A 55,161-nucleotide genomic window follows, 5' to 3' on the forward strand; every position below is an offset into this window, starting at 1 on the left:
CTTCCAGGCCCTGGCCGCGGAGCCAGGTGAAGCCGAGCGCGTCATAAAGCGGATGAAGCATCGAAAAGCTCAAATGCACCCGCTTCAACGGCAGGCCGGCAGCAGCCAGCCGTTCACAAAAGCCCCTTACCAATGTTTCCAGGTCGTCGCCCGCCAACGCCGATTGCGTCAGCCAATCGGCAACCTTATCCATGAGAATGGCAGAAATTTCTGCTTGCGCTGTGCTCATGCTATCTCGAAATCTCCTTGATCCGCCACAAATTCGCCGGCTCGGACGCCGTCAGGCCTTCACCACCGTCTCTCGGGCTAGCCCGAGGCGGCCAAAAATATTGCGTGTGTCAACGATCAGTAGAGCGTGATCCGCGATCGCCTGATAGTCGATCGCGTCGTGGTCGGTTGCAACGACGACAGCGTCGAAATCCTTCAGGGCCACCTCGGTCAATTCGACCGAGCGACGCCCCTTGATCGCCATATGCTCCCGTGTGGTCGGGATTTCGGTAACATGCGGATCGTGGAATTCCGCCTTGCCGCCCCATTCCTCGATGAGTTCAATGAGCCGCAATGAGGGGCTTTCGCGGATGTCGGGCACATTCTTCTTATAGGCGAGCCCGATGATGAGAATGCGCGAGCGGCTGAGCGCCTTGCCGCAGCGCCGGTCCAGCGCCTTCGCCAGTTCATCGACCACATGACGCGGCATGGCCGTGTTGATCTCTGCCGCCAGCTCGATGAAGCGGGTCGGCAGTTCGTATTCGCGCGCCTTCCACGTCAGGTAGAAAGGATCGATCGGAACGCAGTGCCCGCCAAGTCCAGGGCCAGGATAGAAAGGCATATAGCCGAACGGCTTGGTCTTTGCCGCCTCGATCACCTCCCAGATGTCGATTCCCATCGCACCGAGCACGACCTTCAACTCGTTGACGAGGGCTATGTTGACCGAGCGGAAGATGTTTTCCGTCAGCTTGACCGCCTCGGCGGTTGCCGTGGTGGAAACCGGAACGACGGTCTCGACCACGCCATGGTAGAAAGCCTGCACGAGCATCGCCGCTTCAGTGCCGTCACCTGCCACGACCTTGGGGATCGTCGCGACTTCAAAGCTGCGGTTGCCGGGATCCTCGCGTTCGGGCGAGAAGCCGAGGAAGAAATCTATCCTCGACCGCAAGCCGGTTTTTTCCAGGATGGGCTTGATCACGTCGTCGGTGGTGCCGGGATAGGTGGTCGATTCCAGCACGATCAGCTGGCCGAGACGCAGATGCTTCGCGATGGTGCCTGCCGTGTTCCTGACAAAGGAGAGATCCGGCTCGCGGTGTTTCGTCAGTGGTGTCGGAACGCAGATGATGATGACATCGCAGACGGCCAGTTCGGCAAAATCCGCAGTGGCGCGGAACCGTCCGCTCGCCACCTGGCCGGCAAGGGCTGTCGACGTCACCGCCTCGATGTAGGATTGGCCGTTGTTCAGGCTCTCGACCTTTTGGGCTTCGATGTCGAAGCCGGAAACGGGGAAGCCGGCGCGTGCGATCGCAACCGCCAGCGGCAACCCGACATAGCCCAGTCCGATCACGCCGACTTGCGCGGCACGCGTCGAAATCCGGTTCAGAAGACGGTCATATGTCGATCGTGAGGCGTCCAAAAATGTGCTTCCCGTCAATTCGGACAGGCCGTCCGCTTCCATGGTGAGGCTCACCGGTCACCGAGGCATATTGCGGAAAATCGATGTCCGCAAGCCGTCAGACCGGCACCTTCGCCTTAAGGCTTGCGGCAGCCATCGCATAGCCGCCGGCGGCGCCATCGATGAAATGAACGTGATCGCGCTGCAGCGGCGATGCGACGAGGCATGTCATCAAGGCCGATTTCTGGCGGTGCAGGCCATAGTTGCAGATGCCCGCCTCTTCCGCCTGTTTCAGCCGGTTCTCGATCCGTTGCAACACATCCGCGTCAACGTCGATGGTCATCTTCAAGCCATCGTCAAACTTCCGGAAATCCGAATTGCTGGCCACTTCGCGTTTGTAGATCTTCGGATCGAATCTGCCGATCGTCCAGCCATATCTATCCGTAACAGCCGTAAGCGTCATCAGGAACACTATCCACAGCTTCGACAGCCACCGCCGTCCTGCCGGCGCCATGGCCCGCGCCTCGATATCGAGGCCGGCGGGCAGCAAACTGTAGTTCGGCCCGTTCACTGGCACCGGGTGGCCATCGCGTTCCTGCCTGCCGGCTAGGGCGATAATGTCGGAAACCAGAAACTGAAAACCGCGCAAGTCGCGCGACGCCCCCGGTATGGCTATGATCGAGACAATTTCGCCATGCCGGGCTTCGATTGGGTTCCAGCGGCAGGAGAGGCCGGTCAGATCCGGCCGCGCGCCGGCCGGCGCAGGATCGATGCGGTAGCGCCCCGCTTTCATCTCGGCTTCCGCCCAACTGCCGCCACCTCCGGCGAACATGGCATAGAAGACTGCATCGGAGGCCTGGAACCTCGCCACGCGAACGTCGAGGCCTTGCGCTCTTATATCCTTTATCGGCACGATTGCGGCACGCAAGGTCAGATCCAGTTCGTCCGCCACCCATCTCTGGACAGCCGCCAGCGCGTTGCGGGTGATCTCCAGCGCCGAGCCGGGAAACGCCACGAGCGCGCCGTCGCCGCCGAAGACAAAGGGAAGATCTTGCCTACCCAGCGCATTGAGCAGCGCCGAAATGACGCTGGCACCGGCCATATTGACGGTTTTATAGCGCCCCGCCTCGATCGCCTTGGTAGAGCCGACGATATCTGCGGTGGCCAGCGCCCAGCCATCGGGGAGAGGCCGATAGTTATCGATATCGGCAACGCTTTCGAACCTGGCGAAGACCGGTAGGGAAGCGACAAACGGGTCGGACGCGGCAGCTGTTTCCATGAGCATCAGATAGCACATTCCAGTGCTTGAGGGTGAAGTCGATCATGCTTCGAAATTGACTTGCGCAGGCTTTCCGATGATAGGGTCCGGCGATGCGAATTGCCTTCTACGCGCCGCTGAAGTCGCCCAATCATCCCGTTGCCTCAGGCGACCGTCAGATGGCACGGATGCTGGTCAAGGCGCTGGAGCATGGAGGGCACAGCGTCGAACTGGCATCTGAATTGCGCTTCTATCTACGCGAACCGGATTCGAAAAGTTTCGATGCGCTCAAGGTCGAGGCCCGGGAGGAAGCCGCGCGGCTGGCAGGGCTTTGGGATCGTGACGGCAAGCCCGATCTGTGGTTCACCTATCATCCCTATTACAAGGCGCCCGACCTGATCGGGCCCGAACTGGCGTTGGCCTTTGGTGTTCCCTATGTGACAGCGGAAGCCTCCTATTCGAGGCGGCGCAACACCGGTTTGTGGGCCGATACGCAAGCGTTGGTGGCGCGAGCCGTCGAACAGGCGGCGCTGAACATCTGCTTCACGCAAAGGGATCTTCAGGGACTGGCAGATGCGATACCCGACGCCGCTTTCGGCATGCTTTCGCCCTTCATCGACACATCGCTATTTCGGGAAACACCGGCACGGGGTTGTCCGACGCGCCTCGTTACCGTCGCCATGATGCGCCCGGGCGACAAAGTCGAAAGCTATCGCATGCTGGCGCAGGCGCTCGGTTCGATCGGTCATCTGACCTGGACCATGTCGATCGTCGGGGACGGACCTGCCCGCGAGGAGATCAAAGCGCAATTCGCCGGCTTGCCCGCCGAGCGTATCGAATGGCTTGGCGCGCTTGAGCCAGCCGCCGTGCCGGATGTCCTCTACAGTGGGGGAATTTACGTCTGGCCGGGTTTCGGCGAGGCCTATGGCGTTGCCTATCTTGAAGCACAGGCCGCCGGCCTTCCGGTTGTGGCTCAGGATGTCGCCGGCGTGCCGGAGGTCGTGCGGGATGGCCAGGCCGGGTTTCTCACCCCGCCGGACGATGTGGCGGCGTTCGCTTCTGCCATTGAAAGGCTTCTGACCCGTAACGACGAAAGATCCATCATGGCCGCAGAAGCCAGACGTTTCATCCTCGAAGAACGTTGTCTCGGTGCTGCGGCGGCGCGTCTGGCCGAACTTCTTGCGAAGATCCCGGTCTCATGACATCCGATCAAATCTGGCAACCCTTGGTGGAGGAGCTGGCGAACTGGCAACGGGCGGACCGTAAGGCAGAGTTCTGGCTGCGCGACGATGACGGCGTTGATCCGACGCCTGCGCTTGATCGGTTGCTCGACCTCACTGGTGAATTCGCGGTTCCGGTGACTCTGGCCGTCATTCCCGCCCTGACTGACGAGAAGCTTGTCGTTCGGCTTGACGAGGCGCCGCATGCCACGGTCGCCATCCATGGCTGGGCGCACCGAAATCATGCTCCGGAGGGCCAGAAGAAGCAGGAGCTCGGCGCGCATCGGCCACGCGAGGCGGTGCTCGATGATCTGGCCCGCGGGCTGTCGCACATGACCGGCCTGCACGGCGCACGTGCCGTTCCGATGCTGGTGCCACCCTGGAACAGGATCGACGCCGGCTTGGTATCCGACCTTGGATCGATAGGATTTTCGGCATTGTCGGTCTATGGGCCGCCAAGACCGGCTTCACTTGCGGTCATCAACAGCAATGTCGACATCATGGATTGGCATGGCACGCGCGGCTGCCGCGATCATGGCCTGTTGGTTCAAGCCATCATCGCGCAGTTGCAGCATGCATTCGATGGAGGCGAACCGGCCGGCCTGCTCACCCACCATCTCGTGCATGATGAATCGGCCTGGCTCTTCCTCGAACGGCTGTTCACAGTCACCGCACAGACTGAAGCCTGCGTATGGCTTCCGATCAGGACATTGATCGGGCGCAGCGCCGGTAAAGCAATTCCAGGAAAAGTGTGAATGGTTTTCCGTCCGGAATTGCGTCAAAACAAAGAGATAGAGGAAAACAGCTCAGCGCTTTTTGCGCAATGAGACTGGAAATTTGAGCGTCTGGCCATCCCGCGCGGCAAAAGCGCCGGTAAACCTGTCTTTGGCCAGTTTCTCGATCTCGTCCAGTTCCTCGTCGGTCCGTGTCGGATCGTGGTGAAACAGGGCAAGCCTGCGCGCACCGGCCGCCTCACAGAGCTTGACACCCTCTTGCCATGTCGAGTGCCCGTAACCGCGGCGGCGTTCCATTTCCTCCTCGGTGTAGGTGCAATCGTAAATGACGAGGTCGGCATCTTCGATCAGGCCGAGCACCGCCTGATCGAGTTTGTCCGGCTCGTGCTCAGTGTCTGTGATCATCGCCACGACGCGGCCGCCCCATTCGACCCGGTAGCCTATGCAGCCGCCCGGATGGATAAGACTGCCGGTTCGGACCACCACCCCTTCGCGCGGGCGAAGCACGTCTCCGGATACGAAATCGCGATAGTCGAGGCTTGCCTTGCAGGCTTCCAGTTTCACCGGAAACCACGGCGGCTGCATGAACTCATCGACCATCTGCCGGGTCGTCATGTGTCCTGCAAGATGCCCGGACCAAAGCGTAACCTTGGCGCCCCGATCATAGATCGGCGCAAAAGACGGCAACCCGATGATGTGATCGTAATGGCAATGGGTGAAAAGCAGGTCGAAATCGGTCACGCCCAACGCCTGAAGTGCCGCGCCGGCAGGCCGTAGGCCAGAGCCTGCGTCGAACAGAAGCGTATGCTTACCGCATCGCATTTCGACGCAGATTGAGTTGCCGCCATAGCGAGAGAATTCTGGCCCTGATACCGAAATGCTGCCGCGGACACCCCAAAACCCGACCAGGAAAACGTTGTCGTCCATGCTACCCCTTCGCCCATCATATCCAAACAACTGCTGCTAGGCGAGACAGGCTTTCTCCGGGTGATCTTCTCAGCGAGAGGACAGTGCCGTCACGACGGCGAGGATCGGGCGCCCGTCCTTCGTTATTTGGCGCTTCGTGCGTCGATCAGATCCGCGGTCGTATGGCTTAGGCGATCGGCAAGAACCCGCAATATCTCGATGGTCATTTCCGGGAACTCCCTCATAAGCCTCAGGAAATGATCCTTGCGGATTCTCAAGGCTTCCAGCGGACTTGCCGCTCTGACGGTGGCAGTGCGGGAGCTGTTGCACAATATGGCGATCTCGCCAACGATCGAATTTGGCTCCAGTTCGGCAACTTTTATCGGTCCGCTATCGGAATCGACAAGAATATCCGCTCTGCCTGAAAGGATGACATAGGCGGCGTCTCCCTCGTCGCCCTGCCTGAAAAGGATCTGGCCCGCGCTGTAGCTCACACGATCGGATGTGAACGCAAGCAGCTTGAGCTTTGTCGGCTCGATGGCAGAGAACAAGGGAACGCGTTGCAGCATTCCAACTTCATCCTTGAGCAGCATTGTCGCAAACCTTCCAAAATTCGCGTTTGCCAGACTAGAGCAAGGGACGCCCAGATGGAATCAATTCTCTTTCCGGGATGGCGAGGCAAACCCACGCGAAAGGTGGCGAGCCCGATGTCGTGCACCGGCAGAATGATCCATCTGAATGTCCGTTGCTCTATGACAACAGTTCCTTGAAGATACCGTTCCCCGCCAAGAGTGTCTCGTGTGTTCCGTCTTCCGCCAATTGACCCGAGTCGAAGACGACAACGCGATCGAACATCATCGCCATTGCCGGATTCGTCACGACCCACACAATTGCCGGCGAATGGCCGTCGCGCCTGGCTTCCTCGAGCACGTTTCGCAGCACCTTATCCTGCATGCGCTGGTCGAGCGCCGACAGCGGCCGGTTGAGAATGAGAAAATCGGGACGCTTGAGCAAGGCCCGGGCAACATCGAGCTTCTGTCGCTGTCCACCGGTCAGCCGCCTCCCGCCGGAGCCGACGTTGAAGTCCAGGCCGACATCCAGAAGTTCGCCATAAAGCCCGAGTTCGTCAAGAATGTCATAGACGATGGAGCGTATGCGGTCGGGCGCGTCGGGATGATTGTTGCCCACACGCCCGAACAGGACATTATCCATGACCGTGGCCGCGGCAATGTATTTGGCAGGATCATACCGTTCGATCGCATTGTGCAACTCGGGCGGCAGGTCTTCATAGAACCGGTTGCGTGCAGCGACGATCTTGCTCATCAGCTCGTCGCTCAGCAGGCCGAAGCGGTGCCGGGGCTCGATGTAGGCAAAGCTCAAGGTGACGATCATGGCGCGATCGTTCTCCGAAACCGCCTCGTAGGGACGGTTCTTGAGCCGTTGCAGCAAGGTTTCGTAGGCGGGTATCTCCTCCGCGCTCATGAAGGCGAGCTGCTGGAAGAACTGGTGATCGGGCGGCAGGTCGGCAAACAACTCTATCGCCTGTTTGGCGATCTCCAAGCCCATTTCGTAGAGCGTGCGGTCGAGGCCGGCTTGCCTCAGCACGGAAGCAAAATAGGGATTGGCCGCCAGCGCCCTGTCGGCCAGTTCGGGGCCGGCGGCAGCGCCGAAGAGCAGGTTTTGGCCGATCGTTGCTTCCTTGTTGTAGGCGCCCGGTTCGAAAGGAACCACCAGCCCGCTCAGCCCCTCTTGTTCCAGCCGGGTCCGCAGCGCCGCACGCAGTTCAACGATCCGCCTGGCAAGCTCCGTGTGACGCTTGAGGTCAGCTGAAGAGCGCAAGCCAAGATCCAGAATGTCACGCGACAGAACAACCGCGTCGAGCACCCGGCGCACGGCTTCAAAGAGGTCGTGCGGGCCGGTAGCGCCAGCGGAAGCATAGTTGATCCAGTCGCCGTGGATATCAAGATCCGGATTGCCCGACCGGCGCGCCTCGTGAATGTTCCAGCGGTGCTGATCTGCCGCAGCACCGTCATAAGGCACCGATGTCAGCGGCGCATGCTTCAACCCGTAGAGCAGGTTGTCGCGGAGGCTTGCCTGGAACAGGAAAACATCCGACGAGGCGTACGATATGCGCCGGCCGGTTACTGCTTCCGGGAGTTCAAGCAGGTCGTCGGTGCCCGAAGCGACCTTTCCGCTGTCCGGCCAGATCAGCCGCGCGAAGGCTTCTGCAAGCGCCTCCGCTCCACCTGTTGCGGTACTGACCAGTGCCACCGTCTCACCCGGCTTGACCTGGAGGGAGATACGGGTGAGGAGCATCGCACCGCCATCGTCTGCTATGGACAGATTGATCGCCGACAGCGGTTTGGTCATCGGATCGGGATCGTCGATCGTCAATGCCATGATACTCGGCGCGATGAGACCTTCGACGGTGAACTGTTCAACGACCTGTTGATATTTGACCTGGACATCCTGCCGATCCTGATCCCAGTCGATCAGTTCCTTCATCGGTCCGGGCAGGTCCTTGTAGGCGCCGATCACGGCCACGAGCTGGCCGACGTCCAGCCGCCCCTGGAGGACCAGATACCCGCCGATCATGTAGAACAGAAAGGGCGTGAGCTGCGCGAGAAAATTGTTGAGGAACTTTACCATGAATTTCCATTGGTAAAGATCGAAGCGGATCTTGAAGATGAGCCCGAGCCGGGCAGCTATGTCGGCGCGCTCGTAGTTTGATGTATCGTGGACGTGAACCGCGCCGATGCCGTCGACGATTTCGCCAACCCGGCCCGAAAGCGCGCGCGCCGTCAACTGCCGTTGGCGCCCGAGCACGATCAGCCGCCGCCGCATTCGCGGGATGAGCACGATCTGGATCGCCACGATCACGACCGCTATCATTCCGAGCCAGACGTTCTGGATCATGATGAACAGCATGGCCGTCAGCGCTTGGCCGCCGAGCAGTACCGGCTGCAGGAAGGCGTCGCCGATGAAGCCGCCCAGCGGCTCCACCTCGTCCTTCACCATGGTCGCCACTTCGGCGGATTTCACCCGCTTGAAGTAAACCGGCGGAAACCGCAGCACACGGTCGACCAGATCGAAGCGGATACGCCGCAGCATGCGTTCGCCGAGGCGGCCCTTGTAGGTGTTGATGTAGAATTTGAACAGGCCGTTGATAACGACTAGCAAGAGGAACACAAGGCTCAGGGCAAACAGGGTCTCCTCGCGGTCGAGCTGAAAACCGGAGAAGAACTGGACCTCTCCAATGAACGGCAGGTTATAGTGTAGCCTCATGAATGGCTGGGTCGCGCCCGGTTGCTCGAAGCCGCGACCTTGGATCGGTCCGTTGACGATCAGCTTCGGCAGGTCGAAAGACATGAAATATGGGATCATCGAAAGCACGACGATCATCAATATCCAGAGCTGCTGCTTCTTGGTGTGCGTCCAGATATAGCGGGCTAGGCTGGCTTCCATATGCGACTGTGGATCCTTCAGTTGGAAGCGTGCAGGATGTAAAAGCACCTGCTGGCGAATGGCGTATCGGCAATTTCTTCATCGCCAACGAGCTGGCCAAACGGTCCGCGGCTTTCGTAGGGCTTTGGCGAACAGCTGAGCAGCACGAGGCCGCAGCTGCGCGGCTGGTGCTGGCGGATGGACGCCGATGATCCGGACAGATGCAATAGGCTCTCTCCGGCACCGGGCAATAGCCAAGCGGCTTGCAGCATGATCACGTCCGCGGAATCAAACAGTCTTGCGGGAGGCAAGATTGCGTTGTGTCGCCCAGAATCCCAACATACAAGACGAATTATGATGGATGTCACGCAACCACGCAATGCCATGGACTGGCATGAGCAAGCCTTGGACCTCACACGGGGAATTGCTGCTTATGTCAACTGCCCTCTCGTGGCAGGGCTGGCGCGCGTCATCGCCAAGCATCCGAAGGCCGATATTGCCAACGCCTTCAACCACAAGCAGGTCGCCTGCAAGATGTGGGCGCTCGACAGGCTGTTCGAAAGCGGCGGCGGCCGCTTCGGGCGCATATGGGTTCTGGGTGGATGGTACGGCGTATTACCGGCAATGCTTTTCAACGATGCCCGCTTCGACATCGCGGCGATCGATAGCATCGACATCGATCCTGAAGTCGCGCCGGTCGCCCGGACCCTCAACCGGGAAGCCGGCGACCGGTTCCGGGCGCTGACGGCAGATATGTACGCACTCGACTATGCGGCCGGGCGGCCCGACCTGATGGTCAATACGAGCTGCGAACACATAGCCGATCTGCGCGCCTGGCTTGCTCTGCTTCCGCCGGGCACGAATGTACTGCTGCAATCGAACGATTATTTCAGCGAGCCGACGCACATCAACTGCGTGGCTTCGCTTGCAGCCTTCGAGGCAATGGCGGCGCTACGGGAGGTGCGGTTCTCCGGCGAACTGCCGACAAAAAATTATACGCGCTTCATGCTGATTGGAACTGTTTAATGCATTTCGCCCAAAAGTGCGTAGCGGTTTTGGGACAACGATACGCATAAAAACAGGACTTGAAGCGCGTCGTACGAATCTCACGGACGCTACGCGCGTTAGGATCTATCGTCTGTTTGATCATGAACTTTTCCGAAACCGGGCCCCACATTTAGGGACCATGTTCGATACCGCTCGCGGAGGATTTGCGCCGAGCGACGCGCGCCTTCCAGATCGAGACGATGCGCGGATGGCGTCCGTCCCACAAGCGCCTGTTCGATAGCTTGCGCCAAACCTTCAGGCGTCAGGTCCTTTTCCGTCAGCACCGTTGCAAGACCGAGTTCTTCGAGCATCAGGGCGCGAACCGTCTGTTCGGTTTCCCCGCCGGCTGCAAATGGGACGAGCAGGGAGCGACAACCCGCGCGCAGTACATCGCAGACCGTGTTGTAACCCGCCTGCGAGACTGACAGGCGGGCGCCGGTCAGCAGGCTGGCGAAATCCTCGCGGAACCGGAAGATGGACAGGCCCGGCGTGGCATCGCCTGCGATCGCGTCAAACTCGTCTTTCGGCAGGTTCGGGCCGGTGATCAAACACCATTTCCAAGCGTTGTTCGCATCCCGCGCCGCTGCGATGGTGGAGCTGACAAGGCTCTTTCCGGCAGCCCCGCCGCCAACCGACACCAGAACGTCGAAGCGCTCGGAGGCCGCGGGCGATGGCGGCGCGGCAACGAGCCCGGTGTAGGTGACCTCGGCCCTGATCGCCCCAGCCAATGGAAATGTCTTGTCGATGGTTGCGAAAGCCGGATCGCCGTGGACCATAACAAGGTCGAAATGCCTGTTGATGAGATCGACCGTTTCCTCGTTTCGGCCCGGCTTGACGCGCTCCTGGAGGATATCGCGGACGGACGTCGCCAGCAACGGTCTGGGCGACGTCGCGTCGATGGCCTCGATCAACGGCAAGAGTTCGAAACGCATCTGCCGGCGTCCAAATGGAAACGCCTCGACAATGACGATATCAGGCCTGCAATCCCGGAATGCCTGCAGCAGCATCTCTGAACGCCATTTCTTGAAATCCTCGTCGATCGGGTTGCCTTGCAGGTCGACAAGTCCCGAAAATCCTTCATCACCGGAGGTGACAGGTGGCAGGGTTACAGATTTTACCCCCAGTCCCGGAAACCCGGCGATCGGCGCTCCACCGGTCACGACGGTTACGTCAAACCCGTCATCGACCAGAGCCGCTGCAATGCGGCTGGCGCGCGCGAGATGGCCGATGCCGAGCAGGTGCTGGACATAGAAGAAAGCGCGCAGCCGCTTCATTCGGCGGCCCGCCACTCCCGCTCGAACAGTTCCTTGAGCTGTCCAATGCTTGCCATATGATCGAAATTGCCGCGCACGCGCCGCTCTGCGGCGTCGCCGAGGCGGCCGCGGAGCACGGGATCACGGATCAGGCGTTCCAGCGCCTGTGCCAGGGCAATCGGGTTTTCCGTCGGAACCAGCAAGCCGGTTTCATCCGGCGATAAAAGCTCTGGCACGCCGGAAATATCGGTCGACACGCAGGCAAGCCGCTGGCTAGCCGCCTCCACCAGAACATTCGGCAGACCGTCGCGGTCGCCATTTGCGGTGATCCTGCAGGCCAGGGCGAAGATGTCGGCGCGGCGGTAGTGCTCAAGCACCTCCTCCTGCGCAAGCGCGCCTTTCCAAGAGACGCGATCATCCACACCGAGCTTTTGCGCCAGCGCCTTGAACCGTTCCAGTTCTTCGCCGCCGCCGATATGCTCGAAACGCCACGCCAAATCGCCGGGCAACAGGGCAAGGGCCTCCAGCAACGTATCGTAACCTTTCTTTTCAACGGCGCGCCCGACACTCAGAACGACAACCGGTTCGTCCGGAGCCGAGCCGTCATGCTGCTTTCGCGCCTCATCGAAACTGCCAAAGCGATCAAGGTCGAGCCCATGATAGCTCAGATGCACACACGAGTTGCCGTTAGCGAGTTTTTTCAGACGGTCGAAGCCGGTTTTCGTGCAAGTGACCGTCCAGCGCGCCGAGGAAAGCTTGCCGGCCAGATCCCAGTCCGCCGAAGTCCAGATGTCCTTGGCATGGGCCGAGCAGGTCCAGGGCAGGCCACGAAGCTGGCTGGCATAGCGCGTCACCGATGCAGGCGTGTGCGCGAAATGGGCATGCAGCCAGCCCGCGTTTTCCGGCCATTCGGCCGCCAGCACGAGCGCTTGCCCGAAGCGGCGCGCGCGATTGCGCGTAAAGTCGCGGGGCATATCGGCAGCCAGCGATCCGAGCGCGCGCCAGAAGCCCGGACGCAGCAGATAGGCAAACAGCGAGCGAAACACGCGCAGCGGCTCTTCATGCAGATATTCCGGCAGATAATGGACGGGCGCTTTGATCTCGTCATGCACGGGGTGGCGTTTTTCGTCGGTCGGCCGCCTGAGCGCGACAAGTATCAGGTCGAACCCCGCACGCTCAAGGCCGAGCAGTTCCTGCGCGATGAAGGTTTCGGACAGCCGCGGATAACCCTTCAGAACCACGACGATCTTGCGATGTTGCAACTCAGGTCATTCCTTCAATGACTGAAAGGTGATGGCCGGCCCGCCGGTCGAGCAGTTCCGCGACGATTTCGGAAATATGAGGCAGCCCTTCCAGCGTCAGATGCGGATTGCTCTGCGATGGGCGGGGCCGGTCCGGCAGCGCCTTCAGTGCGTCGGCAAACCGCCGGGAATCCTCGGCTTCTTCCGGCAAAAGCATCTCGATGAGGCCGAGTTCGGCCGCGCGCCGTGCGCGGATCAGTTGTTCCTTTCGGGGCTCGACGCGCGGCACGATCAGCGCCGGCTTGTCGAAAGACAGTATCTCGCAATAGGTGTTGTAGCCGCCCATCGCCACTACCGCCTTGGCGCCGGCAATCAGGTCTTCCATGCGGTTGTCGAACTCGATGATCCTGATATAGGGGATCTTGGACCCCTTCTTGAGCAGCTTGTTGCGCTTGCGCGCCGGCATGTAAGGCCCAAGCACGATCAGGGCCCTATGCTGCAATTGCGGATCCTGCTGATAGGCATCGATGACGTCGTGAATCAGATCGGCGCCGTCACCGCCGCCACCGGTGGTAACGAGGATATAGTCGCCCTCGGGCCGATGGCCGGGCAACTCGTTCCGCTGCAGGCTCCGTTGCAGGAAACCGACGAACCTCATCTTTGCCCTGACAGCCGGCGGCACATCCAAGCCGGTCAACGGATCGTAGAAATCCGGCGGGCCATAGGCCCAGACCTTGTCGTAGAACAGGCCTATCTTGCGCATCACGTCCCGGCGTGCCCACTCTGCTTCGAGCAGATGCGGCGCATCCATCACCTCGCGCAGGCCAAGCACCAGCGTAGTGCCCCGCGTCTTGAGGTAGGACAGCGTGTCCTCAATCTCACCGCGCAGGCCGAGCGGTTCCTTGTCGACGATGAAGATATCCGGCCGGAAGGTCTCGGCCGTGTGGCGGATGATCGACTGGCGCATCCTTAGCGTCTCATGCAGATCGATGTCCTTTTCCAGCGAGGTGTATTCGCCGTTGCGCAGCTTGATGACGCTGGGGATCTTCACGAAGTCGACACGGGCACGGTAGTCGAAGGCGCCAGCGATAGTCGCACCCGAAATGATAAGCACCTGAAGTCCGCGGAAATCCTCAACCAGCGAATGCGCGATAGTTCGGCAGCGCTGCAAGTGGCCGAGCCCGAACGTGTCGTGGCTGTACATGAGAATTCGAGCGTTTTCTGCGTGCTGGGTCATTGTTGAACGTCTCTTAGAATTCTCGCTTTGAGGACCGTGAGCGACCCGCCGGCTTCGAAACCATCCTGGTTTTGAAACATGAGGCCGCGATTTTGAATTTGCATTACTTCTGTGGAATGCCTGTCAGATAGGGCTTTCTGATTGCCTGAGCCCGAAACTAGATGGAGTGGCGAATATCGCCTCGGCGGGAGCGGGCCGAGACTCCCCGTTGTTGTTTTGGGATGAATCGAAGGGGAAAGCGGTGTCCAAAAGATCGGCAGAAGTCATCCCTCTTGATTCCAATAAGCTCCGGTCTCTCCGAACTCGATGGTTTCGGAGCGGTGAAAGCGATTCCGCGATCCTGCCCATATAGTCAATTGCTTGATCGGTATACGAAAGGACAGGGTCGCCGGGCGTCGCACGGCACATGTTGTTGCAGAACTCGTTTCGCGCGCCATCGCTCTCGGTCTTGGGAGACCAAAGGTGCTGCCCATCAATCTCTTGACGGGCGGTCTGATTATGATTCACCGACCAGAACTGAGCCATCTATCGCCCAAGCTAGCCTGAATTTCGCCAGGAATCGAGTGGATGCCAGCGCTCACAACACACCGCCCGCAGCGGGGTGTGTGCAACACCGGTTGCTTGTCGATCGCTATGGCCTCTGGCTAATGCCTTAGCTGGGGCGGTGACGGTACTTTTTGAGACGACCTGAGCGGGCCATCGAACGTCGCGAGGTGCAAAAACCGCTCGATTGGTCCCGACAGTTGGCGAAACCTCAAAATATTTTTGCGACGACTTTAGCCTTTAGAATCAAGAGCGTAATTTTTTGACGGCGTTGAAGTCGCCGCGATCGGGGAAAAAATGCGGCATTTCTCTCCTCCCAGTCCGCCCATTGCTGCAAGCCGACGGCATCAATCGCATCCTGCTCGGCTTAGGCAGGCTGCGAAAGCGAGCGAGGTCTTCGGGCTCCATGGTGTAGACGGCAAGAAAGCGGGGTATGCGGCGGTTTTTCCTTCGTGCTGTCAGAAGCATGCTGGCTGCTTAGACTCTTGGAGGGCCCAAGTCACTGCGCAGTACCACTCTCTAAATGCCCGCCCGCTATCGGGGACGCCGCGCTCCTCAAGGTCCCGCAGTCCGCTGGTCAGTACCTTCGCCGAAGGTTATTGATTTTCTCGGCCGGGTTCTCCTTTCGTGGTGCCGAGGCGGTTAAGCAGATTGAGCGTGATCCTGCCGACATCGTTCATGGCGCCTGCGGCTGGCAACGCGCCGCACCAGGCAACGGAGCTTGCCGAAAAGATCAAGCCGCCTGCTGCGAGCTTTCGCAGGGTCATTTCGGCGCAGCGGCGGGCGATGCGTTGCGTATCGCCGCCCTCATACCAGCGCGTCGGATCCTGGAAGAAGCTGTCCGGAAATCCCGTCGCCCGCGCGATCACGACGGTGTCAGCGGAAGTGCCGAGGGCTGGATCTGTCGCATCCACTTCGTAGCCCGCGGCACCACCCAGCACGATGCCGTCCGTGCCGAAGGTCGCATTTTCAACGCCTTCGAACAGCCATGCGAATCCTGCTTCACGGCTTTCCTCAGTGCGCGTGAAGGGGCGCGCGCCTTCGAATCCCATCAGTGGGATCGCGCCACCGATCAGCGAGAATTCGCCTCGGCCGCGCGAGCGGAGATAGCCGCCTGGTTCGTTGGTGATCGACAGCGCCTGTTCGGCGACCGGGCCCTCCCAGGTGCGGCCTGCCTCCAGCGGCGAGCGCCGCAGCTCCATCAGGTCGTCCTTGAAAGCCACAGTGGCAGCGAAGCCGTTTCCGCCGAGATAGGCGATGCTGCCGCCTTCGGCCACAAACTGCCGCAGCGCCTGCTCCATCTCGATCGACATATATTCGGGGTGACTGCCGGTGACGACGGCTTGATGTCGACGCAGACCGTCTATGCCGCATTCGTGCAAGTCGTGATCGGTCAGGACGTCAAACATGATTCCATTTCCGTGGCAGAATCGGAGGAAGTGCAGATCGACCGGCAAATTGTGTGGGCAGCCGCAGAGCGGATAGTCGTAATCGTCCCTGAGCGTCACTTTCGGCTTTTTGTAGGAACAGATGGAAACACCGCTAAGGTCGGAATGGTAGTCGTAAAGAGATTTCAGATTGTTGGCGATCGCGAAGCGATGTCCCCGGTCGTCGCCTTTCCATTCATAAAGATGATCCGGGAGATATTCGTCGGCATAAGCGAGATAGGTGGCCGTCGGCACGAGATACAACAGCGGCGACGAGACCTGTGACGAGGTGACGAAGAACACCACGCGTTCGTCGCCACCCTCCCATTCGACCTGGAACGCGTAGACGCCTGGGTGTGCGTTTTCAGGGATCGTCACGCGGTGTGATGCCGGCCACTCAAGCGGGCCGATGTCGTCGTCGTGGCAATGGATAGCGTCGTAGTGCGACGGCACCAAGCGAGGCTCGAAGCTCGATCCGTCCCAGCGTGCCGAAGTCACGCAGAAGGCTGGCTGATTGATCACATCTAGGAGCAGCGGATCTGCTCCGCCCGACGACAGGATCGGTTGCGTTGGTAACAGCGTCGGGAAATCCCAGGCAACAGTCCCCTGTGGGGTGTCGAGCCGGATCGCAGCAAATTTCGCGTTGAGGGTAGGTTCGTGGTTGGTGGCACTTGCGCCGAAATGGATGCCGTGCCCTTGGAGGTTCCACGCCGGGCTGCCAAAACCTTCACGGAGTTCGTAAGGCGCGAGAAGATCATGGGATTTGATGCGCAGACGCGATTGTTCCTGCCGCAGATCCAACTCGACAGTGAGCCACACACCGGTTGGCGCCTTCTTCTCGACAAGGGTTTCGTCACCGATTTCCACGACTAATGCGCCGTCGCGGAGGCGCAGCCCGACGGCGCCTGCCTCCAGGATCGTGCGCGCACCTTCGTTGCGCGTGAGGAACAGCTCAAAACGTATACCGTGGAGGGCTTGTACTTTGGCCAGTTCGCCGGGCCGCACGAACAGGAACGACCCCTGGTCGAAATGCCGACGCCGTGCTTCACCTATTGTTTCGATGGCCCAGGTGAGAAATTCCGGAGCCGGCTTGTCGAGCCGGCAAATTCGTGTGGCCTTTATCGGCCGATCGCATGACAGGCTGAGCTTGATCCGCTGGCCTGCTTTGGCACTCCAGGGGGTGGTATAGCCAACCACGCTCATCGCGTCGTGGTCTACTGCGCGCTTCATATATCCCTCCCGATGAACTCCAGATGGGCTGGGGCGAACCGCGTAGACCGGTCCGATGTCGGCCAATGCGCTGCCGCTCTGACAAGCAGAGTTTCGCATGGCGCACTACAGCCATGATGTACATGCTTGTATAGATAAGCTGCATTCGGATAGTCTCGACGTGATCGGTCCAAGCGCGACATTACCAAGGAGGATGACATGCGCAACGCATCTCTCTTCGATCTGTCAGGCAGGAAGGCGCTTGTAACCGGCGCAAGCCGTGGCATCGGGCGCAGCATCGCCGAGGCGCTCAGCGCGGCCGGCGCCGACGTCGCCGTCACGGCGCGCAGCGTGACCTCGCTCGAGAAGACGATGGCCGCTATCCGCACCGCCGGCGGGGTCGCGCACGCCGTCGCCCTGGACGTCACTGACGTCGACCGGTGCCGGGCGGCGACAGCCGAGGCCGGCAGCCTGCTCGGAGGTCTCGATATTCTCGTCAACAATGCAGGTACGGAAGAGGTCCGGCCTTCACTCGATGTCGACGAGGCCTTGTGGGACAGGATTGTCGATACGAATCTCAAAGGCGCCTTCTTCTGCGCCCAGGCCGCTGCGCGGCAGATGAGAGACGCCGGACGGCCCGGCGTCATTATCAATCTCTGTTCGTTAACTTCCGAGGTTGGGGTTCCCACGGCGGTGCCGTACGGCTCGTCGAAATCAGGCCTCCTCGGCATGACGCGGGCGCTTGCGGCGGAGTGGGCCGATCTTGGGATCCGGGTCAACGCCATTGCGCCTGGCTATTTCAGGACAGCGATGACAGACGTGTTCTACAGCAACCAGGCATGGCAGCAATCGATGCTCGCCAAGATTCCGCAGCGCCGTTTTGGTGATCTCCCGGACCTGCACGGAATCGCGGTGTTCCTCGCTTCGGATGCGGCAGCCTACATAACCGGCCAGTCCATTCCCGTGGATGGAGGCTTTCTCGCATCGATTTGAAGGCTTCAGGGGCTGGAGATGTGTCCCAGAAGTGATCGACAAGCGCTAACCGTAATTGCGTCCTAAGAAAAGGAGCCGCCATGTCTGACGTCAGCTTCCACCGCCTGTCATCCCTCAGTGTCGATCAGCGGTCCAGTTTACTGAAACGCGCAGAAGGAGATCTGTCTTCCTTCATCGAAAAGGTCCGTCCAATCATCAAGGCCGTCAAGGATGAAGGTGACACGGCCTTGCTCCGGTTTGCGCGCGAACTCGACAAAGCCGATGTTGCCGAGGGTGGGCTGAAAGTTTCGGAAGCGGAGTTCGACGCGGCATTCGACAAGGTCGACAAGGATGTCGTGGAGAGTATCCGGTTCGGCATTGAGAACATAAGGCATTTCCACGAGGAGCAGCGCCCGGAAACGATGTGGCTCAAGGAAGTTCGGCCGGGCGCCTATGCGGGTGACCGATACACACCGATTGCTTCGGTTGCGCTTTATGTTCCGCGCGGCAAAGGCGCCTTCCCCTCGGTGACGATGATGACCTCGGTTCCGGCGGTGATTGCCGGGGTTCCCCAGATCGCGATCGTGACGCCTGCGACTTCGGATGGTTCCGTCGACGCCGCGACGCTGGTTGCTGCCCGCATTGCAGGCGTGGAGACCGTGTACAAGTGCGGCGGCGCCCATGCGGTCGCCGCCGTCGCCTATGGAACCGAGACCGTGAAGCCTGCCGTCAAGATCGTCGGGCCGGGGAGCCCGTGGGTGGTGGCGGCAAAGAGCGTGTTGTCCCCGATCATCAACACAGGCCTGCCTGCCGGCCCGTCCGAAGCGATCATCTTTGCTGATGACAGCGTCGACGGCGGCCTGGCCGCTCTTGACCTGTTGATAGAGGCCGAGCACGGCCCGGATTCGTCGGCCTATCTGGTGACGCATAGCCGCAAGGTCGCCGAAGCCGCTTTGATTGCCATACCGGAACACTGGTCCCGAATGAGCGAACAGCGTGTGGAGTTCTCGCGCGCGGTGCTGACTGGAAAGCGCGGCGGCATCGTGCTGACCGAGTCGCTGGAGGACAGCTACCGTTTCATCAACGATTATGCCCCGGAGCACCTCGAGATTCTGTCAACGGAGCCATTTGCGCATCTTGGACGCATCACAGAAGCCGCCGAGATCCTCATGGGACCGCACACGCCGGTGACCCTCGCTAACTTCGTCCTGGGACCCAATGCGGTGCTGCCGACCAGCCGGTGGGCGCGAACCTTTGGACCGCTTTCCGTGACGGATTTCGTCAAGAGATCGTCGGTCGGCTATGTGACCTCGGCGGCCTATCCGGAACTCGCGTTGCATGCCCGCAGGCTCGCCCGCTACGAAGGGTTCAGCTCGCATGAGAACGCGGTTTCGGAGATCCGCGATCGCTATCTCGCCGGCTGAGCGGAAACGATGACGATGAGGGCGGCGCGACTCCATGGACCCGGCGACCTGCGCGTCGAGGATATCGCCGCGCCAGGCGCTCCCGAGCCAGGCTGGGTGAAGCTGAGGGTCGATGCCGCAGGCATTTGCGGTTCCGATCTTCACAACTTTCGCACGGGCCAATGGATAAGCCGGTCGCCCTCGACGGCTGGCCATGAGCTGACAGGCACGGTGATCGCCATCGGCGAGGGCGTGGACATCGTCGCTGTTGGCGACCGCGTGGTCGCCGATTCCCGTTTCTGGTGTGGAGAATGCGCGCAATGCCATGCAGGCAGGCGGCATCTTTGCACGTCGCTGGGCTTTGTCGGCGAGATATGCGACGGCGGATTTGCCGAACAGGCGGTCCTGCCCGCACGCCTGCTGCACGTCGTCGATGCCGCGCTTGACGAACGGGTCGCGGCGATGGCCGAGCCGCTGGCTGTAGCGTTGCACGCAGTGCGGCGTCTGCCGAAAACCGCCGGCTCCGTTCTTGTGGTCGGCTGCGGGACTATTGGCGGGCTTGCCGCACTGCTGCTTTCCCGGATATTCGCAGGTACCGTGCTCGTCGCCGATCGCAACCCTGGCCGATGCGCCCGGGTGGCGCGGGTGACCGGCGCCAGCATCGTCGACTTGAACCGGGACGCCATTGCCGCCGCCACCGCGGATGCCCCCCTGCTTGCTGCCGTCGAAGCGACCGGCAGCATCGCAGCACTCAGCCAGTTGCTCGGCGTTCTCGATGCCGGTGGCACCGTTGCGATGGTCGGCATATTCCATGGGCGCCTCGACATCGATCCCAACATCCTGGTTGAACGCGAAATCGCATTGCTGGGATGCCACGCCTTTGCCGATGAGCTTCCCGACGCCATTCGGATGCTCGGGGAATTGACCGAGCCCATGGTCGAACTGATCGACCGCGAGATCGGCCTGGATGATGTTCCCGCAGCCTATGAGCGGCTGTTGGCGGGGCAGGGCGATGGTTTGAAAACAATCATCCGGATGCGGTCTTCCGGGCGCGTGTGATTTCCGAACGTTGCCGGAAAGGATTTTGAAATGATCACTTTGCCCGACACCGCCAGCCCTCTTTACGAGAAGGTCAAGGACTACATCCTGACGAACATCGGAATGGGCCGATGGAGCAAGGACCGGAAGCTGCCGTCCGAAAATGAATTCGTGGCGACACTCGGCGTGTCCCGGATGACGGTTCATCGTGCCTTGCGGGAGTTGACCTCTGCGGGTTTTCTGATCCGGCTCCAGGGCGTCGGCACATTCATCGCGCCACCTCGACCACAATCAGCACTGATCGAGATCAACAACATCGCGGCGGAAATTGTCGCGCGGGGAAACAGGCATCGCTCCGAGGTTATCGTGCTCGAAAAGATCACGCCGACAAAGGAGCTCGCGCTTTCCTTCGAGTTCGCAAAACGCGCGCCGGTCTATCATTCCATCGTCGTCAACTTCGAGAACGACCTGCCTGTGCAACTGGAAGAGCGTTTCGTGAACCCGGGCCTGATACCCGACTATGACAAGCAGGACTTTTCCAAGACAGCAACCTACGACTACCTCATGCAGAAAACCCCGGTGACGGAGGTCGAGCACATCATCTCGGCGACCCCTGCCGATGCCGAGACGGCGCGGCATCTGGGCATCGATGTCGGCAGCTGCTGCCTGTTTCTGCATCGCCGGACATGGACGGGCGCCATCGTTGCCACGATCAGCAAGCTGACTTACGTTGGCAGCCGCTACTCGCTTGGCAGCCGGTATTCTCCGTCTAAAAAAATTTGATCGCAGTGAAGCGAATCAGACTCGGAAGGAGGGGTCTAACTTGTATATGCATGTATGTATTTAGCCTTGACATCCGCTATTGCTAACGTTGAAGTGTCGTCGCACTTTCGTTGAACGGGCAGCTAAGATGCCGAGGCACGGTGCCGCAAGAGCAGACGCCGGCATTCTCACCAGGCCGGAGTTTGGTTCAAAAAAGCGGCGTGATCATCAAGGGGAACAAGATGATGCGTAATCTAGCAGGACAATTTCGGGCGCTCGTTATGGCTGCTGCTGTCGGGTTTGCCCCGGCGGCCTACGCGGCCGACACGACAATTCCGGCGACGCCTGAGGCAGGAACGTTCAAGATCGGCATCGAGCCATGGCTGGGCTACGGCCAGTGGCACGTCGCCGAGGCCAAGGGCCTGTTCAAGGCAAGCGGGCTGTCCGACGTGCAGATCGTGAACTTCGCGGAGGACAAGGATATCAACGCCGCCCTGGCGAGCGGCCAGCTCGATGCCGCCAACATCGCGACGCACACGGCTATGGGAATGGTTGCGGCCGGCCTGCCGGTGAAGATCGTGCTTCTGCTCGACGTCAGCATGACGGCAGACGCCATGATCGCCGGCAAGGACATCGCCACCGTCGCCGACCTCAAGGGCAAACAGGTTGCTTTTGAGGAAGGCACGACGAGCGACATCCTGCTCAAATACGCGCTCGCCAAGAACGGCATGTCCATCGCCGATGTCCAGCCCGTTCCAATGCCGGCTGCGGATGCCGGCAGCGCCTTGATCGCCGGCCAGGTTCCAGTCGCAGTCACCTATGAGCCTTATCTCACCGCGGCAAGAGCGCAGAACAAGGACCTCAAGCTGCTCTTCACCGCGGGCGAAGATCCCGGCCTGATCAGTGACGTATTCGTGGTGCGCGATGAGGTGATCAAGTCGCGTCCCGGCCAGGTGCTTGCCATGATCAAGACCTGGGATGCGGCCCTGAAGGCCTACAACGACGACACGCCCGACGGCCGGGCGATCATCTCCAAGGCGGTCGGGTCGAGCGTCGAAGACCTCAACACCGCCTTTGATGGCGTGCGTTACTATACTCTCGCCGAAAACAAGGATGCCCTGACCGGGGAATTCTCCACCAAGACATTTGCGGATGTAGAGGCGGCCGCCAAGAACGCCGGGCTGCTGCAGGCGGACGTGACGCCGGAACAGATGATCGACCCGTCATTCGTCAAGGCCGCGAAATGACGAGGGCCGGCTCGCGGTGGTGACGCAAATGTCCGAGCAGCGTGCGACCAAGCCAAGCCCGTCTCACGCAGCGCCGGGGCCGGTGATCAAACAGCCGATGCGCCGTCGCCCATCCTCCGGGGTCGGCGCGCCCATCGCACGCTCACGCTTCCTGATGATAGCAGTGGCCGTCTTTGCCGGCCTCGGCCTCGCCTGGTGGGCGGCAACGGGGCTGGGATTGGTAAAGCCAATTTTCCTGCCGTCGCCGGGAAGCGTGGTGACCCAGCTCGGCAAGCTCTCGGGTGACGGCACGCTATGGCTGGATCTCAGGGCCTCGATATACCGTATTTCTGTTGGCTTCCTCATCGCCTCGGCATTGGCGATTCCGATTGGCGTGCTGATCGGCAGCTTCAGGACCTGGGAAGCGGCGATCGAGCCGCTTGTGGATTTCATCCGCTACATGCCGGTGGTTGCTTTCGTGCCTCTCTCCATCCTGTGGTCGGGGACTGGCGATGCCCAGAAATTCTTGATTATCTTCATAGGCACCTTCTTCCAGCAGGTGCTGATGATCATGGACAATGTGAAGCGGGTTCCCGCTGATTTCATCGGCCTTGGCAGGACGCTCGGCCTGCCGGATCGCAAGATCCTGACGCGCATCGTCGTTCCCAGCGCCTTGCCAGGCATTTGGGATACGCTGCGCATCAGTCTCGGCTGGGCATGGACCTGGCTGGTGTTGGCAGAACTTGTCGCGGCGACATCAGGCCTCGGCTACCGCATCACCGTGTCCCAGCGCTATTTCCAGACAAACACCATCATCGGCTACATCCTGCTGCTGGGCGTGCTTGGCCTCATTACCGACCAGGTCATGAAGGCACTGGGAAAAGTGCTGTTCCGGCAGGAGGGCCACGTGCAATGAGGCCGGGCCGATGAGTTTGCCCAAATTGCGGATCGAAGGCCTCCACAAAAGCTTCGGCACGGGCGCGCGGCGCACGGAAGTACTGCGCGATATCAATCTCGATCTTGCCGACAACGAGTTCGTCTCGCTGGTGGGCACGTCGGGTTGCGGCAAGAGCACGCTGCTGTCGATCGTTGCCGGACTGCAGGATTTCGAGGCGGGAGATCTTGCTATCGATGGTGCGCCGATCCTGCGGCCGGGCCTCGACCGCGGCGTCGTCTTTCAGTCCTACACCCTGCTTCCCTGGCTGACGGCGCAGCAGAACATCGAGTTCGCGCTCAAGGCCGCGGGTCATGACCGCGCGACCTGCCGCAGGATAGCGCGCGAGCATCTCGATCTGGTCAAGCTCCCTCATAGCGCCAATCGCTATCCATCTGAGCTTTCTGGCGGCATGAAGCAGCGCGTGGCCATAGCGCGTGCCCTTTCCTATCGACCCAAAATGCTTCTGATGGACGAGCCCTTTGGCGCGCTCGATGCCTTGACCAGGCATCAGATGCAGGAACTCCTGACGCAGATCTGGGAGGAGCACAGGCTCACCGTGCTCTTCGTCACCCATGATGTGGAAGAAGCCGTCTACCTGTCGGACCGCATCGTCGTGATGGGGATCGGGCCGGGACGCATCATGCAGACCTTCAATGTCGATATCGAGCGCCCGCGCCGGGAAGAGGTCATGGAAACTCCGGCCTTCATGGATTTGCAGCGCCGCGTGCACAAGGCGATCCGCGAGGCTTCTAAACGTCCCGAAATGGTTTAGGCAGGCCACTCATGCGTGTCGGGTCCAAGAGCGGAACCAACGCGGCTGGACGCGGAGGACTTTAGCGTAGAATTACTTACAATCCGCGACCAGCGTAGCGCCCAATCTCGATATCGCGCCATCGCGACCCCTGACCAGGGGAGCAGCCATCGGCATCTTTCTCTTCAAGCTCGAAAAAAAATCTGCAGGACAATGTCGATTTCCTAAACTCCGTTCGTCGTTTCGCTGCCGGTCGGTGAGGGCGGCTCAAACAAGGAGACAGACGATGCGTGTGATGGTGCTCGTGAAGGCTACCGAGGATAGCGAAAAGGGCTTTCTCCCGACGCCCGAGGCGAAAGAGGCGATGGAGGCGATGGGCAGATTTAACGACGAGCTGCGCAATGCCGGCATCTTGCTCGACGCCGACGGCCTCAAGCCCTCCTCGCAGGGCAAGCGCGTTGCGTTCGATGGTCCCCGCCGGACGGTCATCGACGGGCCTTTCGCCGAGACCCGCGAACTGGTCGCCGGTTTTTGGCACTGGGAAGTCAAGGACATGGACGAGGCGGTCGCCTGGGTGAAGCGCTGCCCCAATCCCATGCCGGGACCGAGCGAGATCGAAATCCGGCCGCTGTACGAGATGGCTGATTGGCAATGGGAATCTGACGCCGGAGGTCACGGAAATCCGTGACCGGACGCGCGAGAAGCGCAGCGGCAACTGAACCTGTCGGCCGCAACCTGCTTGCCTCCATTGTGGCTTTGGCCGACAAGGCGGCATGACCGCAGGCGAGACGCACCAGGCGATCGAGGCGATTTTTCGCATTGAACGGGCCCGGCTCATTGCGGGCCTGGCCCGCCTCGTGCGCAATGTCGACCTTGCAGAGGAACTGGTGCAGGACGCCCTGGTCATAGCCCTCTCCGAATGGTCCAGGACCGGCGTTCCGGCCAATCCCGGCGCTTGGCTGATGACGGTCGCCAAACGCCGCGCCATCGACGCGATCCGTCGCGACAAGATGCGCGAGCGCAAGCATGAGGAGATCGCCCGGGAGCTGGACGGCGAGTGCGACCGTACGGCCGAGGGAAACGAAATGGCCATGAACGACGATCTTGGCGACGAGCTGCTGGGCCTCATCTTCACAGCCTGCCACCCGATACTTTCGGCCGACGCTCGCGCAGCGCTCACGCTGCGTGTCATCGGCGGCCTGACGACGGACGAGATCGCCCGTGCTTTCCTGTCGAGCGAGGTGACGATCGCCCAGCGCATCGTCCGCGCGAAGAGGACGATCGGAAAGGCGGGGCTTAGCTTCGAGGTGCCGCGCGGTGCCGAGCGTGCAGTGCGTCTTTCCTCGGTGCTGGAGGTCATCTACCTCATCTTCAATGAAGGCTATGCTGCCACGGCCGGCGACGACCTTGTCCGGCCGGGCCTGTGCCTGGAGGCACAACGGCTGGGCCGCATGCTGGCGGGTCTGATGGCCGAGGATGCCGAGGTGTTCGGTCTGCTGGCTCTGATGGAAATCCAGGCATCGCGCCTGCCCGCACGCATCGGGCCGGACGGCGCCCTCTCGACCCTGACCGAGCAAAACCGCGCACGCTGGGACCAACTGCTGATCCGCCGGGGCCTTGACGCGCTGGCCCGTGCCGAAGCTCTCGGGGGCGATGGCCCCTATGTGTTGCAGGCCGCGCTTGCAGCCTGTCACGCGCGGGCGCGCAGTCCGGCCGATACCGACTGGCCCCGCATCGCAGCGCTCTACGACCGGCTACGAGCAGTGATGCCCTCGCCGGTGGTCGATCTCAATCGAGCGGTCGCCCACAGCATGGCCTTCGGGCCCGAAGCGGGCCTGCGGCTGGTGGACGAGATTGCCGACGCCGCCGCCTTGCGCAATTATGCGCCATTGCCGGCGGCGAGGGCCGATTTTCTGTTTCGGGCCGGCCGGCTGGCCGAGGCCCGCGCCGAATTCGAGGCTGCGGCCAAGCTCACCCGCAACGCGCGCGAAGCGGCCTTTCTCCTCGCCCGTGCAGACGCTTGTGGTTGACAGCATCGCTCTGCGTGCCCGACGCGCCGCTAGGGCAACATCGAAAGCCGTCAGTTCGCTCCCGGCCAGCTCCCTTCAATGAGCGTGAGCAACTCGCAACGCAGCTTGGGTATATTCATTTTGGAGGAGAGGCCTTGATCATGCCAGCAACTGCGTCGGTACGCCGAGAATCGGTCCTGCCTCGACGAGCCGCTGGTCGAGGGTCCACACTGTGGCGCCATGCTCCGATGCCGTCGCGAGGTGCAGGGCGTCGCCAGCACGAAGCCCGAGCATATGCTGATCGGCGAATTTCGCGGCGACCTGAAAATGCCCGCCCGTCACCGGCAGCACGGTGAAGCTCTCAGCGACCAGCTTATTGAACATCGCGAGCGCAGCCGCGCGCTGCTCCAAGTCGATCTGTCCGGTCCGAAGCTTGATCGCCATGGCGGAGGACATCTCGGTGATGGTCCAGTCGCTGATCACAAGTTGCGCTGGGTCCTGCTCCGCCAGCCAGCCCTGAACGCGCGCGGTCATGGCTTCGTTGGATAGCGCCGCGACGATCAGCGAAGTATCGAGATAGGACATCAATAGCGATCGCCATCTCGCATCGATCGCACCAGATCGGCGGCAGCCTGAGCCTGCAGAGGCATGGTTGCGGTCAGGGATTGGAGCAGGACGGCGTCGATCCGTTTGCGAGGGCGGGCCACGGCCGTGAGCCTGGCGACCAGCTTGCCACGCCGGGTTATGTCGATCGAGTCTCCAGCCTCGACCCGGTCGATGAGCTCACTCAGATGTGCCTTGGCGTCCGCCAGATTGACCGCGTCCATGTCAGCTCCTGACCATGTAGATGGTCATATAGCGCATCACGTGTGACAATTCCAGTGCACGGCGAATGAGCAACTGGCTGCGTGAGCGAAGCAGGTGACCGCTCCTGCAACGAGAAATATGCCGCTTCCCGCTTGACTCACACATATCCCGGTGGTTATGCATTGATCAATAGCCGACGGGTTATCTATCCCAATGCCAAACGCTCACGATGTGCTCTTCAGAACGCTTGCCGATCCGACTCGGCGCGCTATTTTTGAGCGACTGTGTCGCGAGGGAGAGCAGACAGTCGGCGCTCTGACGGCTCAGGCCGGGATATCGCAACCGGCCGTGTCGAAACATCTCGGGATTTTGCGGCAGGCGGGGCTGGTGCGCGACCGCCATGCGGGACGGCAGACCCATTATAGCGCGCAGCTCGCCGCGCTTGCCCCCCTGATCGACTGGACAAGCCAGATGACCGGGTTCTGGCAGGGCCGGTTCGACGACCTCGAGGACCTGCTCAAAAGGATGGACCAGTGAACGAAATAGCGAGCGAAACGCTCTCCGTCATTGTCGAACGGGAAATCGCTTATCCGCCGGAGAAGATCTGGCGCGCGCTCACGCAACCACACTTGATCGAGGAGTGGCTTATGAAAAACGACTTCAAACCTGTCGCGGATCACCGTTTCAACCTTCACGCGGCCTGGGGCTCTGTCGAATGTCAGGTCCAGACGGTCGAGCCGAACAGAACGCTGACTTACACGTGGAATACCAAGGATCTCAAGAGTGTCGTCTCCTGGACGATCACCCCCACGAGCACCGGCGCCCGCTTGCGCATGGAACAGTCCGGCTTCCGGCCGGATCAGCAGCCTTACTTCCGAGGTGCCAAAGTCGGCTGGCCAAGGTTCTTTGACGATCTGGAGCAGGTTCTGGCGCGAACGGACTGAGATCCGCCAGCGCTATTCAAGCAAGGGCTCTGTTACAGGGCGGCAGATGGCGGAGGATAATGGAGGCAAGCCAATGAAGATCAAGTTGACCAAAGTATACGTGGATGACCAGGAAAAGGCTCTGGGTTTCTACACCGAAACGCTCGGCTTTACCAAGAAGGCCGATTTCAGCAATGGGCCGTTTCGCTGGCTGACCGTCGCATCACCCGACGAGCCGGACGGTGCCGAGCTGCAACTCGCGCTCAATGACAACCCCGCTGCAAAGACCTACCAGCAAGCTATTTTCCAGCAGGGCCAGCCCGCGGTCATGTTCTTCACCGATAACGTCAAGGGGGGACTACGAGCGCATCAAAGCGCGCGGCGCCAAGTTCACCATGCCGCCGACCGAAGTAACCGGCTCGATCATAGCCCAGCTGAACGACAACTGCGGCAATCTCATTCAAATCACACAGCTGGCGCGCTGGTAAGGCACGCATTCAGTGGCGTGGCTGCCCGGCGGGAGCCGCCAAACGGGCCGCCCGATCCGCTCGGTTCGTCTTCAGAGGAGGTCTCAATGGATTGGAACAAATGGGTTCGGCAGATCCACCGCTGGCTGTCGATCATCTTTGCGGCGGTCGTCGCCGCCATCTTCATCAGCCTGGGAGTAGGCAAGGAACCCTCCTACTGGGTATACCTCATGCCGCTGTTTCCACTCGGCTTGCTCCTGCTTACCGGACTGTACATGTTCGTGCTGCCTTACGCGCCCAAGCGGCGCGGCGCGGGGGGCACTGGCGCATTGGAGTGAATGCATGGCCAACAAGACGCCCATCAAGTCATCGGCGGTCGCGAAGAAGTCCGCCGCCAAGCCTGCAGCCGCCAAGCCGGTCCTCCTCGCAGGCGGCAACCCGCAGATCCCGAAGGGTGATGGTGACGCTCCTGTGCAGGCCTACATCGCGGCCATGCCGGGCTGGAAACGCGACGTCGGGCGTCGCCTCGACGCGCTCATCGTGCGCAACGTCCCTGACGTGCGCAAGGCCGTCAAATGGAACTCGCCCTTCTACGGCGTAGAGGGTCAGGGGTGGTTCCTCAACTTCCATTGCTTCACAAAGTACATCAAGCTGGCTTTCTTCCGCGGCGCGTCGCTGCGTCCCGTCCCACCCGGTGAGTCCAAGCACAAGGACGTGCGCTACCTCGATATCTACGAGGACGACCTGCTCGACGAAGCTCAACTCGCCGACTGGATAAAGCAAGCCAGCCAATTGCCAGGCGAGCGAATGTGAGTGGAATGCCAGTCATCCCGGCAAATCCGGTGCCGACTAGCGGTATTCATGTGACGGGCGAGCGGCAACAACCAAGGGAAAGCGACAATGATGATGAAGAGTGACTCAATGGAAAGAAATGCAGGCAACTCTCCCTCTCAGCTGATCGATGCGAGGATCAGCGAGCTGGGCGATTGGCGAGGCAAGACGCTTTCCCATGTCCGCGCCCTCATCCAGCAGGCCGACCCGGAAGTGGTCGAGGAGTGGAAGTGGCGAGGCGTTCCGGTGTGGTCGCACGCCGGAATAATCTGCACTGGCGAGACCTACAAGAACGTCGTGAAAGTGACCTTCGCAAAGGGCGCCTCGCTGCAGGACCCTTCCGGCCTGTTCAACTCCAGCCTCGAAGGCAACACCAGGCGCGCCATCGATATCCGTGAGGGCGAAGACATAGATGAGAATGCGTTCAAGGCGCTGATACGCGCTGCTGCCGCCTTGAACACGGCCCGATAGTCAGCTCCGGCCGATATGGTCGGCTAGCGGGCCGAGAGCGGCGAGCACGGCTTCGCCGGTGGCTTGCGTCGCGTTCTCATGCGGCGCGCGCAGATTCAGCCAGCGTCTGTCGCCGGACCGTACCGCCAGCACTGCCTTCATCGCAGTGATGAGGCCGGCGTCCTGGATGATTTTGCGGAACGCCCTGATGGCGGCATCCGCGTCCGTAGTGTCCTCTCCCGCCAGCACTGCGTCGTAGAGGGCCCGGATCGCTGCGGCATTCAGATTGACTGTCGCCGAGATGCAGCCGGCAGCACCGTTGGCGAGGCCTTTCGTCAGCTGTGCTTCCGAACTCGGGAACACCGCGACCCTTGGGGCTGCCGCAATGACCGCCGCGGTGTTGTTCCAGTCGCCGGCGCTGTCCTTGTAAGCCACCACGACATCGGGAAACGCTTCGCTCAATCGGGCGGTCAGCGCCGGGCTCACCGCTACGCCGGAATTTTGCGGGATGTGGTAGAGGATCATCCTCATCGCCGGGTTCGCCACCCGATCGATCAGCTCGCCATAATAACGGGCCTGTCCGTTGTCACCGGCGGCCGTATAGAAGAACGACGGCAGCACCATCACCGCAGCACAGCCGAGCCCGACGGCGTGCGCGGTCAGCTCGACAGTCTCGGCAAGTGCTGTGACACCGGTGCCGGGCATAAGCCGGCTTGGCGAAATGCCGGCCTCGACCAGCCACTCCAGCGCCTGCATGCGCACGCGCAACGAGACGGACAACGCCTCGCCCGTGGTGCCGAACGGCGACAGGAAATGCGCTCCCTGATCCAGCACCCACTTGGCGTGTGATATCCAGAGGTCGCGGGCAATGCAGCCGTCGTTTTCGAACGGCGTCAGGATCGGTGCGATGGTTCCTTGTGGGCGGATCATGTGCGTCCTTCTACGGGTGAAAATCTGTGCTGTGCTCAAAGCCGGCATCAAAATGTCGAGCAAGCTACAGGAAGCAGTGTTGCTGAGTACCGGCCGTTCGACCTCGAAAGCAAGCGGCTCGCGCATAAGCGCGCGATTGTGATCGGGCGGCGGTTCTGAGGCTCTCGAGGTAAGCACTTGTCACGGGACAACCGCGTCCGGCCGAAAGGGGGGTGACAAACGAGTTCTGCTGTTTCATCAATGCCGCCTTTTGAGGAGAAGCCCATGCGGAGGATCGGTGTCGGCATTATCGGCTGCGGCAACATTTCGGATGCCTATCTGAAGGCATCGCCGCAATTCCCGGTGCTCGACATTATCGGCGTCGCCGACATCAACCGGGCGGCAGCCGAGGCCAAGGCAGCGGCCTACGGCCTGGCTGCGATGCCGGTCGACGCGCTGTTGGCCGATCCGCGCGTCGAGATCGTGCTCAATCTGACAACGCCGCAGCATCATGTGCCGGTCGGCCTGCAGGCTGTCGGGCAAGGCAAGCACGTCTATTCCGAGAAGCCGCTGGCAATGACGCTCAGCGACGCCGAGCGGCTCGTCGCGGCCGCGCGCGAAAAGGGCGTGCGTGTCGGCTGCGCACCCGACACCTTTCTTGGCGGCTCCCACCAGACGGCGCGGCGGCTGGTCGATGAGGATACGGTTGGGACCATTGTCGCCGGCTCTGCCTTCATGCAGGTGCCCGGCCACGAGCTCTGGCATCCCAATCCGGATTTCTACTATCAGCCCGGCGGTGGGCCAATGCTCGACATGGGACCGTACTATCTGACCTGCCTGGTCAATCTCCTGGGTCCAGTAAAATCCGTGACCGGACAGGCGAAGTCATCCTATCCCACCCGCACCATCGGTTCCGGACCGCGCCAGGGCGAAACCATCCGGGTCGAGGTGCCGACCCATATTTCCGGCCTGCTCGCATTCGAGAACGGCGCGGCGGTTTCGATCACCACCAGCTTCGACGTCTGGAAGCATGAACACAATCACATCGAACTTTACGGGACCACCGGCTCGATGATCGTCTCCGATCCCAATCAGTTCCAGGGCGACATCAGGACCAGCCAGCGCAAGGGCGACTGGACGGTGGCCGATCAGATCCATTCCTATGGCGACGGCAATTACCGGGGCCTCGGCCTCGCCGACATGGCGCAGGCGATCGTCTCAGGCAGGCAACACCGCGCCAGCCTCGATCTTTCCCTCCATGTCCTGGAAATCATGGAATCGATCATCTCTTCAGCAGAGACAGGGCGGCGTATCGACCTGAGATATGGCTGCGCGCGGCCGGCGCCAATGCACGCCGATCTGCCTTTCGGAATTCTGGAATAGGGGATGACACGATGAGCAAGACGGCACTGATTTTCTGGGGCGGCTGGGAAGGCCACACGCCGGCCCGTAGCGCCCACATCGTCAAGGAGATGCTGGCCGGCAACGGCTTCGACGTGCAGCTGGAGCAGGGGACTTCGGCGCTTGCCGATCCGCAACTGGGCAAGCTCGATCTCATTGTCCCGGTGATCACCATGTCGACGATCGAAAAGCCGGAACTGCAAAACCTGACCAACGCCGTCGGGGCCGGCACCGGCCTTGCGGGCTTTCACGGCACGATGTGCGACAGCTTCCGCAACGAGCCGGAATACCAGTTCATGACCGGCGGCCAGTGGGTCGCCCATCCCGGCAACATCATCGACTATCACGTCGATATCACCATGCCAGACGATCCGGTCATGCAGGGCATCGACGGCTTCGCGTACCGTTCAGAGCAGTATTACATGCATGTCGATCCGACCAACGAGGTGCTGGCGACGACTACTTTCACCGGCGAGCATCTCGATTTCATCGCCGGCGTCGTCATGCCGGTTGTCTGGAAGCGCCGCTACGGCAAGGGCCGCGTCTTCTACAGCGCACTCGGCCACACCGCCGACGAGTTCGCAGTGCCGCAAATGCGTACGATGTTCGAGCGCGGCATGCTTTGGGCCAGCCGAAACCCGGATCTTGCGTAGCCGTTCAATCTGAACGCCACGTATCGTTGTAATCTCTCATAGGGCGGCCGCCCGAACGCGGACACAGCACTGGGCTGCGGCAAGCAATTGACTGCCATGGTAGCATCCAATAGACAGCAGTCTCGTCGGGGAGCCGTAGCTGGAGGTCGAATGGAGCAGACGTGGCGATGGTTTGGCCCGAGCGACGCGGCAACGCTTGCCCATGCCAGGCAGGCCGGCGCGACCGGCATCGTGACGGCATTGCACGACATTCCTTACGGCGAAGTCTGGCCGATCCACGCCATCAGGCAGCGCCAGGCGCTTATCGAGGCGGATCAGGCGATGGGCCTCAAATGGAGCGTCGTCGAGAGCGTGCCCGTGCACGAGGACATCAAGCTCGGCCGCGGCGATCTCGACCGGCTCTACGACAATTTCAGGCAGACCTTACGCAATCTCGGCGCCTGCGGTGTGCGCACGGTCTGCTACAACTTCATGCTGATCCTCGACTGGACCCGGACCGACCTGGCTGCGCCGCTGCCGGGCGGCGGACGGGCGCTCCGCATGAACATGCACGAGCTTGCCGCGTTCGATTGTTACATGCTGCAGCGCAAGGGATCTGAGCGCGACTATGCGTCCGATGTTCTCCAGCGGGCAAGCGAATGGTTCGAGGCGACGCCGGATGCGTCAAAAGAGCGTCTGCTTGCCAACATCATGGCCGGCCTGCCGGGCGCCTTCAAGCGCTATGACATAGCGGAATTGCGCGAAGTGGTGGCCGAGCAGTCTAGCCTGTCGCACGACCGGCTGCGCGAGAATCTCGTCCGTTTTCTCGAACACGTGCTGCCGGCGGCCGAAGAGGCGGGCGTCACGTTGGCGATCCACCCGGACGATCCGCCGCGCGATCTCGTCGGCCTGTGCCGGATCGTCAAGAACGCCGACGACATCGCCTTTATCCTGGATGCGGTGCCATCGGCCCATAGCGGCCTTACCTTGTGCACGGGGTCGCTGGGCGCCAATCCGGCCAATGACGTGCCCGCCATCGCCAGGCGCTTTGCGCACAAGATCAACTTCGTGCACCTGCGCAACGTCAGCAAGGATCCGGACGGGTCGTTCATGGAGTCCGAGCATCTGAACGGGGATGTCGACATGGTTTCGGTGGTCTCGATCTTGCTCGACGAGCAGCAACGCCGCCGCGACGCCGGGCAACCGGCGCTGCTGCCGTTTCGCCCGGATCACGGCCACGAGCTGATCGATGACGCCACGCGGCACACCCATCCCGGCTACCCCGTGATCGGCCGTCTTCGCGGCCTTGCCGAACCGAGAGGCGTAATGACGGCGATTGCCCATCAGCGCGGTTATAGGCTGCAATGAGGGCGCCCCGCCTGCTCTGCGTCGGCGCGCTCACCTACGACACGATCTTGCGCCTCGATGTCCTGCCGTCCGGCGCCGGCAAGTTCCTGCCGAGCGAGGCCGTGCAGATCGCCGCCGGCATGGCGGCAAGTGCCGCCGCGTCGGCAAGCCGCCAGGGCGGGCAGGTCTGGCTATGGGCAAGCGTCGGCAACGATGCCGTCGGCCGCGATGTCATCGCCCAGATGGAGGCGGAGCGGGTCGACTGTTCGTTGGTGCGCAGGGTTGAAGATGGCCGCTCGGCCATTGCCACGATCCTGGTCGATGCCGCCGGCGAGCGCATGATTGTGCCCTTCTACGATTCCGTCACGCAAGCCGATCCGGACCGTCTTCCGCCCGTGGATTTTTCCCGCTTCGACGCCGTCCTGGTCGACGTTCGTTGGCCCGGAGCCGCCGCGATGGCGCTGGCGAAGGCCCGCGAATGCTGCATTCCGGCGATCCTCGACGCCGATATTGCGTCGCGACCGGTGCTCGACCGATTGCTGCCGCTCGCATCGCATGTCGTTGCTTCGCTGCCCGCGGCGCGTATCCTTTGCGGTCCAGAGATCTCCGCCGGTTCCGCCGTCGCTATTCTGGGCGAACGGACCGGCGCCTTCGTCGCGATCACCGATGGGGCGAACGGCACCGCGTTCCAGCACCCGAGCAGCAATGATGTCCGTCATCTGCCGTCGCCGCGAGTCGAAGCCGTCGACACGCTGGCGGCGGGCGACGTGTTTCACGGCACCTTCGCTCTCGGCCTGGCCGAAGGTTGGGACGAAGAGCGGGCGATAGCAGTGGCAAGTGCTGCCGCCGCGCTGAAGTGCCTGCGTTTTGGCGGACGGCTCGGCGCGCCGACGCGCGCGGAAACACTGGCCTTCATGCAAGGATCGACATGACGCCGAATACGCTCGGGCCGGCTCAGCGAAAAGGGTACGTCATGCGTCGCTGATCGACTACCATGGCAGCCGCTACAACTGTTCGTGGGAGGAGAAATGCCTGAGTTCAAAAAACGCGCACTGGTCACCGGGGCGGCCATGGGCATCGGCCGTGCTGTCGCCGAAAGGCTGGCCGAGCAAGGTGTCGACCTGATCCTCTTCGACCGTGTGGGCGATCAGCTGGACGAGGTCGCGGCGCAGCTTGCGGCGCGCGGCGTGACCGTGCACACCGTGCTCGGCTCGACCGCCGACACTGAAGCCTGCTGCCGCGCCGTCGAGCTTGCCCGGTCCGCGTTCGGCGGGCTCGACATGCTTTCCCACAATGCCGGCATCCAGCGTTACGGAACGGTGGAGACCACGGACGAGGCGCTTTGGGACGAGGTGATGAACGTCAACCTCAAGGCTGCCTATCTGCTCTCCCGCGCGGCGATGCCGCTGCTGCGGCAAAGCCGCGGCGCCATCGTCCATATGAGCTCGGTGCAAGGCTTGGCCAGCCAGGAAGGGGTTCTGGCCTACAGCACGGCCAAGCACGGCTTGATCGGGCTGGTCAAATCCATGGCCGTCGACTATGCGCCGCTCGGCGTGCGCGTCAATGCCGTGGCTCCGGGCGCGGTCGACACGCCGATGCTGCGGGATGCGGTCAAGCTCAACGATAAGCCAGACGAGATCCTGCGCATCCTTGACAACATGCATCCGCTCGGCCGCACCGCCCAGCCGCAAGAGATTGCGGCCGTCGTTGCCTTCCTGCTGTCCGACGATGCCTCCTTCGTCACCGGCGAGGTCGTGCGCGTCGATGGCGGCCTGCTGGCGCGCATCGGCGGTTCCCCGCGCAAGGAATAACGTCGGCGCTGCTGCTTGCGCAGCCATTTCATGAGCGGCTTGAAGCTGCCGAGCCTTTAAGGGAATTTGCCGATGGCAGGGCTTTTGGGAATGCGGACCATCACCGAGGGGCGGCTTGGCGAAACCGGCCCCAGCGCTTCAGTCGCGGCGAAGACGTTCGAGGTCCTGCTCGACCAGATCCTGACCTTCCGCCTGAAGCCGCACGAGCTGATTTCCGAAAAGGCGATGTCGGAAGCCCTCGGCGTGAGCCGCACGCCGGTCAGGGAGGCGCTCGCCCGGCTGGCCGGACTTGGCCTGATCGACATCTATCCGCAGCGCGGCAGCATGGTGGCGCCGCTGCGGATCGCCGATCTCGAGAAATCGCAGTTCCTGCGCGAGTCGCTTGAAGTCGGCCTGGTCAAGCGTGCGGTCGAGAGCCCGCGCCGCGCCGAACTGCTCGCCATGCTCAAAGGCGAACTGGCGGTCCAGGAGACGTTCGCCTCCATCTCGGACGACAGGCGCTTCTTCAAGTCGGACGAGCTGTTCCACCAGCACATCGCCAGCGATGCCGGCTTCCCCGGAATCTGGGCCGACATCAGCGCGGCGAAGCTGCACATGGACCGCTTCCGCTTCCTGTCTTTCCCGCGCCTCGACAGCATGTCGGTGGTTCTCGGCCAACATCGGCGGATCGTCGAGGCGCTCGAGCAGGCCGACGCCCTTGCGGCGGAAGAGGCGATGCGAACGCATCTTCGCCGCATCTTCGAGGTGCTCGCAATCGTCCGGGAACGCTATCCCCATTATTTCAAGGCACCGGGCTCGGCTGGAAAGAGGACAGAAGCGGCTGCCGCCGATCTGCCCGAATGACAACCATTCGCGCGACGGAGCGAGGAGGAATGACGACGTGGAAACGTGAAACCAGCCGCTCAGTCCGGGCCTGAGCCTTTCTTCGGCGCTTCCGAAGGCAACTTGGCCTTGCTGCCGGATTTGTCGGAAGTTGGCTTGGCTTCACGATTTTGCGCCTCGCCGCCTTGCTCCTTGCGGAGCTGCTTTTCTATCGTCGATCGCGATCCTTCCGCAGGGTCCTGTTCGGGATGGCTCTCCCTAGCCGTCATGTCAGCTCCTATCCATTCTGGTCTATTGCATGTGGCGAGGGCTGAGTTTCGCCACCAGTGCTGGTCCTGTCGCGCCCAAGCATCAGCCATGCGGCGAAGAGCACGACCAGTACGACCACGATCCAGGCGACGAGACGAGGCATGGGGCCTCACTTCCCCCGCCGCTTGCTGCCGCGCACCTCGGGATCGGAGCCGGTCCCAACCGTTGGATCGGGCACGACCGGACCGCGTTCGGCTTCGGAGCCCTCAGCTTCGATCTCCTGCACGGCCTGGTCCCAATGCTCGCGCTCGCGTCCTTGCGGACGGCCTTCGCGCTCCCATATCTCATGGGCCCGCTGCCTGATACGCTCTTCCTTGTCCATGACCTTTGCCTCCTGATATCCCTAATCCGGCGATCGAAGGTTTGTTCCGCGTTGCCAGGCAGTTCCGACGGTTCAGTTGACGTGACCACCGGGCGCCCTAGATGAAATTGCACGCCGAAGTCGCCTGGTGCCGGGGAGAACAATCGTGTGGCAGCAACGCTACAAGCACGTGTTGTAGATGCCATTGCAGCTATCGGTCTTCGACCAGACCGGCTGTGCCTGCTGCTGACAACGTTTGTGCTGACGGCATGCTCGCCTTCCGACCAGATCGAGCAGCAGTCGAAAACCGCGGCTTCGGCCGCACAGACCGCATCGCTGGTCCTGGGTGCCTGGGCCGCCGGGGCAGCCCCTTCGACATATACGTCGCGCACGTTGCAATCGGTCGGCAAGGCCCTCGTCGATGCCAGTGCGCAAATCCAGTCCGCCAAGTCGCCTGAGCCCAGCGAGCAAGCCGGTCTGACGGCGGTAGTCGGACAGCTGTCGGCGGCGGTGACACGCGCCGCGACGGCGGTGCAGGACGGCAACCGATCGGAGGCGGAACAGGTGCAGCAGGATCTCCGGGCTGCCACCGCCGCCCTGAATGCATCCTACGCCAAACATTTCGCGCCGAAACCATGAAGAAGCTGCTCGAAATATCGCTGGGCATCGTCACCAGCGTCGGTGGCTTTCTCGAGGTCGGATCGATGGCAACCGCCGCACAGGCGGGTGCAGCGTTCAGGTTCCAGCTGATCTGGGCCGTCCTCCTGGGCACGATCTGCATCATCTTCCTGGTCGAGATGGCCGGCCGCTTCGCCGCCGTCAGCCATCACACCATCGCCGACGGGATTCGGGAACGGTTTGGCTTCACCGCCTTTCTGTGGCCGTTGCTTGCGACTTTGCTGGTCAACTTCATGGTCATGGCAGCCGAGATCGGCGGTGTCGCCATTGCGCTTGAGCTCGCCACCGGCATCGGCTTTCAGTGGTGGGCCCTGCCGGTCGCTTTTCTGGCATGGCTGTTCCTCTGGAAAGGCACGTTCGGCTTCATTGAAAAGGGCGTCTCGATCCTCGGCCTGGTCACGTTGTGCTTCGTGGTTGGCGCCGTCATGCTGAAGCCCGATTGGGGGCAGGTCGCGGCCGGTGCCGTGCCCACTCTGCCCGAGCACGACGCGGCCAATTACTGGTTCATGGCGGTCAGTATTCTTGGTGCGTCGGTCTCGCCCTACCTGTTCATGTTCTATTCGTCGGGAGCCATCGAGGACCAGTGGGACAAGAGCTATCTCGGGACCAATCGGGCCATTGCCGGATTGGGAATGAGTTTTGGCGGCACAATCTCGATCGGCGTGCTGATCGTGGCGGCGCTCGTGCTGGCAGCGCACGGCATAGAGCAGGTCGACGACTACCATCAATTGCCGCTGATGCTGATCCAGATCTTCGGTTTCTGGGGGTTCGTCCTGTTCGTTGCTTCACTAGGCATAGCCTGCTTCGGCGCTGCGCTCGAAATCGGGCTGCAGCAAGCGTACTTGGTGGCGCAGGGTTTCGGCTGGACCTGGGGCGAGGACCTGAAACCGCGCGACGATCCCGGCTTCAGCACCGTCTACACGGTCTCGCTGTTTCTCGCCGCCATTCCGATCGCACTGGGTCTCGATCCGCTGAAGCTAACCATCTTTTCCATGGCGCTGACGGCCGCCAGCCTGCCGCTGACCGTGGTGCCGTTCCTTTTCCTGCTGAATGACGAGCGTTATGTCGGCGAGCACCGCAATGGCATGATCGCGAATGCCGCGGTCATCTTCATCATTGCGCTCGGTTTCGTGCTCGCGATCGTGACCATTCCTTTGCAGATATTCGCAGGCACGTGATGGATTTGCTGCGCGACATCCTGGACAAGCAAGTGGTTGACCGTGAGCAGGTCAAGATCGGCAAGGTGGACGGGCTGGTAGCCGAGCTCAGCCCGGGCAAGCCACCCAAAATCGTTGCTGTCGAACTTGGCTCGATCACGTTGGCGCGTCGGCTTGGCGAGCGATCCGGGCGCTGGACGGCGCGCCTCGCGGCAAGGCTCGGCGGCAAGCGCCATGCCGAACCGCACCGCATCGCCTGGAACAAGGTGCGCGACATCGGCGTCGACATAGAATTCGACATCGACGTGCGTGAAACGGCGATTTTCGACTGGCAGGATTGGCTGCGCGACCATGTCATAAGGCGTATCCCGGGAGCCGGATGATGGCCACCGTCAACCTTGAGCAATTGGCAGGCAGAAATGTGCTTTCGCAGCGCGGCAAAAGCATCGGCCATATCGAGGAGATACGCGCCGAACCGGATGGCGACGACCTCGTGGTTACCGAGTACCATGTCGGCATCTACGCGGCGTTCGAGCGTCTTTCCGCTTCGGCCATCGGCACGGCGGTCCTCGAAGTCTTTCGACTGCGCAGTCGCGACAGCATGTACCGCATTCCCTGGGACAAGCTCGACATCTCCGACCCGACGCGGCCGCGACTGTTGTGCACGATGGAAGAACTTTCCGCTATGAAGGGCAATATCGAGGGCGATAAACCGGAATGAACGACACTTTCCCGCCGTCGGAGAATGGGGTTCAGTGAAAGTCCTGGTTACCGGCGCCGCCGGCCTGATCGGTGCCTCCGTCGTGGCACGCCTTCTTTCCGACGGGCATGAGGTAATCGGATTGGTCCGCAGCCCCGGTGCAAACCGGGCCGGCAATTACCAATTGCTGGTGCTGGACATGGCGGTGGCGCTGCAGCCCGAAGACTGGCTACCGCATCTCAGGGGTGTCGACGCCGTCGTGAATTGTGTCGGCGTTCTGCAGGACAGCCCCCGTGAAAAGACGCGCGAAGTCCATCGCGATGCGGCGGTCGCACTCTTTCTCGCCTGTGTGCGGGCAGAGGTTGCCCGGGTGATCCACTTCTCGGCGATAGGCGTCGATCGGGCGCAGCCTTCGGCGTTCTCGGCGACGAAACTGGCCGGGGACCAGGCGCTTATGGCGCTTGATCTGGATTGGGTGGTCCTGCGCCCGTCCGTGGTGCTCGGCCGGCCGGTGTTTGGGGCCAGCGCATTGTTTCGGGGTCTCGCTTCGCTGCCAGTGCTGCCGTCCATGCCCGGCACCGGCCGGCTCCAGGTGGTACTACTCGACGATGTGGTCTCAACGGTCGTTTTCCTTCTCGATCCCGCCAGTCCGTCTCGCGTCGTGCTGGAACTTGTCGGTCCCGAACAACTGAGCATGGACGAGGTCGTCGGCAGTTATCGCCGATGGCTCGGTTGGGCTCCGGCAGCCAGGTTTGTCTTGCCGGCGGCTGTTGCAAGGCTTCTCTACGGCCTAGGCGACCTTGCCGCGATGTTCGGCTGGCGTCCACCGATGCGCACCAACGCGGCCAGGGAGATCGCCCGAGGAGCGGTTGGAGATCCCTCGGACTGGACCGCGGCGACCGGCATACGCCCGCAAACCCTGACGGGCTTCCTCGCGCTCAATCCGGCAACGGTGCAGGAGAAATGGTTCGCCCGGCTGTATTTCATCAAGCCGGCGATCTTCGTCGTCCTGCCCGTCTTCTGGATCATGACGGGAATCGTGTCGCTGACAACCGGCTACGGCAGCGGCGTCGATCTGATGCAAGGCACGGGGGCCGGCATCTTATCGGCACCGATCGTGATCGCCGGCGCTCTTGCCGACATCGCCATCGGCGTGCTCATAGCCTGGCGGCCGGCGGCGCGAAAAGGCCTCTATGGCGGCATCGCGCTCTCGCTCTTCTATCTGATCGTCGGAAGCTTCCTGAGCCCCGATCTGTGGAACGACCCGCTTGGGCCGTTCCTCAAGGTGCTGCCGATCCTGGTGCTGCACTTTGTGGCCTTGGCAGTGCTGGAGGAGCGTTGATGCTCTATTTCCTGCTGAAATTTCTGCATGTCATCGGCGCATCTGTGCTGCTTGGCACCGGCGCCGGCATCGCTTTCTTCATGCTGCTCGCCCACAGGACCGGCAATGCCGCGACGGTTGCGGCGGTGGCGCGTATCGTCGTCGTCGCCGACTTCCTTTTCACAGCGACGGCCGTGGTCGCGCAACCTTTGACCGGAGCCGCGCTCGCCTGGCAGGCAGGCTACTCGCTGTCGGAGGGCTGGATCGCACTTTCGATCGCGCTCTATATCTTCACCGGAATGTTCTGGCTCCCGGTCGTCTGGATGCAAATGGAGATGCGCAAGCTGGCATCGCAAGCCGCCGCTGCAGGCGCGCCGTTGCCGCCGCGCTACCATCGGCTCTTCTGGTTGTGGTTCGCCTTCGGCTTCCCCGCCTTCGCTGCCGTGCTCGGGATTTTCTGGCTGATGATCGCGCGGCCAGCGATCGGGTGGTAGGTCGCAGGCAGGTCCCACTGCGATAATGCCCAGTCAAAGCACTGCGGAAAATTCCGGCCCCTGCACCGCGAATATCTGCCGGAGCGGACGTGCGTCTCGACCTGTAAGTCGCACCCGAGTCCGGTCTCGTATCATTTCCAACCGCGCGCTCACGCCCATCGGCACAGGACAAGAGCTCGTCTTGAGGCTGGTTAGGCTTCGCTTACCAAAAAAGATGACGTCTGGGGGAACACGGGAAGCACAGGCAAGTTCGGTGCGCAGTGGAGGAGATTGCGCCATGAACAGTGTTATTTATCTCATCGGCCTTGTCGTCGTCGTGCTTGCGATCCTCTCCTTCCTCGGATTCCACTAGGAGACACCATGCAGGACAAAGACGATCAAGGCCGTCAGACGGCCGATTTCGAGACAGCCAGAAGCGAGCTTTCGGAAAGACTACAACGGGAAAAGCAGACCGCGACGGAAGCGCTCCACGATGCGCGTGACGAGATCACCAGGAAAGCCGGAGATTACGCATCGGAAGCAAAGCAAGCATTGTTCAACAAGGCGGAGGGAACGCAGCGCGACATGAGCGCCAGTCTCAAGGCCTTCAGCGGCGCTTTGCGCGCGGCAAGCGAGCATCTTGCCAACAATGATCAACGGACCGCTTCGAAATTCGCCCTTGACGCCGCAGGCGGGCTCGAGCGGCTTTCCTCGTCCCTGAAGGATAAACCGTTCGACGAGGTGCTTGGCGAAATTCAGTCGTTCGGCCGCGAAAACTCGGGGGCGCTGATCGCCGGCTCGGTATTGGCAGGCCTGGCTTTGGGGCGGTTCATCAAGAGCTCGCCACCCTCTGCCCAAACCGGAGCACCGGGCCAGTCGGGAACAGGCCGGGCGCCCGAGACGGGTCCTAGCTCGAATGAGTCGGGATGGCGATCGGCAGAGCCAGTTGAACCAGCCCCGTTAGGATCCGATCAGTCCGGCGATGACTGGGCCAATGCAAGCCTGGAGCGAAACCCATGACTGACAACCAGGACACTCGCAGCCTGACAACCCTTGTCAGCGATCTGGCACAGCAGGTCACAACACTGCTTCAAACCGAAAGCAGGCTGTTGCGGGCTGAAATGTCAGAAAAGTTAAGCAAGGCCGGCGCCGGCGCCGTGGAGGTAATGGGAGGCGTCATTTGCCTGCTTGCCGCCCTGATGGTGCTTTTGCAGGCGCTGGTGATTGCCTTGGCGAGCGCCGGCCTGGGAGCCGGATGGTCCTCGCTGCTCGTCGGCGTCGTGGTGGCAGTACTGGGCGTCATACTCCTGCGCTCCGGCAAGGCAAGCATGGCTCCCTCAGAGTTGACCCCCGACCGGACACAAGACCAACTTAAACGCGACGCACGCGTGATCAAGGACCAGATAAGATGACCGACAAATCCGCAGCCGAACTCGAACGCGATGCCGACATTGCCCGTGCCAAGATAACGGACACGGCAGACTCGATCCGGAGCAAGATGACACCAGGTCAGCTGATCGACGAATTCACCGGGATGTTCAGCGGCGAGGGATCCGCCATGCTCAGCAATCTTAAGACTCAGGTCAGGGACAATCCGTTGCCGCTTACATTGGTCGGCGCGGGCCTGGCCTGGCTGATGCTAGGCAAGGGCACGTCGGTAGACAGTTCAGCACTTGGTGCCTATTCGACCGGCAGGGAACCTGACGGCACCCGAAACTTCTCTGACCAGAGGGGCTTGGGCGGGGCCTGGCAGGACTCACGCGGCGATGAGTACGGTGCCGAGGGCGAAGGTTCCGCCGGCTCCATGCTCTCCGATGCCGCCCGTTCGGTTGCGTCCGTGGCAGGCGGTGCGACTGAGGCTGTGGCAGACGTTGCGAGCGGCGCCAAAGAAAGGTTAGGAAGCACGGTCGGGCAGTTCGGCTCGGCGGCCACCGATATATCGGGGCGGGTACGGCAGTCGGCGCAGGACCTGTTCCAGCGCGAACCTCTGGCAATGGCCGCGGTGGGCCTTGCCGTGGGCACCGCCATCGGCGTGATGCTGCCTCACACAGCCGCGGAAGACGCGCAACTCGGCCCATACCGCGACAAGCTTCGTGACAGTGCCGAGGAAGTCTTTGAGGAAGGCGTCGAGCAAGCCAAGCAGGTCGCCGCCGAAGCATATGAGACTGTAAAGGAAGAGGCTGACCGACAGGGTTCCAGTGGCGACGCCGAGACGTTGGTCGACCGCGTCGAGAAAGTCGTGAAAAAGACGGCAAGCAAAACCGAGGAAGCCATTCGCGATCGTTTGCCGGAGACCGACGAGGCTCCCAAATCGAACGAGTCTCCCGAAACGACGTGATTGCGCTGCGGTCGTTCGTGGCGACTCCGACCGCGATCGCCTCGCGGTGGAACATCGAAGTCGGCTAGGAGCCCGCAACCTTCGCTGACAAATGTGATCGCGGCGCTCAAGTCATTAGCCGAGGCGCTCCGGTCCGTTCCGATTCTTCGCTCTGAATCGGTTCGGTTCTTTGGCTCCATGAGGCGTGTCTCCCCACGGCGTGGCACGCAATTCTCAGCAGCACTGTCCAATTCTGAAAAAACAACCACCCGGTCAATTCGACTGGGACGGCGACGTCGAGATTGCACTCGGCCCACTCGCCAAAGAAGCTCATATCCGAGATGCCCGCGAAACAATCCGCACAGCAGATTACCGGGCATAGGGCGCTCGGCGATGTCCGACGTGATCGCGGGCAGCCTCGCCGATGCGGGCCGGTTCCGAAAGGTTCGTCGGCAACTAAGGCATCGAGCCGAAGGCGGTGACGATTGCCGGTCCCGGCCAACCGGCATCGGTAGACCGCCGGGAGGGTTTGATCTCTACTAGGCGAGCAACGATGTCATTTCATCGAATAGAGATAGGCGGCGATATCCCGCGCCTCCTGCTCGGAAATTCTGGTCGAAGGCATTGCCGTGTGCGGATTGATCTCCCTTGCGGCCCGTATCCAACGGACCATGTTTCGCGGGTTGTTGGACAATACGCCGCCGATATAGACCCGCGTGGCCAAGCTGGCGTCGAGGCGTGGACCGACCATTCCCTGCGCGCCGGGAACGCCGGTGATCGTGTGGCATCCAGCACAGCCATTGGCCATCATGATGGGTATAGCGCGGGCGCCAACACCGCCGGTTGCATTGTCGGCCTTCTGCTCCACTCGACGGCTTTGCTCGAAGTACAACGCGATCCCGGCCAGGACTGCAACGAGCACGACAATTGCTGCGGCGCCGAGTATGGGTCCGGACGGAGTGAAGCGCGATGTGGCGCGCACGCCGATGCTGCTGGTGGCATTGTCCGTTTTGTGCGCGACCCTGATGAGGCGCTCCGGCCACAACGTCAGCGCCGCCCAAGCTGCGGCCAGCACGGCAATTGCCGTCCCGGCACCAATGACCAGCTTAGACAGCTTGGAGCGCATGCGACGTCTCCCATCTTCTCTGTCCACTTGAGCGGATCCACAGGCCGGCCAGCAGCAAAGCCGCGCCGCCATAGATCAGGCCGGCCGGAACCCACATCACCAACCCGGCGAGCTGCTGGTCCTCGAGCGGACTAAGGTTCCACAATTTCGCACCGGCTGCGTTTACCGGATACCACAGCCTTGGCGAGACCAGCAGCAGCACCCCGAGCAGGCCGGTATGCAGCGAGGTGAAGAAGAGGTGCATGACCGCGCTGCCATAGGCTTGTTCGCGGCCTGAACGCGGCAGCAGCACCCACCAGAACAGCAGCCCCGTACCGAAGAAGCAGGCATGTTGCGCATAATGCAGGACACCCCGTGCAAGCGCCGCCTCGAACAGCGCCGGAACGTGCCACGCCCATATCGCGACGCCGTGCAGGAAGGTCGCGGCAACGGGGCGGCTGATGGCGGCCCAAACGGTTCGAAGCACCTTCGCCTGCCCGGCTGCGCCAAATGCCAGCCGCAGCTTGATCGGCAATGCCCACATCATCGCCGCCGCCGGGCGGGAGGCGACCAGCAGGGGTGCCGCCACCGCCATCAACAGCTCGTGCTCGATCATGTGGGCGGTGAAAACGCGCTCGCCCAATGCGTGGAGCGGACTGACCAGTGCTGCCGCCAAAATGGCCCAGCCGGTCGCAAACAGCAGGGCTTGCCGCATCCGCAACGGGCGGCTGCGGGCGCTCCGCCGCCACAGCCGAAAGGCGCCTGCCGCGTAAAGCAGTGCGACCATGGTTAGCGGCAGCGTGATCGGCAACGCCAGCGTCCAGCCGGCCTGCGGGGCACCGGCACCGTAGCAGATCGAGGTCGAGAAAAGCGCGTCGAAGCTCATCGCAGACAGCCGTCGAGAATGAGCGACGCGGCGCCTTGCATCACGATTACCAGCGCAAACAGCACCGCGCTGAGAATGCCGATATTGGCGACGAAATCTTCAGTGCCGCGCGCACGGTCCGGTTTAAAGGCGGCGCCACCTTGCTGTCGCGCCCGCCACGACAGCGCCCCGCCGAGCAAGGCCAGCACTGTCAGCATCAGCGCAACGACCGGTATGACAGGAATGCCGTGGGCGCACTGCCACTCCACGACCGCGTAATTCAGCTGCGTCGACACCGCCCAGGCCAAAGGCCCGGACAACAGCCCGCCCCATGATGTGCCCAAGCGAAGCGCACGCATCTCAGTCAAGCCTCGGCATCCAATAGATCAACAGATAGATCGGGATCCAGGTCGCGACCACGAAATCCCAGTAGAAGACGTTGTCGCCAACATCCCCGAAACGCCGGCCGCTATAGCCATGGCGCGTGAACATCAGGACCGTCAGCACCAGCGTGTCGCCGACGTCGGTGATCAGGTGTGTGGTGTGGAGGCCGAGCAGGACCCACAGCATTGAGCCGTACGCATTGGTATCCCAATAGATGTTGAGGGCCGGAAATTCGAACCACCGCACGACAAGCGGTGCGATACCGAGCAGCGTCATGACGATCAGGCCGATGCGCACGGGCACCATGGCACAGGCTTCGGCGTAGCGGTTCAGTATGTGATTGGGCACCACGCTGGCGAGCAGCAACAGCGTGACGATGGTGCCCGGCCAATGGTTGGGCGGCGGCACGCCCAATGGCCATTCGGGCGACAGATAGGCGAGGTAAAGATAGGCGCCTGCGGCGAGCGCGAAGCCGGTGCCCTCCAGCGCCATGAAGGCGAGAGTGCCCCACCAGGTCGGGCTGCGCGGTCCGATCCCGAAGGTCGGGAGTTTGGAAAGATCGGCGGCAGGACGCTGTTTCATTCCTCATCCTCCGGATCGCCTTTCGGCCAGAACCAACCGATCAAAGTGATGGCGATCGGCCCGGCTCCCCAGACCACCGCCCACGGGCTGAAGATCGAATAGAGAAAGGTGGCGCCGACGGCGAGCGCGGCGAACAATGGCCAGATCGACGGCGTCGCCGACTTCTCGCGCACATCTGGATGCGCTTCTGCCACTGTCGAAATGACAAGTTCGCGCGCGTCGACGCGAAGCCCGGTCGCGACAGGCAGCGTGTCACGTTCGGCCCAGAGCGGCTCGGAGTGGGTAACCACCGGAATCCGAGCGAAATTATAGCTCGGCGGCGGAGAGCTTGTCGCCCATTCAAGCGTGCCCGCATTCCAGGGATTGTCCCCGGCCGGGGCGCCCCTCGAGGCGCTGTACACCAGGTTTATGGTGAACAGAACGAAGCTTAGGAACAGGACAACCGCGCCGGCTGTGATGAACAGGTTGATGTTGCCCCAGCCGAGCTCCACCGGATAGGTGTAGACCCGGCGCGGCATGCCCCACAGGCCGACAATGTGCATCGGAAAGAACGCCGCATTGAAGCCTATGAAGGCAAGCCAGAAGTGCCAGCGTCCAAGACGCTCGCTCATCATCCGGCCGGTGATCTTGGGGAACCAGAAATAGGTCGCGCCGAGCAGCGGGAACACCGACCCGCCGATCAGCACGTAGTGGAAATGCGCGGTAACGAAATAGGTGTCGTGTACTTGCAGGTCCAATGGCACCGACGCCAGCATCACGCCGGTCAGGCCGCCCGCGACGAACGTGAAGAAGAAGCCGAACACGAACAGCAGCGGCGTCCTGATTATCGGGCGTTCGTCCCACAATGTCGCCAGCCAGCAGAAGATCTGCAGCCCGTTCGGGATGGCGATCAGCATGCTTGAGGCGGTGAAGAAGCTCGCGCCGAGCTTGGGCAGGCCGGTTGCGAACATGTGGTGAACCCACAGGCCGAACGACAGGAAGCCGACCGAAATCAGCGACAGAACCATGCCCAGATAGCCGAATACCGGACGCCGGGCGAAAGCGGCGATGATCGAGGACACCATGCCGGTGGCCGGCAGGAAAATGATGTAGACTTCGGGGTGGCCGAAGAACCAGAACAGGTGCTGGAACAGCAGTACGTCGCCACCCTCGGCGGGATTGAAGATATGGGTGCCGACCAGTCGGTCGAGGATCAGGAAGGTCGACGTGATCATGACTGCCGGCATGGCGAACACGATGACGAAGGAGGTGACCAGCATCGCCCAGACATAGAGCGGAATCTTGTCCAGCGACATGCCCGGCGCGCGTTGCTTCAGCACGGTGACGATGGTGGCAACCGCAACCGCCAATGACGATACTTCGGTATAGGTGATCATCTGCGCCCACACATCGGAACGTTTGCCTGGCCCGAATTCAGGACCGGACAGCGGCACGTAGGAAAACCAGCCGACGTCGGGCGCCATGTCGAGTGCAAACGACACCCAGGCGAAGAGGCCACCGGAGAGATAAATCCAGAAGCTGAATGCATTGAGGCGCGGAAAGGCGATGTTGCGGGTGCCGACCATCAGCGGCACGAGATAGATGCCGGTCGCCTGAACGATTGGCACTGCAAACAGGAACATCATGGTCACGCCATGCATGGTGAATAGCTGGTTGTAGCGGTCCGGCCCGATCAGCCCGCGCTCCGGCCCCGACAGTTGGATGCGCATGGCAACGGCGCTGAGGCCACCGAGGCACAGGAAGACGAAAGCGGTGATCAGGTACCGCCGCGCGACAATTTTGTGGTCGACGCTCGAGAGCGCACCGATGATGCCCGGCACGGTCTGCCATGTCCGCGCCAGCCTGCGCTCGAGGCTGGCGTCGTCGAGGCCGGTATCGCGAGGGCCGTCGCGCTCGGGAACCAGGTCACCCTTTTGTGCTGCGGCGCGTTGCTGGGCGAGGTCTCGCCCATGGGCTAGGTCGGCGCTACTCATTTCAAGCCCTCGAGATAGGCTACTATCGCATTCAGCTCGTCCCCGTTCAGTCCCACCACGGGCATGCGGGCACCTGGCTTGATCCCTTGCGGATCGGCTATCCAGGCTGCGAGATTGCCGCGGCTCATCGCCAGCGTTCCGGCAGCGAGCGTCCGCCGGCTTGCGATATGTGTAAGGTCGGGAGCGACCGTGCCGCCGGCGATGGTGCCGCCGATCTTGTGGCACATCACGCATGGCCGTTTGAGGAACAGGTCGTGGCCGGTTTTGGCCTCGGTCGACACGGGGGCAGCTGCCGGCCGCAGCTGATCGTTCAGCCATGCGTCGAAGACGGGCCGAGGTTCGGCGATGATGAAGGTGCTCATATTGGCGTGCTGCGCGCCGCAGAACTCGGCGCACTGGCCGCGATAGACGCCGGGCTTGTCAGCCTTCAGATCGAGAACGTTCTCGTGGCCTGGAATGAGGTCCAGCTTGCCCGAGAGGTTCGGCACCCAGAAGGAATGGATGACGTCGGTCGAGGTCACTACAAGCCGCACCGGCTCGCCCGCCGGGATGTGGATTTCATTGGCGGTCGTCAGGATGCGGTTCGGCTGATCGTTTTCGTAGCGCACCTCCCACCACCATTGATGCCCGGTCACCCGGATCGTCAGCGCCGCATCCGAGCCGATGGCGGCAAGCGTCCGGTTAGCGAAGTAGCTCAGCAGCGTCAGGCCGACCAGGATCAGGGCGGTAGCGGCGAGTGCGGCGACGACAATTCGCATCTTGCCGCGCTCGGCGGCAGCGTCGAGGACAAGCGGATCGCCGACCGGCGCGGGGCGTCGGGCCAATGGCAGGATCAGCACGGCCATCACCAAAAGCCAGACCACCGTGCACAGCGCTGTGAAGAACCAGATCAGCCATGCAAGCTCGCCCGCGGCCGGGCCTTTTGGGTCAAGCGCGGATTGCCAGCCGCTGCATCCTGCAAGGAGCAGCATGCAGGCTGCGCCGCAGCACACGCTGCAAACAAGGCGGTTCACGGCGACTTCCCCAGAGTCGCGGCATCCGGCAGGCGATTTTCGGACGGATGGGGCATCATGTCGTCGTCGCGGCTCGGCGCAGCCGATTTTGGCGCGTTGCCGCTCAACGCGCGGACGAAGGCGGCAAGCTCCCAGATCTGGTCGTCCGGGATCTTGTCCCGAAAGCTCGGCATGCCGTTTGGCCGACCGTCCCTGATCGTGGCGTGGATGCTTTCGATCGAGCTGCCATAGAGCCACTTCTGATCCATGAGCGCCGGGCCCATGCCGCCACCGCCATTGGCATGGCAGCCGGAACAGTTGAACCAGTTGAACAGACGCTTGCCCTCGCTGAGGTGGAACGCGTTGGCCTCGAACACTCCGGCCTTGTTGTTGGACGAGGCTGGCCGCTGGCCGCCCGGCTCGAGGGCCGTGACGGCTGCCGGTTGGTCGCCCGAGCCGAGCGCCGACTGTGGACGCGTGTCGCGTTCCTCACGCTGGCAAGCGGCAAGAACGAGCATCGCCGACAGCACGCATGGAAGGCCGCGGTTCATCGCGCTGCCGCCCCGGCGACGTCGAGGCGAGGCACGTCATATGCCGCCAGGATTGCATCGATCTCGGCGCGGTGTTTGGCGAGCGCTGCGTCTACCTCGCTGCGCAGCGCATCGTCGTCGTGGCGCACGCCCATCGAAATGTCGTAGATCATCGGCAGCAGCGGACCGTCGATTCGCGGTGTAACCGGCGTAATCCGCAACGGTACTTTTTGCCTGGCACCGAAGTAGCCGGCCAACGGCCCCCAGACGACGGCCATATCGATGTCGCCATTCGCGACCGCCTCAATGATGCGCGCTGGCGGGTTTGGCGCCGAATAGTCGCCATAGACGGGGAAACCGACGAGATGGCCGACGATGCCGCGACTGCCGAGCGCCTGGACGGGTGGCGAGTTGGCGCCGTCGTCGCCGATCAGCTGGACGCCGATGTGCAGATCGCGCAGGCGAGGATCGTTGAAGGACGCGATTTCCGGCGCATCCCTGCGTGTCACGAAGACGTAGGAAGACCGGTAGTAGGGCGCGGTGGTGCGCAGCATCTCGAGATTGGTGGGCGTGCCGGGCACCAGATCGCACAGGCCGGCTTTCAGCGTGTTGCGGACGAAGCCGCGCCGCTGTGCCCACCACGTGTAGGAAATAGTCGCGCCAAGCTCCCGGGCGACGAGTTCGGCAATCTTGTTTTCAAAGCCCTGCCTGGCGGCATTGGAGAACGGCATGTTGTTGGGATCTGCGCAGATCCTCAACTCGCGCGCATCGGCAACGGCGGCGACAAACGAGAGCGCCAGTGCGCCAACCGCGGCGGCAAGCCGCCGCGAACGCGTTTTCCGTGAGCACATAACGCGGCCGATCGTCTCAAGGCAGCCGGAACACATACAGCGTACCTCCCGGCGTGGTTACATCCTTCAGATCCTTCATGACGTTGACGAAGCCGAGCGCGGCGGTGGCGTCGCGCGGGTCGAGATCGCCGGATACGATCGCACCGGCCCAGCCGCCGACGCCCGAAAGAACCGCAACATATTGGTGCCCGTCCGGGCCGCGATAGGTGATCGGCTGGCCGATGATGCCGGACGACGTCTTGAACTGCCAAAGCAGTTCGCCGGTCCTAGCGCTGACCGCCTTGAACCAGCCTTCCATTGTGCCATAGAACACGACGTTGCCGGCAGTGGCGACGGCGCCGCTCCACACCGGAAAGTTCTCCTTCAGGCTCCACGCCGGCTTGGCGGCGGCGACATCCCAGGCAGTAAATGCACCGCGATTGCCGCCCGGCCCGGGAATCATGCGCACGTTCATGCCGACATAGGGCGTGCCGGCGATGTAATTCACCTCGACGCCTTCTTCGTCCATGCACATGTTATTATGCGGGATGTAGAGCAGGCCGGTCTTGGGCGAGAACGCCGAAGGTTGCCAGTCCTTGAGGCCCGATGCGGTGGGACAGATGTCGCGGACGACCTTGCCGGTGCCGGTCTTCTTGTCCGGATTTACAATCAGCCGGCCGGTCTTCAGGTCGACGCCCTTGCTGGAATTGACAGGCCCGAACGGCACTGCCGACAGTACTTCGCCCGTAGTGCGGTCCAACAGATAGACGTAGCCGTTGCGTTCCGGTCGGACCAGCACCTTGCGGGGCTTGCCCTGCCAGGTCATGTCGAGCAGCACCTGTTCGTTGATGCCGTCGTAGTCGTGCAAATCGTGCGGGGTCCATTGATAAAACCATTTGGCTGCGCCGGTGTCGGGATCGCGGGCAAAGATGCCGGCGGTCCATTTGTTGTCGCCGGGCCGCAGATCCGGATTCCACGGACCGGGATTTCCGGTGCCGTGGAAGATCAGGTTGAGGTCCGGGTCATAGGAGATCCAGCCCCACACATTGCCGCCGCCGATCTTCCAGGCGTCGGGCGGCCACGATGTCACCCCGAGATCCTTGCCCTTGTCCATGTCGTAATGCGGCTTGAAATCGGGGCCGATCAGCACCTCGGCGTCCGGGCCGGTATTGTAGGCCGTCCAGACGACGTGCCCGTCGCCGGCGTCGAGCGCCTTGATCCAGCCGCGTACGCCCATTTCGCCGCCGGAATTGCCGACCAGTACCTTCCCCTTCACCACCAGCGGCGCCATCGTGATGGTCTCGCCGATATTGATGTTGCCGATATGGGTGTTCCAGACCGGTTTGCCGGTTGCCGCATCGACGGCGATGGCATGACCATCGAGCGTGTTGAAATAGATGCGCCCGTCGAAGAAGGCCGCACCGCGGTTGACCACGTCGCAACAGGCAACTCCCTGCGCGGCGGGCTCGGGGTTGGGCTCGAATTTCCACTTCATCGGCGCGCCGGGCTTGGTAAGGTCAAGCGCATAGAGGATGTTGGGAAACGGCGTCACGATGTACATCGCGTTGCCGACGACCAGGGGCGCAGCCTCCTGACCTTTGTTGACGCCGGTCGAGAAGGTGAAGGCCACCTGCAGGTTTTTGACGTTGTCTTCGGTGATCTCCGCAAGTTCGCTGTAGCGGGTCGAGGCGTAGTTCTTTGCCGGCATCGCCCACTGGCCGTCGTCGGGCGGAGCAGCTGCGGCCGGCGGATTTATCGCAGGGCTTGATATTGACTGCGCAACCGCCGCCGTCATCAGTGCAAACCCCGCCAGCAGCGTCCATCCCAACCTCGCAGCCATTGGCCTGTTTCCCCCTCTGGCTGACACACGAGTTTTCGCCGCCACCTGTCGCCCTTTCCTCATTTGCGCATCGAGCCGCCGACCCCGGCGCCAAGCTCCGCCGCCACGTCCGCCTCGTTTCCGGCACACAATGGATGGCCCCAGCCGGAGGCGCTCTTGCCGCCGGGATCGAGGTCGTAAATGATAGCGTCCTTGCGGTTTGGGTTGACGCCTGCCGGTACCTTGTCCAGCCCGAGCGCGGCGCGCACACGCCAGGCGACATTGTGGTCGGCACAGGAGGAATCGCCGCTTATCCCCAGGGCCCCGACGATCCCCTTGCCGTCGTAGAGAGCCAGGCCGCCGCCAAACACGACGACACCGCCGATAGGCTTTCCCAGCAATGGATCGCTGGAGCTTCCAAACGTCGAAGGATCGCCGGCATAGGCCACCGCTGGATTGACCGGATTGGTGGCCTGCAGACCGAATAGAGGACCGCCGGGCTGCACCGGCGCATAGAGGTTCGCGGTGGACAACGCCATGTGGGCGAGGCTGAGCCCGTTGGCGGTATTGGCTTTTTCAGCGGCGATCAGCCGGCTGCCAGGCCACTGGGCGTCGGCGGTCGGCCCACTGAAGGCGACGGCGCAGACAGTTCCGTCGCGAGCCACGACTGCCGCCCATTCATTAGTGTCGAAGCCGCCATTGCCGGGACCGCCGCTGGACTTGACGTTGGCCTTGAGGGCGGCCAGCAACTTGTCATGGTCGGCCGGGCAAGGTGCTTGAGCCCAAGCCTTTTGCTGGACGGCGCCGATCGTAAGCAGGAACAGACATAATGCTACCGAGACAATCCGATGGCGATCCATTAGCTGCGCTGTCTTTGTTGAACACTCTCCAACGCGTAGGAGGCGCAGAAGTGCCAAAGGGAACGAAATAAATATCGGCTTCGGTCGGACAAACTCGGGGACCGGAACTCGGGACAGCCGATCTGGGTGTTGGCACTCAACCGGAAATCGGAGTTATTCTTGCGATGGTCCATGCGCCGTCGGAACAGAGCAGCACTTCTGGCAGTTGTGTCGAATGCTGTCCGCAGTCGAGCAACTGGCTCAATCGGTGAAAGAGCGACGAGCGATCCTGTTCGTTGGAGCCGGGGTGTCGATGAGCGTCGGCTTGCCGTCTTGGCAAAAGCTCATCGAGCACATGCAAAACGAGCTCGGCCTTCACGAGGACATGATAGGCGCACCAGAGGCCAGCTATCAGGCCATTGCAGAATATTACCGGCTGAAGCAGGGGAGCCTCAGCCATTTGCGCAGTTGGATGGATCGCGAATGGAGCGTCTCGCGGGAAGAAGTGCGGCGATCGGCAATCCACAAGCTGATCGTATCGCTCGATTTTCCGATCATCTACACCACCAATTATGATCGCAACCTCGAGGTGGCCTTCGAGATCCATAGCCGCCCCTTTGTCAAAGTCGCCAATGCGAAGGACTTGCCAAAGGCCACCGGCGAGGTGACGCAGATCATCAAATTCCACGGCGATTTCGACGACGATAAATCGTTGGTCCTGGCGGAGACCGACTATTTTGAACGGCTGTCGTTCGATTCGCCGCTCGATGTGAAATTTCGAGCCGACGCGCTAGGGCGCACCATCCTGTTCATCGGCTACAGCATGTCCGACATGAACATCCGTCTGCTGCTGCATCGGCTTTGGCAGACCTGGCGCAGGTCCGGTTACGAGAAGAACCGTCCGAAATCCTTCATCTTCATGTCGCAGCCGAGCATCGTCCAGGAGGCTGTTCTCGGCCGCTGGGGCATCGATATGCTGACCGAAGAGGCCGACGATCCTGAAGACGCGCTGCTCGCATTCCTGAACGAACTCAAGGACAGGGTCGGCCGGCCGGACGGCGCGTGAGAAAAACTGCGGAAACGAATTGGTCAGGCAGTGGGAACCGGCTGATCCGATGTGAGTTCGGGAGGACTAACGTATCCGGGACCGAGCCTGAATGGGCGCACGCAAACACAAGCGAAGAACGTATGCCAAACACGACCTGTCGGCCGAGTTGGCCTATGAGATCGATTTTTTTGCCCGCAGGTGCGGCCTGACGAGGGACGAAGCACTCAAGACGATGCGAGATGCCGGCCAGTTGAAGGACAGCGCGAAGGCATCTTACGAAACCGGGGCGAAGTAGCGGCGTGGATCCCGCTTCGTGGA

General features: G+C 61.9%; 60 protein-coding genes and 1 pseudogene (2 of these 61 running past the window's edge). 36 read left to right on the forward strand and 25 right to left on the reverse strand.

Annotated elements, in window-relative coordinates:
- The 3 genes from NKH80_RS18785 to NKH80_RS18795 all read right to left on the reverse strand — a co-directional run.
- A protein-coding gene (locus NKH80_RS18785) for an adenylate/guanylate cyclase domain-containing protein (RefSeq protein ID WP_352752083.1) crosses the window boundary here: on the reverse strand, positions 1 to 229 show its beginning. It extends 1,112 nt beyond the left edge of the window; 229 of the gene's 1,341 nt are visible here — the first part of the coding sequence; it begins with the start codon at positions 227 to 229; the stop codon falls past the left edge of the window.
- Positions 230 to 280: 51 nt separating this feature from the next.
- A complete protein-coding gene (locus NKH80_RS18790; protein WP_352752084.1) occupies positions 281 to 1,624 on the reverse strand; it encodes a nucleotide sugar dehydrogenase in 1,344 nt (447 codons plus the stop codon).
- A gap of 97 nt (positions 1,625 to 1,721) precedes the next feature.
- Entirely contained in the window at positions 1,722 to 2,900 is a 1,179-nt protein-coding gene (locus tag NKH80_RS18795) for a DUF3095 domain-containing protein (protein ID WP_352752086.1), read from the reverse strand.
- 74 nt (positions 2,901 to 2,974) lie between these two features.
- Between NKH80_RS18795 and NKH80_RS18800 the strand changes: the two genes are divergently transcribed.
- Entirely contained in the window at positions 2,975 to 4,063 is a 1,089-nt protein-coding gene (locus tag NKH80_RS18800; protein ID WP_352506844.1) for a glycosyltransferase family 4 protein, read from the forward strand.
- On the forward strand, positions 4,060 to 4,836 hold the full coding sequence (locus NKH80_RS18805; protein ID WP_352752088.1) for a polysaccharide deacetylase family protein: 777 nt from the start codon (positions 4,060 to 4,062) through the stop codon (positions 4,834 to 4,836). The genes NKH80_RS18800 and NKH80_RS18805 overlap by 4 nt, the downstream gene beginning before the upstream one ends.
- A 51-nt stretch (positions 4,837 to 4,887) precedes the next feature.
- On the opposite strand, the gene NKH80_RS18810 is transcribed toward NKH80_RS18805, so the two are convergent.
- The 3 genes from NKH80_RS18810 to NKH80_RS18820 form a co-directional block, all read right to left on the reverse strand.
- Positions 4,888 to 5,742, reverse strand: coding sequence for an MBL fold metallo-hydrolase (locus NKH80_RS18810; protein ID WP_352701987.1), 855 nt, complete (start codon positions 5,740 to 5,742; stop codon positions 4,888 to 4,890).
- Positions 5,743 to 5,864: 122 nt separating this feature from the next.
- The gene (locus tag NKH80_RS18815; protein WP_023675957.1) at positions 5,865 to 6,314 is read right to left on the reverse strand and encodes a cyclic nucleotide-binding domain-containing protein; all 450 of its coding nucleotides are present in this window, start codon (positions 6,312 to 6,314) and stop codon (positions 5,865 to 5,867) included.
- 157 nt (positions 6,315 to 6,471) lie between these two features.
- Positions 6,472 to 9,186, reverse strand: a complete 2,715-nt coding sequence (locus NKH80_RS18820; RefSeq protein ID WP_352992909.1) for an ABC transporter transmembrane domain-containing protein — start codon at positions 9,184 to 9,186, stop codon at positions 6,472 to 6,474.
- Between the two features lie 336 nt (positions 9,187 to 9,522).
- On the opposite strand from NKH80_RS18820, the gene NKH80_RS18825 reads away from it, so the two are divergent.
- Positions 9,523 to 10,191, forward strand: a complete 669-nt coding sequence (locus tag NKH80_RS18825) for a class I SAM-dependent methyltransferase (RefSeq protein ID WP_352702090.1) — start codon at positions 9,523 to 9,525, stop codon at positions 10,189 to 10,191.
- 98 nt (positions 10,192 to 10,289) lie between these two features.
- Here NKH80_RS18825 and NKH80_RS18830 read toward each other — a convergent pair whose 3' ends face one another.
- The 4 genes from NKH80_RS18830 to NKH80_RS18845 form a co-directional block, all read right to left on the reverse strand.
- A complete protein-coding gene (locus NKH80_RS18830; RefSeq protein WP_352701985.1) occupies positions 10,290 to 11,486 on the reverse strand; it encodes a glycosyltransferase family protein in 1,197 nt (398 codons plus the stop codon).
- Complete coding sequence (locus tag NKH80_RS18835) at positions 11,483 to 12,727, reverse strand: glycosyltransferase (RefSeq protein WP_352701983.1); 1,245 nt, start codon at positions 12,725 to 12,727, stop codon at positions 11,483 to 11,485. Before NKH80_RS18835 ends, NKH80_RS18830 begins: the two co-directional genes overlap by 4 nt.
- A gap of 1 nt (position 12,728) precedes the next feature.
- On the reverse strand, positions 12,729 to 13,943 hold the full coding sequence (locus tag NKH80_RS18840; protein ID WP_352645145.1) for a glycosyltransferase family protein: 1,215 nt from the start codon (positions 13,941 to 13,943) through the stop codon (positions 12,729 to 12,731).
- Between the two features lie 1,139 nt (positions 13,944 to 15,082).
- The gene (locus NKH80_RS18845) at positions 15,083 to 17,143 is read right to left on the reverse strand and encodes a N,N-dimethylformamidase beta subunit family domain-containing protein (RefSeq protein WP_352992912.1); all 2,061 of its coding nucleotides are present in this window, start codon (positions 17,141 to 17,143) and stop codon (positions 15,083 to 15,085) included.
- A gap of 198 nt (positions 17,144 to 17,341) precedes the next feature.
- Between NKH80_RS18845 and NKH80_RS18850 the strand changes: the two genes are divergently transcribed.
- From NKH80_RS18850 to NKH80_RS18890, 9 genes are all read left to right on the forward strand, one after another.
- Positions 17,342 to 18,115, forward strand: a complete 774-nt coding sequence (locus NKH80_RS18850) for an SDR family NAD(P)-dependent oxidoreductase (protein WP_352737277.1) — start codon at positions 17,342 to 17,344, stop codon at positions 18,113 to 18,115.
- A gap of 80 nt (positions 18,116 to 18,195) precedes the next feature.
- Complete coding sequence (gene hisD, locus NKH80_RS18855; RefSeq protein WP_352506835.1) at positions 18,196 to 19,518, forward strand: histidinol dehydrogenase; 1,323 nt, start codon at positions 18,196 to 18,198, stop codon at positions 19,516 to 19,518.
- Positions 19,519 to 19,533: 15 nt separating this feature from the next.
- Positions 19,534 to 20,556, forward strand: coding sequence for a zinc-dependent alcohol dehydrogenase (locus NKH80_RS18860; protein ID WP_352992913.1), 1,023 nt, complete (start codon positions 19,534 to 19,536; stop codon positions 20,554 to 20,556).
- Between the two features lie 30 nt (positions 20,557 to 20,586).
- Positions 20,587 to 21,318 (forward strand): histidine utilization transcriptional repressor HutC, encoded by a 732-nt coding sequence (gene hutC, locus NKH80_RS18865; RefSeq protein WP_352992915.1) that lies wholly within the window; start codon positions 20,587 to 20,589, stop codon positions 21,316 to 21,318.
- A 224-nt stretch (positions 21,319 to 21,542) separates the two neighbouring features.
- The gene (locus NKH80_RS18870; RefSeq protein WP_502899799.1) at positions 21,543 to 22,544 is read left to right on the forward strand and encodes an ABC transporter substrate-binding protein; all 1,002 of its coding nucleotides are present in this window, start codon (positions 21,543 to 21,545) and stop codon (positions 22,542 to 22,544) included.
- A gap of 97 nt (positions 22,545 to 22,641) precedes the next feature.
- A complete protein-coding gene (locus NKH80_RS18875; RefSeq protein ID WP_352992974.1) occupies positions 22,642 to 23,439 on the forward strand; it encodes an ABC transporter permease in 798 nt (265 codons plus the stop codon).
- 10 nt (positions 23,440 to 23,449) lie between these two features.
- Complete coding sequence (locus tag NKH80_RS18880) at positions 23,450 to 24,232, forward strand: ABC transporter ATP-binding protein (RefSeq protein WP_352737273.1); 783 nt, start codon at positions 23,450 to 23,452, stop codon at positions 24,230 to 24,232.
- A gap of 265 nt (positions 24,233 to 24,497) precedes the next feature.
- The gene (locus tag NKH80_RS18885) at positions 24,498 to 24,899 is read left to right on the forward strand and encodes a YciI family protein (RefSeq protein WP_352992917.1); all 402 of its coding nucleotides are present in this window, start codon (positions 24,498 to 24,500) and stop codon (positions 24,897 to 24,899) included.
- Positions 24,900 to 24,984: 85 nt separating this feature from the next.
- Positions 24,985 to 26,241, forward strand: coding sequence for an RNA polymerase sigma factor (locus tag NKH80_RS18890; RefSeq protein WP_352737272.1), 1,257 nt, complete (start codon positions 24,985 to 24,987; stop codon positions 26,239 to 26,241).
- A 138-nt stretch (positions 26,242 to 26,379) separates the two neighbouring features.
- Here NKH80_RS18890 and NKH80_RS18895 read toward each other — a convergent pair whose 3' ends face one another.
- On the reverse strand, positions 26,380 to 26,805 hold the full coding sequence (locus NKH80_RS18895; RefSeq protein WP_352737271.1) for a type II toxin-antitoxin system VapC family toxin: 426 nt from the start codon (positions 26,803 to 26,805) through the stop codon (positions 26,380 to 26,382).
- Positions 26,805 to 27,047, reverse strand: a complete 243-nt coding sequence (locus tag NKH80_RS18900) for a type II toxin-antitoxin system Phd/YefM family antitoxin (RefSeq protein WP_352737270.1) — start codon at positions 27,045 to 27,047, stop codon at positions 26,805 to 26,807. The genes NKH80_RS18895 and NKH80_RS18900 overlap by 1 nt, the downstream gene beginning before the upstream one ends.
- 193 nt (positions 27,048 to 27,240) lie before the next feature.
- Here NKH80_RS18900 and NKH80_RS18905 point away from each other — a divergent pair, with 193 nt between their 5' ends.
- From NKH80_RS18905 to NKH80_RS18930, 6 genes and pseudogenes are all read left to right on the forward strand, one after another.
- Positions 27,241 to 27,564, forward strand: a complete 324-nt coding sequence (locus NKH80_RS18905; protein WP_352737269.1) for an ArsR/SmtB family transcription factor — start codon at positions 27,241 to 27,243, stop codon at positions 27,562 to 27,564.
- Complete coding sequence (locus NKH80_RS18910; protein ID WP_254818850.1) at positions 27,561 to 27,971, forward strand: SRPBCC family protein; 411 nt, start codon at positions 27,561 to 27,563, stop codon at positions 27,969 to 27,971. The genes NKH80_RS18905 and NKH80_RS18910 overlap by 4 nt, the downstream gene beginning before the upstream one ends.
- A 73-nt stretch (positions 27,972 to 28,044) precedes the next feature.
- Positions 28,045 to 28,242: pseudogene (locus NKH80_RS18915) on the forward strand (VOC family protein); the annotation flags it as partial.
- A 282-nt stretch (positions 28,243 to 28,524) separates the two neighbouring features.
- Positions 28,525 to 28,755: a hypothetical protein gene (locus NKH80_RS18920; protein WP_352737307.1), complete on the forward strand. Its 231-nt coding sequence runs from the start codon at positions 28,525 to 28,527 to the stop codon at positions 28,753 to 28,755.
- 4 nt (positions 28,756 to 28,759) lie between these two features.
- Complete coding sequence (locus NKH80_RS18925) at positions 28,760 to 29,230, forward strand: DUF1801 domain-containing protein (RefSeq protein ID WP_352737268.1); 471 nt, start codon at positions 28,760 to 28,762, stop codon at positions 29,228 to 29,230.
- A gap of 108 nt (positions 29,231 to 29,338) precedes the next feature.
- Positions 29,339 to 29,719 (forward strand): DUF1801 domain-containing protein, encoded by a 381-nt coding sequence (locus tag NKH80_RS18930; protein WP_352737267.1) that lies wholly within the window; start codon positions 29,339 to 29,341, stop codon positions 29,717 to 29,719.
- Here the strand turns inward: NKH80_RS18930 and NKH80_RS18935 are convergent, their stop codons facing one another.
- Positions 29,720 to 30,628, reverse strand: a complete 909-nt coding sequence (locus NKH80_RS18935) for a dihydrodipicolinate synthase family protein (RefSeq protein ID WP_352992920.1) — start codon at positions 30,626 to 30,628, stop codon at positions 29,720 to 29,722.
- A gap of 264 nt (positions 30,629 to 30,892) precedes the next feature.
- Between NKH80_RS18935 and NKH80_RS18940 the strand changes: the two genes are divergently transcribed.
- The 6 genes from NKH80_RS18940 to NKH80_RS18965 all read left to right on the forward strand — a co-directional run bounded on the left by NKH80_RS18940 (position 30,893) and on the right by NKH80_RS18965 (position 36,641).
- Positions 30,893 to 31,990: a Gfo/Idh/MocA family protein gene (locus NKH80_RS18940; protein ID WP_352737265.1), complete on the forward strand. Its 1,098-nt coding sequence runs from the start codon at positions 30,893 to 30,895 to the stop codon at positions 31,988 to 31,990.
- 11 nt (positions 31,991 to 32,001) lie between these two features.
- Positions 32,002 to 32,661: a ThuA domain-containing protein gene (locus tag NKH80_RS18945; protein ID WP_352475758.1), complete on the forward strand. Its 660-nt coding sequence runs from the start codon at positions 32,002 to 32,004 to the stop codon at positions 32,659 to 32,661.
- A gap of 150 nt (positions 32,662 to 32,811) precedes the next feature.
- Positions 32,812 to 34,008 (forward strand): mannonate dehydratase, encoded by a 1,197-nt coding sequence (uxuA, locus tag NKH80_RS18950; RefSeq protein ID WP_352992922.1) that lies wholly within the window; start codon positions 32,812 to 32,814, stop codon positions 34,006 to 34,008.
- Complete coding sequence (locus tag NKH80_RS18955) at positions 34,005 to 34,919, forward strand: PfkB family carbohydrate kinase (RefSeq protein WP_352737264.1); 915 nt, start codon at positions 34,005 to 34,007, stop codon at positions 34,917 to 34,919. Before uxuA ends, NKH80_RS18955 begins: the two co-directional genes overlap by 4 nt.
- Positions 34,920 to 35,015: 96 nt before the next feature.
- Positions 35,016 to 35,798 carry an SDR family NAD(P)-dependent oxidoreductase gene (locus tag NKH80_RS18960; protein WP_352737263.1) on the forward strand — a complete coding sequence of 261 codons (783 nt, stop codon included), beginning with the start codon at positions 35,016 to 35,018 and terminating at the stop codon, positions 35,796 to 35,798.
- Positions 35,799 to 35,870: 72 nt separating this feature from the next.
- A complete protein-coding gene (locus NKH80_RS18965) occupies positions 35,871 to 36,641 on the forward strand; it encodes a GntR family transcriptional regulator (protein WP_352737262.1) in 771 nt (256 codons plus the stop codon).
- A gap of 59 nt (positions 36,642 to 36,700) precedes the next feature.
- Here the strand turns inward: NKH80_RS18965 and NKH80_RS18970 are convergent, their stop codons facing one another.
- Positions 36,701 to 36,889, reverse strand: a complete 189-nt coding sequence (locus NKH80_RS18970) for a hypothetical protein (protein ID WP_352737261.1) — start codon at positions 36,887 to 36,889, stop codon at positions 36,701 to 36,703.
- 149 nt (positions 36,890 to 37,038) lie between these two features.
- Complete coding sequence (locus NKH80_RS18975) at positions 37,039 to 37,251, reverse strand: DUF2934 domain-containing protein (RefSeq protein ID WP_352737260.1); 213 nt, start codon at positions 37,249 to 37,251, stop codon at positions 37,039 to 37,041.
- A gap of 147 nt (positions 37,252 to 37,398) precedes the next feature.
- Between NKH80_RS18975 and NKH80_RS18980 the strand changes: the two genes are divergently transcribed.
- The 9 genes from NKH80_RS18980 (at position 37,399) to NKH80_RS19020 (ending at position 43,897) form a co-directional block, all read left to right on the forward strand.
- Positions 37,399 to 37,869 carry a hypothetical protein gene (locus tag NKH80_RS18980; RefSeq protein WP_352737259.1) on the forward strand — a complete coding sequence of 157 codons (471 nt, stop codon included), beginning with the start codon at positions 37,399 to 37,401 and terminating at the stop codon, positions 37,867 to 37,869.
- Entirely contained in the window at positions 37,866 to 39,086 is a 1,221-nt protein-coding gene (locus NKH80_RS18985) for an NRAMP family divalent metal transporter (protein WP_254818837.1), read from the forward strand. The genes NKH80_RS18980 and NKH80_RS18985 overlap by 4 nt, the downstream gene beginning before the upstream one ends.
- On the forward strand, positions 39,086 to 39,448 hold the full coding sequence (locus NKH80_RS18990) for a hypothetical protein (RefSeq protein WP_352992925.1): 363 nt from the start codon (positions 39,086 to 39,088) through the stop codon (positions 39,446 to 39,448). The genes NKH80_RS18985 and NKH80_RS18990 overlap by 1 nt, the downstream gene beginning before the upstream one ends.
- Positions 39,445 to 39,786 carry a hypothetical protein gene (locus NKH80_RS18995; protein ID WP_352992927.1) on the forward strand — a complete coding sequence of 114 codons (342 nt, stop codon included), beginning with the start codon at positions 39,445 to 39,447 and terminating at the stop codon, positions 39,784 to 39,786. Before NKH80_RS18990 ends, NKH80_RS18995 begins: the two co-directional genes overlap by 4 nt.
- 34 nt (positions 39,787 to 39,820) lie before the next feature.
- Positions 39,821 to 41,107 carry an SDR family oxidoreductase gene (locus NKH80_RS19000; protein WP_352992929.1) on the forward strand — a complete coding sequence of 429 codons (1,287 nt, stop codon included), beginning with the start codon at positions 39,821 to 39,823 and terminating at the stop codon, positions 41,105 to 41,107.
- Positions 41,107 to 41,580, forward strand: a complete 474-nt coding sequence (locus NKH80_RS19005) for a DUF2269 family protein (RefSeq protein WP_352992931.1) — start codon at positions 41,107 to 41,109, stop codon at positions 41,578 to 41,580. The genes NKH80_RS19000 and NKH80_RS19005 overlap by 1 nt, the downstream gene beginning before the upstream one ends.
- Positions 41,581 to 41,850: 270 nt before the next feature.
- Positions 41,851 to 42,579, forward strand: coding sequence for a WXG100 family type VII secretion target (locus tag NKH80_RS19010; RefSeq protein ID WP_352737253.1), 729 nt, complete (start codon positions 41,851 to 41,853; stop codon positions 42,577 to 42,579).
- Positions 42,576 to 42,971, forward strand: a complete 396-nt coding sequence (locus NKH80_RS19015) for a phage holin family protein (protein ID WP_254818831.1) — start codon at positions 42,576 to 42,578, stop codon at positions 42,969 to 42,971. The genes NKH80_RS19010 and NKH80_RS19015 overlap by 4 nt, the downstream gene beginning before the upstream one ends.
- Entirely contained in the window at positions 42,968 to 43,897 is a 930-nt protein-coding gene (locus tag NKH80_RS19020) for a hypothetical protein (RefSeq protein WP_352753316.1), read from the forward strand. Before NKH80_RS19015 ends, NKH80_RS19020 begins: the two co-directional genes overlap by 4 nt.
- Before the next feature lie 535 nt (positions 43,898 to 44,432).
- On the opposite strand, the gene NKH80_RS19025 is transcribed toward NKH80_RS19020, so the two are convergent.
- From NKH80_RS19025 to NKH80_RS19070, 10 genes are all read right to left on the reverse strand, one after another.
- The gene (locus NKH80_RS19025) at positions 44,433 to 45,002 is read right to left on the reverse strand and encodes a c-type cytochrome (protein ID WP_352992933.1); all 570 of its coding nucleotides are present in this window, start codon (positions 45,000 to 45,002) and stop codon (positions 44,433 to 44,435) included.
- The gene (locus NKH80_RS19030; RefSeq protein WP_352505444.1) at positions 44,983 to 45,867 is read right to left on the reverse strand and encodes a cytochrome c oxidase assembly protein; all 885 of its coding nucleotides are present in this window, start codon (positions 45,865 to 45,867) and stop codon (positions 44,983 to 44,985) included. The genes NKH80_RS19025 and NKH80_RS19030 overlap by 20 nt, the downstream gene beginning before the upstream one ends.
- Positions 45,864 to 46,205, reverse strand: a complete 342-nt coding sequence (locus NKH80_RS19035) for a hypothetical protein (RefSeq protein ID WP_352992976.1) — start codon at positions 46,203 to 46,205, stop codon at positions 45,864 to 45,866. The genes NKH80_RS19030 and NKH80_RS19035 overlap by 4 nt, the downstream gene beginning before the upstream one ends.
- A 1-nt stretch (position 46,206) precedes the next feature.
- On the reverse strand, positions 46,207 to 46,812 hold the full coding sequence (locus tag NKH80_RS19040; protein WP_254818826.1) for a cytochrome c oxidase subunit 3: 606 nt from the start codon (positions 46,810 to 46,812) through the stop codon (positions 46,207 to 46,209).
- Positions 46,809 to 48,785: a cytochrome c oxidase subunit I gene (gene ctaD / locus NKH80_RS19045; RefSeq protein WP_352701944.1), complete on the reverse strand. Its 1,977-nt coding sequence runs from the start codon at positions 48,783 to 48,785 to the stop codon at positions 46,809 to 46,811. Before ctaD ends, NKH80_RS19040 begins: the two co-directional genes overlap by 4 nt.
- Entirely contained in the window at positions 48,782 to 49,756 is a 975-nt protein-coding gene (gene coxB, locus NKH80_RS19050) for a cytochrome c oxidase subunit II (RefSeq protein WP_352505441.1), read from the reverse strand. Before coxB ends, ctaD begins: the two co-directional genes overlap by 4 nt.
- Before the next feature lie 38 nt (positions 49,757 to 49,794).
- Positions 49,795 to 50,328, reverse strand: a complete 534-nt coding sequence (locus tag NKH80_RS19055) for a c-type cytochrome (protein WP_254818823.1) — start codon at positions 50,326 to 50,328, stop codon at positions 49,795 to 49,797.
- Positions 50,325 to 51,158, reverse strand: a complete 834-nt coding sequence (locus NKH80_RS19060; RefSeq protein ID WP_352701941.1) for a substrate-binding domain-containing protein — start codon at positions 51,156 to 51,158, stop codon at positions 50,325 to 50,327. The genes NKH80_RS19055 and NKH80_RS19060 overlap by 4 nt, the downstream gene beginning before the upstream one ends.
- A 16-nt stretch (positions 51,159 to 51,174) precedes the next feature.
- Positions 51,175 to 52,932, reverse strand: coding sequence for a methanol/ethanol family PQQ-dependent dehydrogenase (locus NKH80_RS19065; RefSeq protein ID WP_352702085.1), 1,758 nt, complete (start codon positions 52,930 to 52,932; stop codon positions 51,175 to 51,177).
- 104 nt (positions 52,933 to 53,036) lie between these two features.
- Entirely contained in the window at positions 53,037 to 53,816 is a 780-nt protein-coding gene (locus NKH80_RS19070; RefSeq protein ID WP_352505438.1) for a heme-binding protein, read from the reverse strand.
- Between the two features lie 214 nt (positions 53,817 to 54,030).
- On the opposite strand from NKH80_RS19070, the gene NKH80_RS19075 reads away from it, so the two are divergent.
- The 3 genes from NKH80_RS19075 to NKH80_RS19085 all read left to right on the forward strand — a co-directional run.
- Positions 54,031 to 54,861, forward strand: coding sequence for an SIR2 family NAD-dependent protein deacylase (locus NKH80_RS19075; RefSeq protein ID WP_352992937.1), 831 nt, complete (start codon positions 54,031 to 54,033; stop codon positions 54,859 to 54,861).
- A gap of 91 nt (positions 54,862 to 54,952) precedes the next feature.
- On the forward strand, positions 54,953 to 55,138 hold the full coding sequence (locus tag NKH80_RS19080; protein WP_352992939.1) for a hypothetical protein: 186 nt from the start codon (positions 54,953 to 54,955) through the stop codon (positions 55,136 to 55,138).
- A gap of 4 nt (positions 55,139 to 55,142) precedes the next feature.
- Positions 55,143 to 55,161: the beginning of a LysE family translocator gene (locus NKH80_RS19085; protein WP_352476452.1), read on the forward strand. It continues 617 nt past the right edge of the window; only the first 19 of its 636 coding nucleotides appear in the window; it begins with the start codon at positions 55,143 to 55,145; the stop codon falls past the right edge of the window.

Origin of the sequence: Mesorhizobium sp. M0904 (genome assembly GCF_040319475.1) — a bacterium.
Classification (GTDB): Bacteria; Pseudomonadota; Alphaproteobacteria; order Rhizobiales; family Rhizobiaceae; genus Mesorhizobium.

Bases quoted from the DNA above. Each gene is read 5' to 3' on its own strand.
- NKH80_RS18795 (WP_352752086.1), bottom strand. From the start codon at position 2,900: ATGTGCTATCTGATGCTCATGGAAACAGCTGCCGCGTCCGACCCGTTT.
- NKH80_RS18800 (WP_352506844.1), top strand. From the start codon at position 2,975: ATGCGAATTGCCTTCTACGCGCCGCTGAAGTCGCCCAATCATCCCGTT.
- NKH80_RS18805 (WP_352752088.1), top strand. From the start codon at position 4,060: ATGACATCCGATCAAATCTGGCAACCCTTGGTGGAGGAGCTGGCGAAC.
- NKH80_RS18810 (WP_352701987.1), bottom strand. From the start codon at position 5,742: ATGGACGACAACGTTTTCCTGGTCGGGTTTTGGGGTGTCCGCGGCAGC.
- NKH80_RS18815 (WP_023675957.1), bottom strand. From the start codon at position 6,314: ATGCTGCTCAAGGATGAAGTTGGAATGCTGCAACGCGTTCCCTTGTTC.
- NKH80_RS18820 (WP_352992909.1), bottom strand. From the start codon at position 9,186: ATGGAAGCCAGCCTAGCCCGCTATATCTGGACGCACACCAAGAAGCAG.
- NKH80_RS18825 (WP_352702090.1), top strand. From the start codon at position 9,523: ATGGATGTCACGCAACCACGCAATGCCATGGACTGGCATGAGCAAGCC.
- NKH80_RS18830 (WP_352701985.1), bottom strand. From the start codon at position 11,486: ATGAAGCGGCTGCGCGCTTTCTTCTATGTCCAGCACCTGCTCGGCATC.
- NKH80_RS18840 (WP_352645145.1), bottom strand. From the start codon at position 13,943: ATGACCCAGCACGCAGAAAACGCTCGAATTCTCATGTACAGCCACGAC.
- NKH80_RS18845 (WP_352992912.1), bottom strand. From the start codon at position 17,143: ATGAAGCGCGCAGTAGACCACGACGCGATGAGCGTGGTTGGCTATACC.
- NKH80_RS18850 (WP_352737277.1), top strand. From the start codon at position 17,342: ATGCGCAACGCATCTCTCTTCGATCTGTCAGGCAGGAAGGCGCTTGTA.
- hisD (WP_352506835.1), top strand. From the start codon at position 18,196: ATGTCTGACGTCAGCTTCCACCGCCTGTCATCCCTCAGTGTCGATCAG.
- NKH80_RS18860 (WP_352992913.1), top strand. From the start codon at position 19,534: ATGAGGGCGGCGCGACTCCATGGACCCGGCGACCTGCGCGTCGAGGAT.
- hutC (WP_352992915.1), top strand. From the start codon at position 20,587: ATGATCACTTTGCCCGACACCGCCAGCCCTCTTTACGAGAAGGTCAAG.
- NKH80_RS18870 (WP_502899799.1), top strand. From the start codon at position 21,543: ATGCGTAATCTAGCAGGACAATTTCGGGCGCTCGTTATGGCTGCTGCT.
- NKH80_RS18875 (WP_352992974.1), top strand. From the start codon at position 22,642: ATGCGCCGTCGCCCATCCTCCGGGGTCGGCGCGCCCATCGCACGCTCA.
- NKH80_RS18880 (WP_352737273.1), top strand. From the start codon at position 23,450: ATGAGTTTGCCCAAATTGCGGATCGAAGGCCTCCACAAAAGCTTCGGC.
- NKH80_RS18885 (WP_352992917.1), top strand. From the start codon at position 24,498: ATGCGTGTGATGGTGCTCGTGAAGGCTACCGAGGATAGCGAAAAGGGC.
- NKH80_RS18890 (WP_352737272.1), top strand. From the start codon at position 24,985: ATGACCGCAGGCGAGACGCACCAGGCGATCGAGGCGATTTTTCGCATT.
- NKH80_RS18895 (WP_352737271.1), bottom strand. From the start codon at position 26,805: ATGTCCTATCTCGATACTTCGCTGATCGTCGCGGCGCTATCCAACGAA.
- NKH80_RS18900 (WP_352737270.1), bottom strand. From the start codon at position 27,047: ATGGACGCGGTCAATCTGGCGGACGCCAAGGCACATCTGAGTGAGCTC.
- NKH80_RS18905 (WP_352737269.1), top strand. From the start codon at position 27,241: ATGCCAAACGCTCACGATGTGCTCTTCAGAACGCTTGCCGATCCGACT.
- NKH80_RS18920 (WP_352737307.1), top strand. From the start codon at position 28,525: ATGGATTGGAACAAATGGGTTCGGCAGATCCACCGCTGGCTGTCGATC.
- NKH80_RS18925 (WP_352737268.1), top strand. From the start codon at position 28,760: ATGGCCAACAAGACGCCCATCAAGTCATCGGCGGTCGCGAAGAAGTCC.
- NKH80_RS18930 (WP_352737267.1), top strand. From the start codon at position 29,339: ATGGAAAGAAATGCAGGCAACTCTCCCTCTCAGCTGATCGATGCGAGG.
- NKH80_RS18935 (WP_352992920.1), bottom strand. From the start codon at position 30,628: ATGATCCGCCCACAAGGAACCATCGCACCGATCCTGACGCCGTTCGAA.
- NKH80_RS18940 (WP_352737265.1), top strand. From the start codon at position 30,893: ATGCGGAGGATCGGTGTCGGCATTATCGGCTGCGGCAACATTTCGGAT.
- NKH80_RS18945 (WP_352475758.1), top strand. From the start codon at position 32,002: ATGAGCAAGACGGCACTGATTTTCTGGGGCGGCTGGGAAGGCCACACG.
- uxuA (WP_352992922.1), top strand. From the start codon at position 32,812: ATGGAGCAGACGTGGCGATGGTTTGGCCCGAGCGACGCGGCAACGCTT.
- NKH80_RS18955 (WP_352737264.1), top strand. From the start codon at position 34,005: ATGAGGGCGCCCCGCCTGCTCTGCGTCGGCGCGCTCACCTACGACACG.
- NKH80_RS18960 (WP_352737263.1), top strand. From the start codon at position 35,016: ATGCCTGAGTTCAAAAAACGCGCACTGGTCACCGGGGCGGCCATGGGC.
- NKH80_RS18965 (WP_352737262.1), top strand. From the start codon at position 35,871: ATGGCAGGGCTTTTGGGAATGCGGACCATCACCGAGGGGCGGCTTGGC.
- NKH80_RS18970 (WP_352737261.1), bottom strand. From the start codon at position 36,889: ATGACGGCTAGGGAGAGCCATCCCGAACAGGACCCTGCGGAAGGATCG.
- NKH80_RS18975 (WP_352737260.1), bottom strand. From the start codon at position 37,251: ATGGACAAGGAAGAGCGTATCAGGCAGCGGGCCCATGAGATATGGGAG.
- NKH80_RS18985 (WP_254818837.1), top strand. From the start codon at position 37,866: ATGAAGAAGCTGCTCGAAATATCGCTGGGCATCGTCACCAGCGTCGGT.
- NKH80_RS18990 (WP_352992925.1), top strand. From the start codon at position 39,086: ATGGATTTGCTGCGCGACATCCTGGACAAGCAAGTGGTTGACCGTGAG.
- NKH80_RS18995 (WP_352992927.1), top strand. From the start codon at position 39,445: ATGATGGCCACCGTCAACCTTGAGCAATTGGCAGGCAGAAATGTGCTT.
- NKH80_RS19005 (WP_352992931.1), top strand. From the start codon at position 41,107: ATGCTCTATTTCCTGCTGAAATTTCTGCATGTCATCGGCGCATCTGTG.
- NKH80_RS19015 (WP_254818831.1), top strand. From the start codon at position 42,576: ATGACTGACAACCAGGACACTCGCAGCCTGACAACCCTTGTCAGCGAT.
- NKH80_RS19020 (WP_352753316.1), top strand. From the start codon at position 42,968: ATGACCGACAAATCCGCAGCCGAACTCGAACGCGATGCCGACATTGCC.
- NKH80_RS19025 (WP_352992933.1), bottom strand. From the start codon at position 45,002: ATGCGCTCCAAGCTGTCTAAGCTGGTCATTGGTGCCGGGACGGCAATT.
- NKH80_RS19030 (WP_352505444.1), bottom strand. From the start codon at position 45,867: ATGAGCTTCGACGCGCTTTTCTCGACCTCGATCTGCTACGGTGCCGGT.
- NKH80_RS19035 (WP_352992976.1), bottom strand. From the start codon at position 46,205: ATGCGTGCGCTTCGCTTGGGCACATCATGGGGCGGGCTGTTGTCCGGG.
- NKH80_RS19040 (WP_254818826.1), bottom strand. From the start codon at position 46,812: ATGAAACAGCGTCCTGCCGCCGATCTTTCCAAACTCCCGACCTTCGGG.
- ctaD (WP_352701944.1), bottom strand. From the start codon at position 48,785: ATGAGTAGCGCCGACCTAGCCCATGGGCGAGACCTCGCCCAGCAACGC.
- coxB (WP_352505441.1), bottom strand. From the start codon at position 49,756: ATGCTGCTCCTTGCAGGATGCAGCGGCTGGCAATCCGCGCTTGACCCA.
- NKH80_RS19055 (WP_254818823.1), bottom strand. From the start codon at position 50,328: ATGAACCGCGGCCTTCCATGCGTGCTGTCGGCGATGCTCGTTCTTGCC.
- NKH80_RS19060 (WP_352701941.1), bottom strand. From the start codon at position 51,158: ATGTGCTCACGGAAAACGCGTTCGCGGCGGCTTGCCGCCGCGGTTGGC.
- NKH80_RS19065 (WP_352702085.1), bottom strand. From the start codon at position 52,932: ATGACGGCGGCGGTTGCGCAGTCAATATCAAGCCCTGCGATAAATCCG.
- NKH80_RS19070 (WP_352505438.1), bottom strand. From the start codon at position 53,816: ATGGATCGCCATCGGATTGTCTCGGTAGCATTATGTCTGTTCCTGCTT.
- NKH80_RS19075 (WP_352992937.1), top strand. From the start codon at position 54,031: ATGCTGTCCGCAGTCGAGCAACTGGCTCAATCGGTGAAAGAGCGACGA.
- NKH80_RS19080 (WP_352992939.1), top strand. From the start codon at position 54,953: ATGGGCGCACGCAAACACAAGCGAAGAACGTATGCCAAACACGACCTG.